The sequence below is a fragment of the Shewanella profunda genome, from assembly GCF_023283765.1.
GTDB lineage: Bacteria > Pseudomonadota > Gammaproteobacteria > Enterobacterales > Shewanellaceae > Shewanella > Shewanella profunda.
On the sequence record NZ_JAKILG010000036.1, the window covers coordinates 1 to 51,602 of the forward strand.

At 44.5% G+C, this 51,602-nt stretch carries 39 protein-coding genes and 1 pseudogene; 20 read left to right on the forward strand and 20 right to left on the reverse strand.

All coding sequences use genetic code 11. The features are described 5' to 3' along the window. Positions 1-205: 205 nt before the first annotated feature. Both L2744_RS15465 and L2744_RS15470 read right to left on the reverse strand, forming a co-directional pair. A complete protein-coding gene (locus tag L2744_RS15465; RefSeq protein WP_248992761.1) occupies positions 206-1,300 on the reverse strand; it encodes a hypothetical protein in 1,095 nt (364 codons plus the stop codon). 633 nt (positions 1,301-1,933) lie between these two features. Next, entirely contained in the window at positions 1,934-2,329 is a 396-nt protein-coding gene (locus tag L2744_RS15470; protein WP_248992762.1) for a VOC family protein, read from the reverse strand. Positions 2,330-2,489: 160 nt separating this feature from the next. Here L2744_RS15470 and L2744_RS15475 point away from each other — a divergent pair, with 160 nt between their 5' ends. From L2744_RS15475 to L2744_RS15485, 3 genes are all read left to right on the forward strand, one after another. Continuing rightward, a complete protein-coding gene (locus tag L2744_RS15475) occupies positions 2,490-3,095 on the forward strand; it encodes a DUF502 domain-containing protein (protein ID WP_248992763.1) in 606 nt (201 codons plus the stop codon). A 364-nt stretch (positions 3,096-3,459) separates the two neighbouring features. Further along, positions 3,460-5,436, forward strand: coding sequence for a BCCT family transporter (locus L2744_RS15480; protein WP_248992764.1), 1,977 nt, complete (start codon positions 3,460-3,462; stop codon positions 5,434-5,436). Positions 5,437-5,572: 136 nt separating this feature from the next. Then, entirely contained in the window at positions 5,573-5,935 is a 363-nt protein-coding gene (locus L2744_RS15485) for a YajD family HNH nuclease (RefSeq protein WP_248992765.1), read from the forward strand. A gap of 20 nt (positions 5,936-5,955) precedes the next feature. On the opposite strand, the gene L2744_RS15490 is transcribed toward L2744_RS15485, so the two are convergent. Next, positions 5,956-6,189 (reverse strand): DUF1289 domain-containing protein, encoded by a 234-nt coding sequence (locus tag L2744_RS15490; RefSeq protein ID WP_248992766.1) that lies wholly within the window; start codon positions 6,187-6,189, stop codon positions 5,956-5,958. Between the two features lie 161 nt (positions 6,190-6,350). On the opposite strand from L2744_RS15490, the gene L2744_RS15495 reads away from it, so the two are divergent. The 13 genes and pseudogenes from L2744_RS15495 to L2744_RS15555 all read left to right on the forward strand — a co-directional run bounded on the left by L2744_RS15495 (position 6,351) and on the right by L2744_RS15555 (position 23,470). Next, positions 6,351-7,742, forward strand: coding sequence for a methyltransferase (locus L2744_RS15495; protein ID WP_248992767.1), 1,392 nt, complete (start codon positions 6,351-6,353; stop codon positions 7,740-7,742). Between the two features lie 252 nt (positions 7,743-7,994). Further along, complete coding sequence (locus L2744_RS15500; protein WP_248992768.1) at positions 7,995-9,044, forward strand: 3-oxoacyl-ACP synthase III; 1,050 nt, start codon at positions 7,995-7,997, stop codon at positions 9,042-9,044. 142 nt (positions 9,045-9,186) lie between these two features. Continuing rightward, positions 9,187-10,098: an alpha/beta fold hydrolase gene (locus tag L2744_RS15505; protein ID WP_248992769.1), complete on the forward strand. Its 912-nt coding sequence runs from the start codon at positions 9,187-9,189 to the stop codon at positions 10,096-10,098. Continuing rightward, on the forward strand, positions 10,098-11,897 hold the full coding sequence (gene oleC, locus L2744_RS15510) for an olefin beta-lactone synthetase (RefSeq protein ID WP_248992770.1): 1,800 nt from the start codon (positions 10,098-10,100) through the stop codon (positions 11,895-11,897). Before L2744_RS15505 ends, oleC begins: the two co-directional genes overlap by 1 nt. A 149-nt stretch (positions 11,898-12,046) precedes the next feature. Further along, a complete protein-coding gene (gene oleD / locus L2744_RS15515) occupies positions 12,047-13,174 on the forward strand; it encodes a 2-alkyl-3-oxoalkanoate reductase (RefSeq protein WP_248992771.1) in 1,128 nt (375 codons plus the stop codon). A gap of 81 nt (positions 13,175-13,255) precedes the next feature. Then, positions 13,256-13,489: a DUF3624 domain-containing protein gene (locus L2744_RS15520; RefSeq protein WP_248992772.1), complete on the forward strand. Its 234-nt coding sequence runs from the start codon at positions 13,256-13,258 to the stop codon at positions 13,487-13,489. A 264-nt stretch (positions 13,490-13,753) separates the two neighbouring features. After that, positions 13,754-14,740: a TerC family protein gene (locus L2744_RS15525; protein ID WP_248992773.1), complete on the forward strand. Its 987-nt coding sequence runs from the start codon at positions 13,754-13,756 to the stop codon at positions 14,738-14,740. A gap of 488 nt (positions 14,741-15,228) precedes the next feature. Beyond that, positions 15,229-16,097: pseudogene (locus L2744_RS15530) on the forward strand (ABC transporter ATP-binding protein). Between the two features lie 12 nt (positions 16,098-16,109). Continuing rightward, entirely contained in the window at positions 16,110-19,667 is a 3,558-nt protein-coding gene (locus L2744_RS15535) for an ABC transporter permease/M1 family aminopeptidase (protein ID WP_248992774.1), read from the forward strand. A 171-nt stretch (positions 19,668-19,838) separates the two neighbouring features. Continuing rightward, positions 19,839-21,560 carry a phospho-sugar mutase gene (locus L2744_RS15540; protein ID WP_248992775.1) on the forward strand — a complete coding sequence of 574 codons (1,722 nt, stop codon included), beginning with the start codon at positions 19,839-19,841 and terminating at the stop codon, positions 21,558-21,560. A 162-nt stretch (positions 21,561-21,722) separates the two neighbouring features. Continuing rightward, positions 21,723-22,106, forward strand: coding sequence for a VOC family protein (locus L2744_RS15545; RefSeq protein WP_248992776.1), 384 nt, complete (start codon positions 21,723-21,725; stop codon positions 22,104-22,106). A gap of 83 nt (positions 22,107-22,189) precedes the next feature. Next, positions 22,190-22,639: a GyrI-like domain-containing protein gene (locus L2744_RS15550; protein WP_248992798.1), complete on the forward strand. Its 450-nt coding sequence runs from the start codon at positions 22,190-22,192 to the stop codon at positions 22,637-22,639. Between the two features lie 117 nt (positions 22,640-22,756). Beyond that, positions 22,757-23,470, forward strand: coding sequence for a helix-turn-helix transcriptional regulator (locus L2744_RS15555; protein ID WP_248992777.1), 714 nt, complete (start codon positions 22,757-22,759; stop codon positions 23,468-23,470). 106 nt (positions 23,471-23,576) lie between these two features. Here L2744_RS15555 and L2744_RS15560 read toward each other — a convergent pair whose 3' ends face one another. The 5 genes from L2744_RS15560 to L2744_RS15580 form a co-directional block, all read right to left on the reverse strand. Continuing rightward, complete coding sequence (locus L2744_RS15560) at positions 23,577-23,879, reverse strand: branched-chain amino acid transport AzlD family protein (protein ID WP_248992778.1); 303 nt, start codon at positions 23,877-23,879, stop codon at positions 23,577-23,579. After that, on the reverse strand, positions 23,876-24,703 hold the full coding sequence (locus L2744_RS15565; RefSeq protein WP_248992779.1) for an AzlC family ABC transporter permease: 828 nt from the start codon (positions 24,701-24,703) through the stop codon (positions 23,876-23,878). Before L2744_RS15565 ends, L2744_RS15560 begins: the two co-directional genes overlap by 4 nt. Before the next feature lie 119 nt (positions 24,704-24,822). Next, positions 24,823-25,662 (reverse strand): AraC family transcriptional regulator, encoded by an 840-nt coding sequence (locus tag L2744_RS15570; RefSeq protein ID WP_248992780.1) that lies wholly within the window; start codon positions 25,660-25,662, stop codon positions 24,823-24,825. Between the two features lie 155 nt (positions 25,663-25,817). Further along, positions 25,818-26,474, reverse strand: coding sequence for a Vat family streptogramin A O-acetyltransferase (locus tag L2744_RS15575; RefSeq protein ID WP_248992781.1), 657 nt, complete (start codon positions 26,472-26,474; stop codon positions 25,818-25,820). 30 nt (positions 26,475-26,504) lie between these two features. Further along, on the reverse strand, positions 26,505-27,020 hold the full coding sequence (locus tag L2744_RS15580) for a ClbS/DfsB family four-helix bundle protein (RefSeq protein WP_248992782.1): 516 nt from the start codon (positions 27,018-27,020) through the stop codon (positions 26,505-26,507). Between the two features lie 209 nt (positions 27,021-27,229). On the opposite strand from L2744_RS15580, the gene L2744_RS15585 reads away from it, so the two are divergent. Then, positions 27,230-28,153 (forward strand): transporter substrate-binding domain-containing protein, encoded by a 924-nt coding sequence (locus L2744_RS15585; protein ID WP_248992783.1) that lies wholly within the window; start codon positions 27,230-27,232, stop codon positions 28,151-28,153. A gap of 32 nt (positions 28,154-28,185) precedes the next feature. Here the strand turns inward: L2744_RS15585 and L2744_RS15590 are convergent, their stop codons facing one another. The 12 genes from L2744_RS15590 to L2744_RS15645 form a co-directional block, all read right to left on the reverse strand. Next, positions 28,186-28,734 carry a hypothetical protein gene (locus L2744_RS15590; RefSeq protein ID WP_248992784.1) on the reverse strand — a complete coding sequence of 183 codons (549 nt, stop codon included), beginning with the start codon at positions 28,732-28,734 and terminating at the stop codon, positions 28,186-28,188. A 555-nt stretch (positions 28,735-29,289) separates the two neighbouring features. Then, complete coding sequence (panP, locus tag L2744_RS15595; protein ID WP_248992785.1) at positions 29,290-30,939, reverse strand: pyridoxal-dependent aspartate 1-decarboxylase PanP; 1,650 nt, start codon at positions 30,937-30,939, stop codon at positions 29,290-29,292. Between the two features lie 241 nt (positions 30,940-31,180). After that, positions 31,181-32,365: a glycerate kinase gene (locus tag L2744_RS15600; RefSeq protein WP_248992786.1), complete on the reverse strand. Its 1,185-nt coding sequence runs from the start codon at positions 32,363-32,365 to the stop codon at positions 31,181-31,183. A 59-nt stretch (positions 32,366-32,424) separates the two neighbouring features. Next, a complete protein-coding gene (locus L2744_RS15605) occupies positions 32,425-33,783 on the reverse strand; it encodes a GntP family permease (RefSeq protein ID WP_248992787.1) in 1,359 nt (452 codons plus the stop codon). Positions 33,784-34,088: 305 nt separating this feature from the next. Further along, positions 34,089-35,096, reverse strand: coding sequence for a catalase family peroxidase (locus tag L2744_RS15610; RefSeq protein WP_248992788.1), 1,008 nt, complete (start codon positions 35,094-35,096; stop codon positions 34,089-34,091). Positions 35,097-35,221: 125 nt separating this feature from the next. Continuing rightward, a complete protein-coding gene (locus L2744_RS15615) occupies positions 35,222-36,463 on the reverse strand; it encodes a sugar diacid recognition domain-containing protein (protein ID WP_248992789.1) in 1,242 nt (413 codons plus the stop codon). A gap of 8 nt (positions 36,464-36,471) precedes the next feature. Further along, complete coding sequence (locus L2744_RS15620; RefSeq protein ID WP_248992799.1) at positions 36,472-37,140, reverse strand: uracil-DNA glycosylase family protein; 669 nt, start codon at positions 37,138-37,140, stop codon at positions 36,472-36,474. A 57-nt stretch (positions 37,141-37,197) separates the two neighbouring features. After that, entirely contained in the window at positions 37,198-37,803 is a 606-nt protein-coding gene (locus L2744_RS15625; protein ID WP_248992790.1) for a hypothetical protein, read from the reverse strand. A gap of 204 nt (positions 37,804-38,007) precedes the next feature. Continuing rightward, positions 38,008-40,095: an MtrB/PioB family decaheme-associated outer membrane protein gene (locus L2744_RS15630; protein ID WP_248992791.1), complete on the reverse strand. Its 2,088-nt coding sequence runs from the start codon at positions 40,093-40,095 to the stop codon at positions 38,008-38,010. Positions 40,096-40,107: 12 nt separating this feature from the next. Then, entirely contained in the window at positions 40,108-41,109 is a 1,002-nt protein-coding gene (mtrA, locus tag L2744_RS15635) for a decaheme c-type cytochrome MtrA (RefSeq protein ID WP_248992792.1), read from the reverse strand. Positions 41,110-41,178: 69 nt separating this feature from the next. Next, positions 41,179-43,125 carry an OmcA/MtrC family decaheme c-type cytochrome gene (locus L2744_RS15640; RefSeq protein WP_248992793.1) on the reverse strand — a complete coding sequence of 649 codons (1,947 nt, stop codon included), beginning with the start codon at positions 43,123-43,125 and terminating at the stop codon, positions 41,179-41,181. A 395-nt stretch (positions 43,126-43,520) separates the two neighbouring features. Beyond that, a complete protein-coding gene (locus L2744_RS15645; RefSeq protein ID WP_248992794.1) occupies positions 43,521-46,034 on the reverse strand; it encodes an OmcA/MtrC family decaheme c-type cytochrome in 2,514 nt (837 codons plus the stop codon). A 997-nt stretch (positions 46,035-47,031) separates the two neighbouring features. On the opposite strand from L2744_RS15645, the gene L2744_RS15650 reads away from it, so the two are divergent. The 3 genes from L2744_RS15650 to glnS all read left to right on the forward strand — a co-directional run bounded on the left by L2744_RS15650 (position 47,032) and on the right by glnS (position 51,417). Further along, a complete protein-coding gene (locus L2744_RS15650) occupies positions 47,032-47,271 on the forward strand; it encodes a FeoA family protein (protein WP_248992795.1) in 240 nt (79 codons plus the stop codon). Further along, positions 47,264-49,558: a Fe(2+) transporter permease subunit FeoB gene (feoB, locus tag L2744_RS15655; RefSeq protein ID WP_248992796.1), complete on the forward strand. Its 2,295-nt coding sequence runs from the start codon at positions 47,264-47,266 to the stop codon at positions 49,556-49,558. Before L2744_RS15650 ends, feoB begins: the two co-directional genes overlap by 8 nt. Positions 49,559-49,746: 188 nt before the next feature. Next, positions 49,747-51,417 carry a glutamine--tRNA ligase gene (glnS, locus tag L2744_RS15660; RefSeq protein WP_248992797.1) on the forward strand — a complete coding sequence of 557 codons (1,671 nt, stop codon included), beginning with the start codon at positions 49,747-49,749 and terminating at the stop codon, positions 51,415-51,417. Positions 51,418-51,602 lie beyond the last annotated feature (185 nt).

Consider the following 51,602-nt stretch of genomic DNA (forward strand, 5'->3'; position numbering starts at 1 on the left):
CATCCAAAATTGGAATTTGACGCTATCACAGCTCTCAATCCATTTTGAGGGGCGCTTAGAAAACCATATCGATCTGTGAAATTAACCTGACACAGAATTATGAACAGCCTCCATAACCTAATTTGAACACCGTAATCATTGAACTAGACCCAAACCAAAAATGTCAAGCGTGCTGAATCACTCTTAAATTGTTTGTTTAGCCGTTTTACTTCGATTGAACCATTGCCTTTTGAATACTAGCGCCGGAGGGTGTAAACAGTTCCAATGTTACATTGATGCCTTTATCTGATAAAAGACCAATATAAGGAAAGAACATTGGACCATTACTTTTGAATCCTTTTACCCCTCTCATACCAGTATCTTCGATGTTAATGGTCCAGCTGTTAAGTACTTTGTCTATACCTATTAAGGTATAGCTATTTAAGGCAAGAACATTACCTAGCTGAGATAACAAAGTTTCTACTGTCAGTTCTAGAGAGGTGTCGAATTCAAAACTTCCTAAAAAATCCATAAGCGGAAAATCAACACAAATCTTCAATAAGGCTTGAATGGTATCGAAATCAACCATCAATGTTTCGAGCTCATTGAAAGTAAGTTCTACTGTATTATTGTTTCCATATGTGCAGACTACTATATCCCTCGAGGCATCATAATGATAAGAAGAATGATGGCTAATATTGCGCCACTGACTCAGTGACACATCCTTGAGGCTACCTTCTAAGGCCGAGCGCAACTCATTAATCTCTAGTAATTCTGAAACCGCCTTACCATTTGACACTTTTAGTTTCCGACCATAAAGCACAGAGTCTGGTACCTTAGTTAATACTTGATACATAAACTGAATATGTGGGAAGTGAACACTCTCTAAAGTATCTCCGAGCATTCGAAAGTACGCTCGTACCTTTAGTCTTGTTTGAGTTACTGATTCATGATTTTGAAGAAAGAATGCATCGTGATAATTTGCCAGCGAGTGATGAACTTTGGTATAGCACTCTTCAACTATTGCGATCACTTCTTCTGGGTGTTGAAGCATTGCTGAACGAAAAGCTGAACAAAAATAATCTAGCGCTGATGTAAACCAAAGCGAATTAGACATTTTCAGAATTGTAGAAAGTTCATAGGCATGACTACCACTATCAACCATATGATCAACAGCAGTAGTGTTTTTTATGTACTTAGAGAACTCGCTTGCTACTAGCAATTTGAAGTCTTTATCACTCATACATTGTCGAATACCCTTTAAATAGTCGACTTCATCACCACTAACTTTAACTATTATTTCTGATTGTTCTGTAAACACTATCGCTACCTATTAAATGGATGAAACGGCTAACGTCTTAGTATTTATGCGCTGTGCTGTTTGCAGGGCATAAATCGCTTGTTTACTAAATCTCAAATATGGCCGCTGCCACATCCATGTCAATTGGTATAAATGATGCTATAGGAATTTGCTTTTTTGCGGTAGCGGTTTTTTATACAGTTTTATGGGTAATCACTTGATATCGTTTTACCTTTCTCGTTCTTTCACGCTTATTTTTGCTGATGAATCGCTATCTAACGACTCAAAACTCCAAGGAATACACCTCCCCTCGGAGTTGCCGCAGGGCGAATAGACAAATTGCGTGAGTTCGGTCATGGATGACCGACTAGCTTTCGCAGGTGCAGGGACGCATCCTTCGGAAGCGATAGCAAATTTGTCAATGAGCACAAGGGGCTTTCAACTCCGTTGGGGGCGTCTTGGAGCATCCAAGGAGGATAGGACGAGCAGTCCTCCTTGGTCGGGTGTGGGGTGAAGCCCCACGACTTTTACTTTGATTAAAAAATTAAAATGAAGTTTTGAAAGCTTAACGTTGATATTCCTCGTACTCGCTAGAACTATATAAAAACTAAATTTTAGTAAAAATGGAGTTTATTACACTTTGCTTGACTTCGCTTACCTAGTACAGGCGGGTAGATATTCTGATAACTCAAGCAGGTTACAATCGGGGTCGCGGATATAGACAGAGTTTATTCGGCCTGTGGCGCCGGTGCGTAAAATGGGGCCTTCAATAATCTCAATATGAAGCGCGTTTAAATGCGCGACCGCTTCTTCAATGTTGTGGCTGACCACAAAGCACAGATCAGCGCTACCGGGCGTTGCTAGGGCAGCTTTAGGTTCAAATTCGGCGCCCGCTTGGTGCAGGTTAATCTTTTGATCGCCAAAACTTAAGGCGATACGGCCGTTGCCAAATATTACTTTTTTCATTCCCAGTACGGTTTGATAAAAATCGATACTGACATCTATGTTTTTTACGGTGAGGACCAAATGGTCTAAACGGGTCACGCGCATGTGAGTTCCCTCAATTTGAGTTGATGTTATTTTTAGTCCGGCTGGTTTTCATACCCTACATCAAGTGCTGGTACAAGAGTGACTCTGTGGTAGCATTTGTGGAGTTTAGGGGCGTAAATGTTTTATGCCTTTTTTATCCCATAGATGAAATGAGATTGTAATGAAGAAAACCTTAGCCCGCGGCTTAATGAATTTACTACCTATGGCGCTAAGCCTCTGGTTGTTCTGGTCGTTATTTGTGTCTTTGGATGGTTTAGGGATTTTTATTTTAGAGTTGGTTGGGATTAATCAGCATTTTGTCGGTGTCGGTTTTATCTTAGTCGTGGCCTTAGTGTTTGTGGTTGGGCTACTGTTTTCGGTTAGCCCTATCGTATGGCTGTATGGCTGGATAGAGCGTCAGTTAATGCGTTTTCCTTTGTTTAAGTCTGTTTATGGCAGTATTCGCGATATTGCCTCCCTAATGAATCGTGAAGACAAAACAAATACCCAACAGACAGTGTTGGTTAAGCAAGCGAATGGTGGCTATGTGGTGGGATTTATTATGACGGATACACCGCCTCAACCCTTGCTAGATGCCTTACCAGAGGGCGATTGGGTGCCTGTGCTATTTCAATTAAGTTATCAAATGGCGGGGGTAACCAGTTTAGTTAAGCGGGATGATCTGATCCTTGTTGATTGGTCCTTTGAGGAGGCGATGCGTTTTAATCTAACGGCGGGAATTTCTCAAACACCTGCTACCCCGCAGATGACATCTAAGTCGGTCTAAGTCTCATTTTTAGGGTTAAATATCAAGTTTGTTGCATTTTGTGGTATAATTCTGTGGCGACTCGATGAGTCGCCATTTTTTATGCTAATTATTCCAGCTTAAACTTAGCCTTAAACTATGGCATTGATGGGGACTTTAGCCTGCCTAATCTGTTTGTTCTATTTTCTGTCGAATAAAACAAGATAACGAGTATGACATTACAAGGTATTGCGATAAGCGAATCCTTGTTATGCATTATTTGTTGTAGTGGCTATTACATCAGCACATGCTGTGGTGTTGGCGTCGCGATTATTCAATGAGTCCGGTTAGCTAAACGAGGATTAAGTTCGCTGAATAGGCAACTTGCTACAACAAGGGAATCTTAATGTCGATTAAATCGAGTATCAACCCACCGGTATTTTATCCATCGGTTTTTCTCATCACGTTAATGGTGATGGTTTGCGCAATATGGCCAACCGAGGCTAATGCCTTTTTTAAATCAATGCAGTCATGGATAGAGATTAAAGCGGGCTGGCTTTATATCTTGAGTGTGGCCATTTTTTTGATTTTTATCATTTTTGTGATGATGAGCCGTTTTGGCGATATTAAACTTGGCCCCGATCATTCAGTCCCGGATTACAGCTATAAGAGCTGGATTGCTATGTTGTTCTCGGCGGGAATGGGAATAGGCCTGATGTTTTTTGGGGTGGCCGAACCAGTAATGCATTTTTTGGCGCCGCCAGATGCGACTCCCGAAAGCATTGCCGCTGCTAAAGAGGCGATGAAAATTACCTTCTTCCATTGGGGCATTCACGCTTGGGCCATTTATGGCGTGGTGGCGTTAAGTCTGGCCTATTTTTCCTATCGCCATAAGTTACCTTTATTACCGCGCAGTGCCTTATATCCATTGATTGGTGAGCGAATTTATGGGCCTATCGGTCATACTGTCGATACCTTTGCCGTGCTCGGCACTATGTTTGGTGTGGCTACATCACTGGGGTTTGGGGTGTTGCAGGTCAATTCAGGATTGAGTTATCTGTTTAAAGACTTGCCCAATAACACCATTGTGCAGGTGTCTCTCATCATAGGTATTACCTTATTGGCAACGCTTTCGGTGTTTTCAGGGCTCGACAAGGGGGTAAAACGCCTTAGTGAGCTTAACCTCGGTCTCGCTATTTTACTCCTGTGTATTGTGTTAATCCTCGGTCCTACTGTGATGTTATTGCAGGCCTTTGTGCAAAATACCGGCGGATATTTAAGTGATTTAGTGAATAAAACCTTCAATTTATATGCCTATCAACAGAAGGAAGATTGGCTTGGCGGTTGGACGCTACTCTACTGGGGGTGGTGGATTTCATGGTCGCCATTTGTCGGTACTTTTATCGCGCGGGTGAGCCGTGGTCGAACGATCCGTGAGTTTTTAATTGGTGTGTTATTTGTGCCTTCGGCGCTGACTTTCCTGTGGATGACGGTATTTGGTAACTCGGCTATCGACGCCATTATGCATAAAGGTGCAACTTACTTAGCCGATGCGGTAAATACCGATGTTTCCGTAGCGCTATTTGTGTTTTTTGAACATATGCCGTTTTCGACATTACTGTCGGGAATTGCGATTTGTTTAGTGGTGACTTTCTTTGTCACTTCATCGGACTCGGGCTCCTTAGTCATCGATAACTTGACCTCGGGAGGCGACAACAATGCGCCTGTGTGGCAACGAGTGTTTTGGGCATTACTCCAAGGCGTTGTCGCTTCTGTGTTGTTATTGGCGGGTGGCCTACAGGCATTGCAAACCGCGGCTATTGCCAGTGCTATGCCATTTTTAATTGTTATGTTATTGATGTGTCTTGGTTTATATAAAGCGCTAAAAAATGATTGGCTTAAGATCAACAGTGTGCAGATGCACAACACCAGCGTGCAGTACGCCAAAACCAATATCAGTTGGGAGGATCGTATTGAGGTGCTAGTGTCACATCCCACAGAGGAAGATGCGCGGGTCTTTATTAATAATGTGGCTACGCCCGCGCTATCTAAAGTCTGTCAGCGTTTTATGAGCAAAGGTATAGTGGCCGATCTCGAATACATCGAAGGGAAAGTAAGGCTCGTTATCAGTAATGAAGTTAACTTGCCCTTTGTGTACGGCGTGCGTTTGCGCTGCTTTGAGATTCTGAACCCCATAGGTGAAGAGCTAGAGCTGGGGAATACTCTGTACTACCGTGCCGAAGTTTACCTTGAGCAGGGTGGCCAACATTACGATGTGATGGGCTATACCGAAGAGCAAATTCTGGCGGATGTCGTTACTCAATACGAAAAATACTTGCACTACTTGCATCTTTCCAATGCTGATCAAGGTCATGTCACTTAAATTATTTTATACCATTGAGTGCGAGGCTTTTAGTTACGTTGAGAGTCTTATGATTTGAAGCCTATATTGCCCCAAGTGATAACTCAGATTATCCTTGGGGTAATTTTTGAGGTTTGTTTTAAGTTAGGGTGAGAGCATGTCAGTTAATCAAGGTGAGAGTAAATTAGATAAAGTATTAGCCGAGGCGCGGGAATACAAAGCCAAACGTGAGAGTGGTTACCGCGAGCAAGCGTTGAAACTTTATCCTTGGGTGTGTGGTCGCTGTACTCGAGAGTTTACCCCTAAAAATTTAAGTGAACTGACGGTACACCACAGGGATCATAACCACGATAACAATCCATCCGATGGTTCTAATTGGGAGTTATTGTGTCTGTATTGCCATGATAACGAACATTCTCGCTTCGAAGAGCTGATCCGCTACGGTGGCACTACCGAGACCAAACAAGCGGCGGCGACCTATAATCCTTTCGCCGATTTAAAATCGATGATGAAAAAATAGTGACAAAAGGCCTGACATTGTCAGGCTTTTTTCGCTAAACGTGCTTCAGTCTGCAACCATTTTTCTCGGCTTAAAATATGTTGATTTTCAGCGCCTTCAAACAATGTTTTACGGGCGGGAAGTTGCTGACAAATGGCTGCCTGTTGCGCTTCGCTGCTCGTACGCCAACTGACAATTTCATCGATATGTCGAAAGCAGCCTATGCAGTAGTCTTCGTCATTTAAACCGCAGCGTGCGACGCAAGGTGAAAGCATGTGTGTCCTCTTCAGAGTATTGCTGACCGCGGTTTGCAGTTAACAGTCAGGTTGAGTGCTTTTAACGGGCGCGATACTAACATTTTTTGTATTAAAGTCATTGGCTCGACAAGATGAAGTGAGCTTATGGCGAGACAAGTATTTTTTACACTGGGCATGACGTGAACCAAGATAATCTGCATACAACACTCACTTATTCACAGAAGTTTAGCGAACTCAATCAGTTGCTTGAGCAGAGTGCTGCCCTCTGGCAAGTGCGTGCTTTTGAGGCCGAAAATTTACCTTGGTTAGTCGAGTTTCCACGCTTAGCCGAGGCGGTATGGGCCATTGCCGATGAAAAACTGGATCTGCTCGATGGGGATCAAGGCTTGTTAGTCGATGCCTTATCCCCCGCATTAAATCAAGATTTGAAGGTTTTAGGCCTAAAGTGGAATTTATCCCTATTAACGACATCAAATGCTGAACTTGTCAGTAATATTGACGCGAATAAACCAAATCATATCTCGACCACTGGTTTATCTTTTGAGGATGAAGCCCATTTTTGCGCCCACATAAAGGGCCGTAAATGGGAGCAAATCCGCGCATTTGTGCAGCATTTACCTAGTCACCATTTACCTGTGCTCGAATGGTGTGCGGGTAAGGGACATTTAGGCCGATTAATTGCTAAAGCACGCGGTGCCGAAGTGGTGAGTTTAGAATGGCAGGCAAAACTCTGTGAAGAAGGCCAAGCCTTTGCTGATAAATGGCAATTATCTCAACGTTTTATTTGCGCCGATGCCTTTGCAATTGGTGTTGATGCTGTGTATCAAGGGCATCACTGTTTAGATGCCACAGCTTTAGCCAGTCCATTAGTCAATTCATTAGCTAATCCATTAGTCAATTTATTAGCCAATCCATTAGTTAATCCATTAACAGCACAGCAGCAAGCGGTGGCGCTCCATGCCTGCGGTGATCTACATGTGCGTTTGTTAACCCTTGCGGCTGCGGCGGGCACTCGGGCGCTTGCCATTTCGCCCTGTTGTTATCATTTAATTCAGGCGAGCCATTATCAGCCCTTATCAAAGGTTGCAATGCAGAGTGCATTAACACTGACCCGCCATGATTTGCAGTTACCACTGCAGCAGAGTGTTATCGCAAGCCCTAAACAACAGACGCTACGTCATCAAGAAATTGCGTGGCGTTTAGGGTTTGATGCGTTGCAGAGGCAATGTCGAAACGTGAATGAATATCTGCCGATCCCGTCGATAAAACAGAGTCAACTGAGTGGCAGTTTTGCCGATTTTTGCCTGTGGGCCGCGGCACAAAAATCGGTCGATTTGCCGCAAAATAATGATTTTGACCTTTGGCTTGATGTTGGGCGGCAAAGACAGCGATTGACAAGACGAATCGATTTAGTCGCGCATTTATTTCGCGCTGTGCTCGAACAATGGTTAATACTCGATCGCTGTTGTTTTTTGCAGGAGCACGGATACCAGGTTAGCGTGAGTGAATTTTGTGCAAACAGTGTGACACCCAGAAATGCACTCATTTTGGCGTTAAAGCCGACTGATTAAAAAATAGCGTCCAAAAGTAGACGGTACTCCAATGTTTTTTATGAACTATTTCTGTATTAGTCCATTTGAAACTAGTCTTAATGATGTTAACGCGCCCATGGTTATGCGTATCGCTGTGAGACAAGTCTTATACTGAGGATGGTTTTTTATTGAATCATCGGGCTTTTCTTGTTCAAATGTCGCATTAATGACGAATAACAACTGAAAGCTGGCCCTCGGTCGGTGATTCTAGTGAGCGAATAAAACAGTTTCATGAAATATTCCCGCGTATTTATTAATAGCCTGGCCTATGAACTGGCACCTGTTGTGGTTTCCAGTAGCGAGCTAGAGTCTCGTCTTGCTCCTTTGTATCAGAAGTTCCGTATTCCTATGGGGCAATTAGCTGCATTGACAGGCATTACCGAGCGTCGCTGGTGGCCTAAAGGACACCAATTATCCGATGGCGCGATTAAAGCTGCGCGTAAAGCCATTGCTGAAACGGGAATTAATGTCGCTGACTTGGGGGCTGTTGTGTACACCGGAGTCTGTCGCGATCAACATGAACCTGCCACCGCTTGTCGTATCGCTGCAGAGCTTGGGGTGTCGAAGGACACTGCGATTTACGATATCAGTAACGCATGCTTAGGGGTGTTATCGGGTATTTTAGATATTGCTAACCGTATTGAGCTGGGCCAGATCAAAGCGGGTATGGTGGTGTCCTGTGAATCGGCGCGGGATATTGTCGATGTGACTATTGATAATATGCTTGCTTCTCCGACCATGCAGAATTTTGCCCAGTCACTGGCGACCCTAACCGGTGGTTCTGGTGCTGTGGCGGTGATTTTAACCGATGGCAGTTTACCATTGACGAATATGCGTAAACATCAATTGCTCGGCGCATCGCATTTATCCGCCCCAGAGCATCATCAGCTATGTCAGTGGGGGTTGCAGGAAGTGGGGCATAATCTTTACCGTGAGTTTATGCGTACCGATGCGGTGACCTTGCTGAAGGAAGGCGTTGAGCTGGCTAAGCACACTTGGGATCATTTCCTTGAGCAACGTAATTGGCTAGTTGAGCAAGTGGATAAAGTGATTTGCCACCAAGTGGGTGCATCGAACCGCAAACAAGTACTTAGTGCGCTCAATATTCCACCTGAAAAAGAGTTTCCCACCTATCAATTGCTTGGCAATATGGGAACAGTGTCTTTACCTGTTACTGCGGCTATGGCCCATGATCAAGGCTTTTTACAAGCGGGCGATCAAGTGAGCTTTTTAGGTATAGGTAGCGGTTTAAATTGCATGATGTTAGGTATTAAGTGGTAAAGGTGCTTTAGGTCTTTTCACTGCCATTGTTGTCGCACCCATAAAAGACTGACCTGCTGAGTCCTGCATCTTCAGGTTGTTTGGGTATAAGCTGGCTAAATCGTTATTCGCTCTCATAAATAGAATCAAGATAGGAAGCGTCATGTTAGACACTCTGTTGCCCTTTAAACGCCATTTTCTGAGCCGTAATGGCAACAAGTTGCATTACATTCACGAAGGTCAAGGCGAACCCGTGGTGATGGTTCACGGTAATCCTAGCTGGTCGTTCTATTACCGCAATTTAGTTAGCGCCTTAAAAGATACTCATCAATGCATAGTGCCGGATCATATCGGCTGTGGTCTGTCGGATAAGCCAGATGATAGCGGCTACGATTACACACTTAAGAGCCGTATCGATGATCTCGAAGCCTTACTTGATAGCTTAAATATCAAAGAGAACATCACCTTAGTTGTGCATGATTGGGGCGGCATGATAGGCATGGGTTATGCGGCGCGTTATCCTGAGCGCATTAAACGCTTGGTTATTTTAAATACGGGTGCCTTCCATTTACCTGAGTCTAAACCTTTCCCTTGGCCTTTATGGATCTGCCGCAATACTTTGTTAGGCACAGTTTTAGTCCGCGGTTTTAATGCCTTTTCGTCTATCGCGTCCTATGTCGGCGTGAAACGCCAGCCGATGGCGAAATATATCCGTGAAGCCTATGTCGCGCCCTTTAATTCTTGGGCGAATCGGATTTCGACTTTACGGTTTGTGCAGGATATTCCATTGCGTGAAGGGGATAGAAACTTTTCGTTAGTCTCTGATATTGCAGCGAGTTTACCGCAATTTGCCCATGTGCCAACCCTGATTTGTTGGGGCCTTAAGGACTTTGTGTTCGATAAACACTTTTTAGCTAAATGGCGCCAGCATATGCCCCATGCGACCGTGCATGAATTTGCCGATTGTGGTCACTACATTCTGGAAGATGCCAGCGATGAGGTGATCACCCATATTAAGGGCTTTATGGCGGACGATGTAGCTGAAACACCAAAGTACGAACAGGCTGTCAGCTAATGTCGACTTTGCTTGAGACAACGGGCGCGGCTTTAGATATACCCGTGGAGAAGGAGGTAAATGCTGACTCCGCCATGGTGTGTAATGCCAATATTTGCCGTCATCTTAAGCAAGCTGCACACGCAATTCCCCATCACCTTGCGGTTGCAGTGCAAACCGCTAAAGGGGCATCCCTCGCTAACCTGCGTTATAGCGAACTTGATTTTATTAGCTTAGATAAACAGAGCGATGGGATTGCCTTTGCCCTTAATGCCCATGGTATTACCCGCGGCATGAAAGCGGTGTTGATGGTGACGCCGAGTCTGGATTTTTTTGCCTTAACCTTTGCGCTGTTTAAAGCGGGGATTATCCCCATTCTTGTTGATCCTGGCATGGGGATTAAAAACCTAAAGCAGTGCTTTGCCGAAGCCGCACCCGATGCTTTTATTGGGATTCCAAAGGCCCATATTGCTAGGCGGTTATTTGGCTGGGGCAAGGGCACGATAAAGATATTGCTCAATGTTGATGGTGGTAAAACAGGTTTTGCTGCAAACTTGAACAGCATGGCTACTGGCGCCATGAGTTTATCGACTTTGCTGCACAATATCCCAGCGCAATCCTCTGCTCAAAAGTCGCAATATCCCATGGTCATGCTAAAACCCGATGAAATGGCGGCCATTTTGTTCACCAGTGGCAGTACGGGCACACCTAAGGGCGTCGTTTACAGTCATGGGATGTTTGAAGCGCAAATTCAAGCGCTTAAAAATGATTACGGTATTACTCATGGTGAGCGCGATCTTGCCACTTTCCCGCTATTTTCACTCTTTGGCCCAGCGCTCGGCATGGCATCTATTGTGCCAGATATGGATGCCAGCAAGCCCATTACCGCTAATCCCGATTTTCTGTTTGCCGCGATTGATAAATATCAATGCAGCAATATTTTTGTAAATCCGGCACTGCTTGAAAGGTTAGGGCGTGCAGGTGAACAAAAACAACATAAGTTACCTAGTGTGCAACGGGTTATTTCGGCGGGGGCGCCAGCCACCATCGGCTCCATCGCCCGTTTTAGTCAGATGCTGAGTCCTGGCGTACCAGTGTTAAATTCCTACGGTGCGACCGAATCTTTGCCTATTAGTATGATTGCGAGCGATGAGTTATTTGCCACAACAGATGTAACTGATCATGGTGGCGGGATCTGTGTTGGCTACGCTATCGATGGGGTAAATATTGGCATTATCAACATAAGCGAAGCGATTATCCCCCAGTGGGATGATGCGTTACTGCTGAAAAACGGTGAAATTGGCGAAATAGTGGTGCAAGGGCCTATGGTGAGTCAATCCTACTATCAACGTGATAGTGCGACAGCGGCGGCCAAGATTTGGGACTCGGCGACTAATAGCGTTAGGCATAGAATGGGCGATCTTGGGTATCTCGATAATCAAGGCCGGCTGTGGATGTGCGGTCGCAAGGCTCACAGAGTCGATGCGACTCTTAAAGGCCAGTTGGTAAAGCGTTATTATTCTATTCCCTGCGAGCGCATTTTTAACACACACCCTAATGTGAAACGCTCCGCTTTAGTCGGCGTTAAAGTGGCGAACGAGATAGAACCCTTAGTCTGTATCGAACTAGACCAATCACTGGTGTGTAATAAAAGTCAGCTGCTTTATCAAGAGCTTATTATCCTCGCTGAACAATTTTCCCAGACTCAGGGTATAAGAAGATTTTTAATCCATCCGGATTTCCCCGTAGATGTACGGCACAATGCCAAAATTTTTAGAGAAAAATTAGCCGTTTGGGCCCAAGCACAGACGAAAGGTTGATTTAAAGCTCTGCAGCTTTTTCCTGCATTTTTAACGTTATATTCTGTGTTCATTTGAACAAACTTGCTTATTTTTAAGCGTTTATGCTTATTTTTAAACTCTTACACTGACTTTTAAGCTCATATCAATGCGCTGAAATGGATGCCTAAATGACGAACAATCCAATCAATAATCCGACACTAGCGCAATTCGACACACTCGAACAAACTGCGCTTACGCAGCTTGCCCTTAAGGTAACGCATGCCTTTGTGACGGGAGCAGGGGGTTTTTTAGGTAAGGCTATTTGTTTAAGATTGTTAGCGGCAGGCATTAAGGTCACAGGTTTTGCGCGTGGGCATTACCCAGAGCTTGAAGCGCTGGGTGTTGTAATGCAGCAGGGCGATTTAGTCAATAAAGACCAACTTCAGCAGGCAATGCAGGGCTGCGATATTGTGTTTCATGTGGCTTCAAAAGCGGGCGTTTGGGGTGACCGAGACAGTTATTTCTGCCCAAATGTGAAGGGGGCTGCTAATGTGATTGCCACTTGTAAGGCATTAAAAATAAATAAATTAGTCTACACCAGCACCCCGAGTGTCACCTTTGCTGGCCAAGATGAGTCAGGTATTGATGAATCAACCCCCTATGCATCCACATTCCTCAATTATTACGCCCACTCGAAAGCAATCGCCGAAAAAATGATGTTAGATGCTAATCAATTCGGTGAAGTGCCACTTGAACATACTGATGCAACTCAAATGATTACACCTTATGCGTTAAAAACAGTCGCACTGCGGCCGCATTTGATATGGGGCCCCGGCGATCCCCATCTTGTGCCTCGGGTACTGGAACGTGGTCGTTTAGGTAAGCTAAAACTGGTTGGCCATGAAGATAAGCTGGTCGATACCATCTACATCGATAACGCCGCCTATGCCCATGTACTCGCCGCTTTAGAACTTTGCCAACCTAAGCCAAAGTGTCAAGGTAAAGCCTATTTTTTGAGTAACGATGAGCCTATTACTATGGCAAAAATGCTCAATCTGATCTTAGCCTGTGATGGATTGCCCCCTGTTACTCGACGTGTGCCTCGAACTGTGGCCTATATCGCGGGCGCGGTATTAGAGAGTGTGTATTTTTTACTGAAGAAGCAGGAGGAGCCCATGATGACGCGTTTTGTTGCACGGCAGTTATCCTGCAGCCATTATTTTGATATCAGCGCTGCCAAGCGTGATTTGGGGTATTGTGCGCTGGTTTCTCTTGATGAGGGGATGGCAAGGCTAAAGACCTCACTTTTAGGTTAGGCTGCATTAGATTAAAACCTCTTATCTTTTTTAATATTTTAAATTTGTTAACGCATTGGAATGGAGGGATATAAATAATCTATGGATTGTGGTGAATGTAAGACGTCGATTTTTAGGCAAAAAATAGGTCGCTGTAAGCGCTGTATGTGGCAGCTTACTTGCCTATCTGCTTTTGGCTGGCCCTTGTGGTGGTATTTCTACTGGGATACACCGCTGGACGTCAATTCAATTGCCTTACTCTTTTTTTGCTGTGCTTTTAGCGGCTTACTCATGCTGCATCTTCTGGTGCTGGTTTATCGTTATTTTCGCGACTAACGAAACGAGTCGCTTCAAGCATCTTGCCTTAAGTGTTTTAAATTCATGCTGAATCCTGAAGTTGTTTGGGTATATAGCCTATCTCTTATCTACTATCACTCACGCCTCTATCTCTAAACTTTTAAGAAGCGAGTGGAATAAATGGCAGCATAAATGAACTTTAATCTTTTAATTTTTGCTTTTACTCTATATTTCATTATGTTGGAATCTATTTATGGGGCTTTAGCCGCGTAAACCTGTGATTCAATCTCGTTAAGGAGACTTATGGCGTTTTTTGCCACCCTACTTGTGGGTTACCCGCTTTGGGTTTGGTTAATGTTTTTTGGTTTTGTGCTAGCTCTGTTGGCATTTGATCTTGGCTTTTTACACAAAGAACAGCATGAAATTACCGTTGCAGAGAGCCTAAAGTTATCGGCTTTTTATATCTGTATGGGCTTACTCTTTGGGGCTTGGCTCTGGTGGTATAAGAGTCCAGCGGCAGGGATGGAGTACCTGACGGGCTATTTGATTGAAAAATCATTGTCTATGGATAACGTATTCGTTATCGCGTTAATTTTTAGTAGCTTAGGTATTCCTCGTTTATACCAACATAGGGTACTGTTTTGGGGCATTATGGGCGTTATTGTACTGCGTGCCATACTGATTGGTTTTGGTGCTGTGCTTGTTGCTCAGTATCAGGGTGTACTTGTGCTATTTGGACTCTTTTTGATTTTCACTGGTGTGAAAATGTTGTTCTCAAATGATGAACACACAGATATCCAAGATAATAAATTTTACAAGTGGTTACGCACTAAGATGCGTTTTACGCCAACCCTGCACCGTGAGAAGTTTTGGGTACGTGGTGAGGATCATCAGTTAAGTAAAGGATGGTGGGCAACACCGTTATTTTTGGCATTGATCTTGGTTGAAACCGCAGATTTAGTCTTTGCGGTTGACAGTATCCCCGCAATATTTGCGATTACTCAAGATCCCTTTATTGTTTACACCTCGAATATCTTTGCCATTCTTGGTTTACGTGCACTGTACTTTGCCTTAGCAGCCATGGTGCATCGTTTCGAATACCTTAAATATGCTCTATCTGTGGTGTTGGTGTTTATTGGGGTGAAAGTGGGTTTAGTGTACTTTAACCACGAGGGAATAGTGGACTTTACTATCCCAACGGCGGTGTCTCTTGGCGTGACTTTCGGCCTGTTAGTCGCTGGTGTCTTGTATTCGCTATGGAAAACGCGTGGGCAAGAAATTGCAAAATAGTATGGGTTATTGTTGCTAATCTAATAGCCATTATGTCTCGGCCGTTTAGCCCATACTAAACGGCCTTTTTTGTATTCTTAGTATGTGAATCATTAAGCTTTAAAGAGGATTTTAAAAAGTAGTACATGCTTAATTATGCTCTCCGTTTGTTCATTGACCGCTGTCAGTACAAAAGCTGCAGATAAACAATCTACTTAAAAGTGCGCGTATTCGATGGCACTTTACCATCTCGTGAATATTGAAGTTTGTGTAACTAATTGTATTTAACACGCCACATTGGGATTGGTAGCATACTTTTACTTTTCATTATATTTCAATAACAAGTGACTCAAATAGAGGCCATTTTGCTATTTTAGTGATTAAAATTAGATGGTTTATTTTTCTGGCTTCCATTCTGTAAGTACATGAATATCTTGGTAACTACTGTAAAGGTTAATTTTATGTGATAGTTTGTCTGTATTTTGAACTCACTGAAGCAAGAGGGAAGCATGCTGACTATTTCTAATCTCACTAAAACCTATGATAACGGTGTTAAAGCACTCGATGGGGTTGATTTAACGATTTCCAAAGGGATGTTTGGTTTACTCGGACCCAATGGCGCTGGCAAGTCATCACTGATGCGTACCATTGCCGCCCTGCAAAGTGCAGCATAGTATTTGATGGTATTGACGTATTAGCCGATCCTCAAGCACTGCGTAAAACCTTAGGCTATTTACCCCAGGATTTTAATGTTTATCCGCGTATTAGCGCCTATGACCTTTTAGATCATTTAGCCATTCTTAAGGGCATTAATCAAAGCAAACTGCGTAAAGAGGCGGTTGAAGGATTACTGGCTCACACCAATCTTTATCAGCATAAAAATAAAGCGGTTAGCGGTTTCTCTGGCGGTATGCGTCAGCGTTTTGGTATTGCTCAGGCATTGCTTGGTGATCCTAAATTATTGATTGTGGACGAGCCTACCGCGGGTCTCGATCCTGAAGAACGTAACCGTTTTCACAACTTGCTGGTGAGTTTAGGCGAGGAAAAAGTGGTGATCCTCTCGACTCATATTGTCGAGGATGTGTCTGAACTCTGTGCCAATATGGCGGTGTTAGCATCGGGTAAAATCCTGCTTAAAGGCAATCCTCGTCAATTAGTGAGTGAGTTAACGGAAAAAATTTGGACTAAGACAGTGAGTCAAGCGCAGGCGCAGGAGCTTGAAGCGCAATTGCCGGTGATTTCTAAGCGTTTATTAGCTGGGCGCACTGTGCTTAATGTGATGGCTGAAACTTGCCCCGAAGGATTTACCCCTACGACTGCTGGGCTTGAAGATCTGTATTTTTCTACCTTACACAGCCACCGCCGTCAGGCTGCCTAAGGAGATATCAATATGTTGTTATCAATGCTTAGGTTTGAGTGGCGTTATTATTTACGTCAGCCATCTTTTTATATTGTTTCTTTTTTATTGTTTTTAATGAGTTTTCTATCTGTCGCATCTAACAATATCCAAATTGGTAGCGGCGGCGAGGTGATGAAAAACAGCCCATTTGGTATTACCCAAACCATGTTGATCATGGGATTAATTTCCATGTTTGCCGTGGTGAATTTTGTGGGTAGCACGGCGATCCGCAATCATCAGCATTTGATGGAAGAGCTGATTTATAGCAAACCCCTATCGCCATTTGCATACCAGTTTGGCCGCTTTCTAGGCAGTTTTATTGTGGTGATGCTGGTATTTGCCTTTATCCCAATCGGTTTAATGCTCGGTTCCTTTATGCCATGGGTCGATGCGAGCAGATTTGGGCCTTTTACGCTATCGAATTACCTTGTGCCGTATTTTTTACTCGCCATGCCGACTTTACTGCTGATCTCGACTCTGTTCTATGCGATGGCAAGTCGTTTTCGCTCCTTGATGGCGCTCTATCTGACCGCAGTGGCTATGTTGGTGCTCTATACCTTGACGGGCGAAATGGCGAGTCAGCCACAATATCGCACCATAGCCGCCTTGCTTGATCCCTTTGCGTTGCGCACCTTTGCCGAAGTGACTCGTTATTGGACCATTAGTGAGAAGAATAACCAGTTAATTGAATTCTCGGGGCTTGTGCTGCAAAACCGCGCGTTATGGTTTGGGATTGCCTGCGTGTTACTGGCAATATCGGGGATTTTCCGTCAGCCGAGTTTGACTAAGAAACGTGAGAGAAAATCCGATAAAGCGGGAACAGTCCCCAACTTAGTGTCATTGGCACAATTGGCCTTAGCGACTGAGCCCAATGGTCGCCAGCAGTTTTGGACGCGGGTTAAATTTGAAGTGCGCCAAGTGCTGTTTACAGCACCGTTTGTGGTGTTAGGGGCGCTGACCATTTTCAACTTAGTCGGCCCCATGTTCGATGATTTTGGTTGGTATGGCACATCTAATTGGCCATTAACCCAGGATATGGTGGATAACATTGCTGGCGCGACTGGGTTATTGATGGTGATAGTGCTGATTTATTACAGTGCAGAAATCGTCTGGCGTGAACGCAGCTCAGGTATGGGGGATATAGTCGATAGTGTTCCCGTATCAAACCTAAGCTTTTGGGGCTCAAAGTTAGTGTCTGTGGTCATAGTGATGACCTTGCTCTATGTGCTCGCAATGTGTACCACAATTGTATTTCAATTGATAAAAGGTCAAGCCAATCTTGAGATTGCTCAGTACCTTATTCGACTCGGATTTTATTACCTCCTGCCGCTGTTGATGACCGCAGTGCTGGCGTTTTTCCTGCAAGTGCTTAGCCCTAATAAGTACGCAGGTATGGGACTATTTGTTGCTTATTATCTGACGACATTTGTTATGGCAAGCTGGGGATTTGGCCATAGCCTATATAACTTTGGGCAATCACCGACCTTAATTTACTCGGATATGAACGGCTACGGTTGGGGCTTATTAAGCCATGCACTCTATATGATTTACTGGGGCGCCTTTAGCCTTATCCTGTTTGTTTTAGGTTATGGCTTGTATCACCGCGGACCGCAGCAGAGCCTTAAAACCCGTATGGGATTACTGGGTTATCAGCTTGGTTTTAGTGGAAAAGCCATTGTGAGCGTTGCTTTGGTGGTGTTTTTGGGCATGGGCAGTTATTTGTTCTACCAAACCAAAGTGTTGAATCATTATTTAACCCAAGATGAAACCACTGATCTGCAAGCCGATTATGAGAAGGCCTTTAAACAATACCAAGGCATGCCGATTTTAGTGACTACTAAGGTCAATGCGAATATCGATATTTTCCCTGAAGAGCGGAAAATTGTCGCTAAGGTGATGTTCGAATGGCAAAACAAGTCGGATAAACCAATCGAAAAGATGTTAGTGCAGTTGCCCGAGCACACTCAGGCCGAAACGGTAAAAATCAATATTCCTAATGCTAACTTAGGTGAGTTTGATAGCCGCTATCGTAATACTTGGCTGACCTTTACGACGCCTGTTCAGCCGGGGCAAGTGGTGCAAGGGGATATCCAATTAGTACGTGAGTCGGTGGGTATTGCTGAAGCTGGTTTTGATATGTCAGTGGTTGAAAATGGCACCTTCATCAACAACTTCGAACTATTGCCGCTCTTTGGTTATCAAGATGGTTATGAGCTAATGGATCGCCACGAGCGCCAAAAGCGCGATCTGGCCGAAAAAGCACGTACGAACAAACTTGAAGATAGCCATTTTTACACGCAAAACTTCTTTGGCGTCGATGGTGATTTCATTCAGTTTGAAGCCACTATTTCGACAAGTGCGGATCAAACTGCATTAGCGCCAGGGTATTTGCAAAAACAGTGGCAGCAGGATGGGCGTGAATATTTCCATTATTCGATGGATAGCCCTATGGTGAACTTCTACGCCATTATTTCGGGCCGTTATCAGGTGGAAAAAACCGAGCATAATGGTGTTGCGGTTGAGGTTTACTACCATGCAGATCACCCTTGGAACGTTGCCCGCATGATAGAGTCGGTCAAGGATTCTATCGATTACTACACACAAGCATTTGGGCCTTATCAGCATAAGCAAATGCGAATTATGGAGTTTCCTGGTTACCGTAGCTTTGCACAAAGTTTTGCTAATACAGTGCCTTACTCAGAGCGTATTGGATTTATTACTGATTTACGCAATGAGGATAATATCGATCCTGTGTATTACGTCACCGCCCATGAAGTGGCGCATCAATGGTGGGGACACCAAGTGGGCGCTGCCGATGTGCAGGGCAGTGCTGTGATATCCGAAAGCTTGTCGCAGTATTCGGCGCTGATGGTGCTGGAGAAAAAGTACGGCGATAAAATGATCCGTAAATTTTTGAAATACGAATTAGATAGATATTTACGTGGCCGTTCATCCGAATCCATAGAAGAAATGCCTTTGCTGCGCAGTGAAAATCAGCAGTACATTCATTATCAGAAAGGCTCAGTGGTGATGATGGCAATTAAAGATGTGTTGGGTGAGGCGAAACTCAACGCAAACCTTAAGACTTTTTTAGCGCGTTATCAGTATCGTAACGATCCTTTCCCGACCACATTGGATTTGGTGAGTTACCTTAGGCAAGGTACTGATGAAGCGCAGGCTCGCTTTATCGATGAGTCCTTTAATGACATCACACTCTACGACCTCAGGTTAACCAATGCGGTAATGACCACTCTGCCCGATAGCAAGACGCAAGTTGACTTGACCATTTATGCCAGTCGCAAAGTCGCGAGTGGTAAAGGTGAAGAAGCCGAACAACCATTAGATGCCATGATTGATATCGGTGCCTTTAGTGCCGATCCCGATAAGCTAAAGGATGATAAACAGGTATTATTGATTGAGAAGCACAGATTGGTCAGTGGCGAAAACAAGCTGACGATCACTTTGGCTGGGAAACCCAGTTATGTGGGTGTCGATCCCTTTGTGAAGCTCATCGACAGAGATGCAAAGGACAATATCTTTAAGTTCTAAATCCCTTTTTAAACTAGCTCGTTAAAACCAACGCACTATCCGGCATGACTCGCCAGGTAGTGCGTTTTTATTGCTATACCCTTGGCTCATTTTGAAATTAATGCAAATTAGCTTGTTCTTCTACGCGCTTTTTCCTAAGGTGATTGCAAATGATTTTCAATAAGGCGTGTTATGAATACTCATCTGCAGTTACAAATTAAACATTGGCTGGAAAATGATCCAGACCCACACACTCAAACACAGTTACAAACCCTGCTTGATAACGGTAACGAAGCCGAACTTACGGCGCGTTTTGCGGGGCGTTTAGAGTTTGGTACCGCGGGTTTACGCGGCGTAGTGGGCGCAGGTCCAATGGGAATGAACCGTCTTGTGATCCGTCAAACCTCAGCTGGTCTAGGCGCTTATCTACTTGAACAGATTAAAGATACTGCCGAGCGTGGTGTGGTGATTGGTTATGATGGTCGCCATGATTCTTGCACCTTCGCCCATGATACGGCAAGCGTGCTGACCGCCATGGGGATTAAGGTACACTTAACCGCCAGAGTTGCACCAACGCCGCTAGTGGCTTTTGGGGTTAAGCATTTTAACGCCGCTGCGGGAATTGTGGTGACCGCGAGCCATAACCCACCGCAATACAATGGTTATAAAGTGTATTGGGAAAATGGTGCACAGATTATCCCGCCACACGATTCTGGCATTGCCGCGCAGATTGAACGCGCCGCGACTCAAGCCATCCCGTTTTTAGAATATGATGACGCCGTAAAGCAAGGTAAGTTGATTCTCTTGCAGGACGATTTTTATGAAACCTATCGCCGCGGTGTGATGCAAGCTGGCGTGCTACAAAACCATGCCAGCCCTGAACAAGTCAGCCTTGCTTATACCGCTATGCACGGTGTTGGCGCTGAAATGGCCGAAACGGTACTCAAAGATGCGGGTTTCACTCAGGTCTATTCGGTTGCTGCCCAGCGCGAGCCGGATGGAGATTTTCCAACGGTTAACTTCCCAAACCCTGAAGAAAAAGGGGCGATGGATTTAGTGATCGCCGAGGCGAAAAAACATGACGCTATGCTCGCCTGTGCCAACGACCCCGATGCTGACCGTTTTGCGGTAGCGGTGCGCCGTGATAAGGGCGAGTATCAAATGCTCACTGGCGATCAAGTTGGGGTGCTCTTTGGCCATTATCTATTGAGTCATGCGCCTCACAATCAACGACTAACGGGCACTACTATTGTGTCATCGAGTCTATTATCAAAGATTGCTAAAAGCTTTGGCACTCAAAGCTATACTACCCTCACGGGTTTTAAATGGTTGATGAATGTGGGGATTGCGAAAACCCAGCCTAATAATCAATTCCTGTTTGCCTATGAAGAAGCGCTCGGTTACACGGTGGGCAATATGGTGTGGGACAAAGACGGCCTATCCGCGTTGGTGGCATTTGCTCAATTAACCGCAGAGCTTGTCGCCCAAGGCCAAACTATTTGGGACAGGCTCGAGCAAATCTACCGTGAGCATGGTTTCCATTTAAATGCGCAGGTGAGTATTGCCTTAAAACCGGATACGCCGAATATTGGCGCCTATTTAAGTGAGCATCCACCGGTGAAGATTGGTGATAATGCGGTGCTCTGGACCGATGATCTTAAAGCCCTTGAGCGTCGTTTCGCCGATGGTCGAGTTGAAAAAATAGACTTACCACCGAGCGATGTGTTGACTTATTGTCTCGTGGGTGGCGCTAGGGTGATAGTTAGGCCTTCGGGCACTGAACCCAAAATTAAGTGCTATTACGAAGTGGTTGAAATAATGCTGGTGGACGACACTCTTGCCAGCACTCAAGCGCGGGCTACCAAGGCGATGGATGACTTTATTCAAGCCCACCAAGCAAGTTTGCCAAAGTAATCTTGGTTGCTGGCTAAGTTAAAACAATAAAATTCACTTTTATTTAAAGGCTACTGACATCATGTTGTCAGTAGCCTTGTTTTATGCTTGTTGTCGCCCGTTGATGAACTTAATCAATAAGATTTTGAATCATCGATATTTTTCAACAAGGAGAAAGTGAAAATGTTATCAATTGCACCGTTAGTTTGGGGTGAAATTCCTGTCAGTGACATGAACCGTGCCGTCGCTTTTTATCAGCAACATTTTGGCGTTGAGTTTAAACGTGACGATATGGAAGACATGGAATATGCAACCATAGTGACCGAAGATGTTAACGCAGCCAGCATTGGTTTAGTCAAATGCAGTATGAGTCAACCATCGATGCAGGGCAGCACTGTGTATTTGCATTTCAGTACACAATTACAACCTTTAGTGGATAAACTCACGGCCGCCAACGTGAATATTCTGCTGCCAGTGACGCCGATCAAAGACGGAGAGTGTGGTTATATCGCACTGTTTGTCGATAGTGAAGGCAATAAAGTCGGCTTGTGGTCAAAGGATAAATAGTCTCGAAACTATGGCTAATGTTCGTAAGAGTCGTGTCCTTTAGGCACGACTCTCATTAAGTTATCTCTATGGAAGAAACAAAGATGAACATGGTTTACCTTGATGCTCAACCGTTACTAGGGCTTAGTATTCGCACTAATAATAGTGCAGAAATGTCCGCTGATAGCGCTAGAATAGGCGGTCTGTGGCAAGCCTTTTTTGAATCATCCCAACTGACCTCTATGCTCAATTCGCCCATGTATGGGGTGTATTATGACTATGAGTCAGATATGGAGGGGGATTATTCTGTGCTGGTGGGCAAGGCAATTGATTCACCTACCAATGCGAGCCAGTTTACGCCACTTACGCTCGAAGCCGGTAAATACCTAAAATTTAGCAGTCAAGGTGAAATGCCCCAATGTGTTATCGAACTATGGGGACAAGTGTGGGGCTATTTTAGTGTGCCTGATTGCCCAAACGAGCGGCGATATCAAACGGATTTTGAAGTCTATCTTAGTGCCACTGAGGTGGAGATTTATATTGGGATCTTATAATTCAAATCCTGATCAAATCACTCGACTGTGCTTGAGCACTATTGGTTATTTTATTTAAACGGTTAAAATTCTTGATAAATTAATGGCACGTTAACATAAAGGATTAAATAAGAGCCAATGCGCCGCGCCGATCGCCTATTTCAAATAGTGCAAATTCTTAAACACAAACGACTGACCACAGCCCAAGAGTTGGCCGAGCGCTTAGAGGTTTCGACTCGCACGGTTTACCGCGATGTGCAGGATTTGTGTTTAAGCGGCATTCCGATTGAAGGAGAAGCTGGCGTGGGGTATTTATTGCGCCATGAGGTTAATGTCCCGCCATTAATGTTCAACGAGGCCGAACTGGAAGCGATTCAAGTCGGCATGCGTATGGTGCAAACTTGGGGTGGTAAAGAGCTTGGCAGCGCTGCACGGCAGGCGATGATCAAAGTGGAAGCCGTATTACCCAAACGATTGCAAGCCTATCAATCCTTGATGTTTTCACCGGATTTTTATTTAGATTCCAATGAGTTTCAATTCCTCGACCCTTTGCGTAATGCTGCCCAGCGGCGCGAATACGTCAAACTCTTCTACCAAGATGTAAAACTTGCCGTCACCGAGCGTGAAGTCAGACCGCTCGCCATTTATTTTTGGCGTGGTACTTGGACCTTGCTGACTTGGTGTGAGCTTAGGGCTGACTTTCGTAATTTCAGGGTCGATCGTATCACTGGATTATTGCGCCTGAATCGCTACTTTGACCCTACAGCGGGTCAAGATTTAGAAGATTATATCTGCTTGATGAATGAGCAAATGAGTGAGCACAAGAAAAACAAAAGCCACTCGAATGAGTAGCTTTTGTTTTACAGCCTATTTTTACAGTAGGTTTAGAAACTACAACTCATAACCCAGTGCGGTTTTGGCTTATCAACTAACGACAACAGTTGCGCCGCTACACGCCCTAGTGGATCACGAAAAACAGCCCCATACTCAGCACTGTGGTCAGTAGGGTATTACGGGTGACGAGCGCCAGCACGGTTGCGACTACGGCGCAGATGAGGTAGCTGTTCTCTAGGCTGAGATCGAGCGTTCCTTCTTGCACAAATACTATGGGCGCAAAGATAGCGGTCAGTACCGCTGGGGCTGAGTAACTTAAAAAAGTTTGAGTCCCCTTACTCAACCGCAGCGGTAATTTAGGTTCGAGTAATAAATGGCGACTGATAAATACTATGGCGGCCATTGAGAAGATCATTAACCAAATCATATCTTTCCTTCTGGCTGAGTTGTTGCATCAGCTTTTCTTTCAGAATGGGCATCAGTCTCAGTTTGTGAGTTTGCTAATGGATTAAGTATCTTACGCTCATCTTCCTTAGTGATTTTGGCGTAGAGCACACCAGCAGTCATTCCTGCTATGGCGGCGATGAGTAGTCCTGCTTGAATTTCAAAGGCTGCACATACTACCGCGAGTGAGAGCGAGACTAATACACAGACGAGAATCGACGGTTTTTTTACCGTGGGGACGACCAGTGCGATAAAGGTGGCGGCGATGGCGAAATCAAGACCAAGCTCACCTAAATTTTCGATAGCATTACCCGCCACTATGCCAAGCAGGGTGGCGATATTCCAACCGATATAGAAACTTAAGCCGCCGCCGAGGGCATACCAAGGGTCGAACTTATGCAACTTACCTTGATTGGCGATGGCAAATAGTTCATCAGTCAGCAAAAAGCCCAATGTCAGGCGCCATTTTAGCGGCAAGGGGCTGATTTGGCTGCGCATCGCCATCGCATACAACAGATGACGCGAGGTGATAAGTAGGGTGGTAATTAAGATACTCCACAGGCCAATACCCGCTTTGACCATTCCGAGTGCCACCAATTGCGCCGCGCCCGCGAAGATAATTGCCGACATAGCTTGGCTCTCAATGGGAGTGAGTCCGACCTCAATGGCGAAGGAGCCCGCTAAAATCCCCCAAGGTACAACCGCTATTGTCAGTGGCATCATGGCAATAGTGCCTTTTAAAAAGGCCTTGGCTTTTGTGGGATGCGCTGGATAAACATCAGGTTCTATAGGCTTGTCGGTTGTCACTTTGGCTCCTAAAAATAGCGGCGACTAGAAATGGTCACTTTTAAAATACATTCTCGGATAAGGTATGTTTGTCAGATTTCAGCAAGAATTAGAATGGCAGATTAACCTAACATTGTTGTTTAGGCTTGGATAATATTGCGACCTATCTCTTTGGCAAATTGTCCCGGCGTCACGCCGACAGTCTTTTTAAAATGTCGATTCAAGTGACTTTGATCGTGAAAACCACAATCGAGGGCGACATCTAGCAGCCGTGTGCCTTGTTTGATTTTTCCTTTGGCGAGTCTGACTCTGGCCTGAATTTGGTAAGAGTGGGGCGGTAAACCGTAATAACGTTGAAATTGCTTCAGCAAATAATAGGGGCTTAATCCCGCAAGTTTTGCCAGTTCTTCAAGGGAAACATCGGCCGCTGGATGATCGTCGATAAAGGATTTCACCAGCGCTAATGCAGGCTTTGCCATTGCTGCGATGTTTTCTGTTGGATGGTTCCTGCCATGGCGCGCCATTAATTGCGTTAAGCTTGAATAGACTAAGCTTTCGCGCAGTAAACGGTTATCCGACGTATCTAAGGTATTAAAAGTGAGGCGCAGCATATCAGCTAATTCTGGGTCGTACACCACGGGCTCTGGGAAATAGGGCGCTCCAGCAGTTAATAATGCTAACTCACTGTTAATATTTGCAAACTGTGCGGGTACTGGGTACATAGCACGGTATGACCAACCCCCGTCTGTGGCGCTACAGCCATTATGGACTTCATCGGCGTTGACTAAAATGATGCTGTGTTTTGGCGCAACATGGTTACCACCAGTCCGATAAAAGCGTTGTGCACCCGTTTCAATTACACCAACGGTGTAACCCTCGTGGGTGTGACGACTAAAATTTTGTTTATGGTAGTGGGCATTGAGTAACTCAAGGCCGCCTAACTCATCGGCAATTTGGTAGGCCGCATGTTCCGTGTTCATGAAGCCTCCTTTCTTGAATGTATGAATCGACGGGCTCAAAAATATAGCCCGATAATAACGCAGAAATCCTCAGTGCTTTTGTACAAAATTGCGCATATTGGATTTTGTTTTGCGTTTTATGTTTGTTGCTTAGCGCTGCTACCGAATGGCTTTGGTTATGTCGCCTGCCGTAATTTTATAAGATCAGCACCAACGATGGCGTGTAGATGTTGAGTGATTTTTTCAATCGGCCAATCCCACCAAGCGATAGCAACGAGTTCATCTATTACAGCTTGCTCGAATCTAAGTTTGAGCACAGTGGCAGGATTTCCGCCAACTACGGCGTAGGGTGGCACATCTTTTGTCACCACTGATTGACTGGCAACAATGGCGCCGTGCCCAATGTTTACTCCTGGCATTATGGTGGCATTATAACCAATCCACACATCGTTCCCGACTTGGGTATCGCCTTTATGTGGCAAATCCCCCGCGTTGGGCATCACCTTTTCCCATCCATTACCGAAGATATAAAAAGGGTAGGTGGAGAAGCCTGATACTTGATGATTGGCGCCATTCATAATAAATTTTACATCTTTGGCGATGGCGCAAAATTTACCGATGATCAGTTTATCGCCAATAAAGTCAAAGTGATAAAGCACATTCGACTCGAATCTTTCTGGCCCAGCAGGATCGTCATAGTAAGTGTAATCACCGACGACAATGTTCTTGCGCGTAATAAAACTTTTAAGAAACCCGACTTGAGGAAAGCCTTTCATCGGCTCCTTATCATTGGGATTTGGCCCTAACTGCGGGTAAATGTTTATACCTGGCATCAATGCCTCCGTGCCGAAAAGAGTTGCTTGCTATGCTAACGCATTGTCTTTTTTGAATCGTCTTACTTTGGTACGCATATTCTTCATCGGGGAGTAGGTATTAAATTGGATCATACGGCCCAGAGTCCATTTATCGTACCAAGTTACCCCATACAATTGGTGATCACTGAGGCTAGCAATGAGCGTTAACAGCTTTTTCATTGTCAGTTCATATTCATTAAGTAAATCAGCATATTGCCACTGGCTATATTCTTGGTGAAACCGCTCAGCTAATAATCCAAGTTGATTCCATTTATATCCTGTATCGGGAAAATCAACGGGTAGTCCATGCGATGTTAACTCATACCATTTGAGCACTAATTTACCCCAGCCAATAAGGTAGGCGGCTGTATCACTTACACTAATGTGTGTACCTTTAATATTTCCCTCTACGCCGCATACTCGGGACATATGGGTTGGGATTGAACGATAGTCTGCCATCAATTTGGGAAACACTGAGTCGATAGCCAATTCAAGCTCTTGTTTTGATTGGGGTACAGATGACATTACTACCTCTGTTTATATTACATTTGGTTAGCTTTGAGCGCCCTTGATACTGTCAGTCTTATCCTTAATCGGTTTGATTTCCATATTTTCCATGCAATAAGCGATGAATTCACCCAAGGTATTTGCTTTCCCATCGGGTAGGCTAACTATCCTTCTGCTAGAATGGATTGGCACCAAGTAGATTTTCATATATCACAATGAGCTTATCTATGATTAATTTACAGCGAGTTGGTATATTATTTCGACTTCTTTTTTTGGGGATATTTGTATATGCCCCTATCTCTTATGCTATTGACTCCTTTATTATCAACCATCCAGAATCTGAAAATGACCATAGATACCAATATACCTATGACCTCTTAGCACTAATTATTGAAGCAACTCAATCTGATTTTGGAGAGGCATCGCTGCAAGTTTCCAATGTGATAATGAGTCGAAATCGGATATTTAGATCATTACAGGATGGTCAAGTTGTCAACGTTATGGCAGAAGCATCCAGTTTACAGTGGGATGAGCAACTTACTCCAATAAAAATACCTATTCGTAAAGGCATTCAGGGTTTTAGAATTTTTATTATCAAGAAGGAAAATTTGTCTATTTTAGCCAATATAAACACACTCGCACAGTTAACTTCTTTGGATACAGGTTCAGGCAGTCAATGGTCTACTAAAATTGCAATGCAACAAGCAGGATTTAATGTGATTGAAAGTACTCAATATGACAATTTATTCAACATGTTGTCTATGGGGCGATTTGTGACGTTTGGTCGTGGCGTTAATGAGGTTTTTCAAGAGGTTGAGCTGTTCAAACAACGCTATCCAGATTTGGTTGTGGATGAAAATATATTACTGCATATTCCGCTTGCCACATATTATTATGTGTCCCCTAATGAGCCACGTTTGGCGCAGAGAATACAAGTAGGTCTTAAAAGGATTATTGCTAATGGTCAGTTTGATAAATTATTTTATCAGCGCCATTGTGAATTTTTGTTAAAAAGTAAGTTTAATGAAAGACGAATTTTTAAAATAGATAATCCGTTAATCTCAGAATCAGAAATCACTTCAATTGTGGGTAAGGATTTTTTAGTTAATCCAAAAGATGATTTTTCCGCATTGTGTGAAAAATATCATTGAGTCACTGATGGTCATGGCTTGTTATAGGGAATTTACTTCAAGCTAATTCCGTTAAGCTTTAAATTAAATTCAAACTCAACGATTTCCTGAGGCACATCTCTATAGCCACCAGTTTTAAATCTATGAATATCATTTTTTGAAGATACGTAGTAGTAGCTTTTACCTAACCATGAGGTAACCACCGTCCCCTCGTTAGTTTGCTTGGTTTCACTTCCGTCTTTATTCCAAACAATACTAATATCATTCATGGTTATTTTTGAATTTGTGTCTTTTAATTGCCTACAATTAGGGAGTTCAATTTCATAACCGTCAGTTACAACAGGAATATGACTTCGTTTGTGACTGCTTTTTTTTCCTACTTCTCTAATTTTCCAGCTATTTCCTCGCTCAGCACAAATGGCGTCATAATACTTTTCACATTTAATACTGTGTGATTTGGTCACTCCACTAGGAAAGGCAACTTCAAAGAGTGATTCGCCTTTTATGGGAATAGGCTCTCTTTCAAACTGAGAGTCTACACACTCAATAATTCCGCATGAACTGATGAACATTGAAACGAAAAATAGAACTAAAAATCTCAAGAGTTTCTCCATACTGAGTGATGGTATCTACACAACAACATAATGCACTTTCGGTTTGCCGACAACTTGCTTTGGCTAAAATTGCTTGAATGAGAGTTATCAAAAGTAGCAGGGCTGTAGCTGAGGCAAAACGAAAAGAGTGGGGACATCCATAGCTTTTATTGCGACTTTTTCACACCATAATTCCTATGGGTTGCTGTTAAAATTACTACGAGTGATCGCGCTATTTGTTCTTCTAAATGCAGCCAGATTACGCAGAAATTAGCCAAGGCGAATTCAGATGCGGACGTGACCTTCGATGACATGGATGTCATCGCAGAGCCGCCATGGACGGCTTCACGGCGTGTCACGGAAGCAATTGAATTCGTCGTACCAGCGGTGATGCATAAGTGCTTAATCTTAGAAGGGTTGCTAAAGCTTTTCTCTTAGCCTTAACGTTGCACTAATTTTGTATCACTAAGCAAAACAGCCAGCCCTCAAAGATCTTTGCGGCTGTTTTGTTATTTGAAACTTTTATCTGAAAGTCTCTATTGGAAACTCATCATCCACAACTTGCTATTGGGCAACCATCGCCAATAGCGCGGGTAGAAACTCTTTATCTAATGCGGCGATTTCGCTTTGCTCGACCAGCACTTGATTTAGAATTTCATGGCTGGTGAGGGGGTTGGCGAGTACTACGCGAAACACCACGGTCGCTTGCCTAAAATAGCGGGCGGGGGAGATGCGGGTGCGGGAGACGAAGGACTTACCCTGCTCACGCTGGTGCTTTTGAATAAATTGGGTAAGACCATCGAGTAATTCATTAAAGCGAGCCAGCTTTACTGTGTCGCCATGCTGGATGGCAAGCGTCATAGCAGATTGCACTTTAGCAGGCACATAACGGTAGGTCAGCAGGCAAAGCTCAGGTTCAGTAACTAACTCAAAATCCTTATGGGCTTTGATTTGTTCGGCAAAATAACGGGCTTTTTCAATGCTGTTATTGATTAATATCTCATAGCCATCGAGGCCAATGATCTGTAAGCAAGCGTGCACTAACATCGCCATGCCGGGGCGGGAGCCTTCTAAGGTTTGGCTACCTAAATCCTTTGAACCGCGGCGCAAAATATATTCGGCGTGATGGGCAATGGCGTGGGCAAACTCAGGGTCTTTAAATAACACCATGCCAGCGCCCATAGGCACATACATCTGCTTATGGGCATCAATAGTCACCGAATCGGCAAGTTCGATACCTGCGAGTAAGTGGCGGTACTTATTGGATAATAAACTCGCGCCGCCCCATGCCGCATCCACATGGAAATGACAACCTAACTCTGTAGCCAGCGCGGCTAACGCTTTAAGCGGGTCGACATTACCGGTTTCTGTGGTGCCAGCCACGCCAACAATCGCCAATACCTTGATGTTTTTACGGGCAAGTTCAAGCGCAGCTTCGCGCATCTTGGCGATATCGACTTTATTGTGGCTATCCGTGGGAATACTAATGATATTGTCACGGCCAATGCCGAGTAGATCCACGCCCTTACCGAGGGAGTAATGCCCACGCTCAGAAACTAAAATGGCTAAATCATCATAACCATAATGGCGTAGTGCCTTGAGTAGTCCTTCGCGGGTAACACCTTTAAAATCACCATCCGCTTTTAATAGCTGATTACGGGCGATCCACAGCGCTGTGATATTGGCAACCGTACCGCCTGAACAAAAAGCCCCGAGGGAATGATTAGCGCTGTGCATCCAATTTTGATAAAAATCAGCCTCTTTGGCGTAAATTAAATGGTGCATCATGCCGAGCACTTGGCGCTCAAGCGGCGTAAAAGCCTTAGAAGTTTCGATTTTGACCAGATTTTGATTAAGCCCCACCATCATTTTTGACAGGGGCAACACAAAGTAAGGCAGGGCTGACGTCATATGACCGATAAAGCTCGGCGCTGCTGTATGCACCGAATGCGCGACCAGATTTTGCATAATTTCATCGGTGTAATCGGAGACAAAACGCGGCTGGATTGGGATCTCGAAGGATTGAAAATCGGTTTCAATTTCCGATAGCGGTTTTTCGAGCGCGGCAATGCTCTCACCCAAAAAGCCTGCTAAATCCAGAGAGAGCTTCTGCTCGATAATACTCAGCGTCGATTCTGCATCTTCCGGCACAGTAAATATGCGCATCAGGCTTTCTTCAGATGCAGTGGCTTGACGAGGGAATTTTTGGGTCATGGGGCGTGCCGTCTATTAATTTTTATAGTGAAACCGCAAATTTGTCCAAAGAGTATAACGAAACATAGGACTCTCGAAATTCAAGCTAGCGGATTACCAAAAAGGGAGCTCACTTTACTGCAAGGTCTTTTAGGCATCAAGTATTAAAATATTGTACAGGCAATGCCTTGGGGTAAAAAATAACAAGGCGCCGTTGTAGCGCCTTGGTGCTGTGATAAATTAACCGCTCTTGTAATCTGGGCTAAACCGTCGGAATTCGCTGACCTAACACCAGTACTGAGGCGATATTACGTGCTGTATTGCAAAGGTTTAGCTTGGCATTTGCCAGCACATCGTCGAGTGGGCTTAAGGACGGGATAATAGGGAAAATAGCCTGCATACCGTGATCGAGTATGGCATTGGCATTTTCCCCTAGGCAGCCAGCGATACCAATAGTAGGGATCCCCTGAAGCTTGGCCTGTTTTAAAACCCCCATTGGGGTTTTGCCAAAAACGGTTTGTCCATCGATGCGGCCTTCACCAGTGATCACTAAATCGGCACCGCGGATTTTGTCAGCAAGACCTACGGTTTTCATTACGATTTCGACACCGGGTTTAAGTTCGGCATCTAAAAAAGCCATCACACCAAATCCCATGCCGCCCGCTGCACCTGCGCCAGCTTGTTCACGGTGATCCTCTGTGGCTGTGGTTGCAAACACATTGGCATAGTGGGCAAGGGCTGCATCTAACTGTTTAACCATCTCAGGTGTCGCGCCTTTTTGTGGGCCAAAAATCGCCGAAGCACCACGTTCGCCGCACAGGGGATTATCCACATCGCAGGCCACTTCAAAGGTACATCCACTCAGTAATGGATGGGCGTTGGTCATATCAATGCTGGCAAGATTGGCCAGCGCTGCGCCGCCAGAAGGGAGGCTTTTACCTTGGCTATCCAGCAATAGAATATCCAGCGCCTGAGCCATACCCGCGCCGCCATCGTTAGTGGCACTGCCGCCTAGCCCTAAGATGATATGCTTTATCCCCCGATTAAGCGCATCACAAATCAGCTCGCCCGTGCCATAACTTGTGGTGATGAGAGGGTTACGAAGCTCCCTTGGCACATGGTGTAGCCCAGAGGCAGAGGCCATTTCAATCACCGCAATCGCGCCTTGATGGGGCTTATTATGCGGGTGACTATTTGAACCATTACCGAGAATGCCATAGTAAGCCTGAACTTTATGTCCAAGTGGCCCCATGACCTCAAGGTTAACAATACTGCCGCCAGTGGCATCGACCATAGATTGCACAGTGCCTTCGCCGCCATCGGCAACGGGGATTTTGACTATGTCACATTCGGGGATCACCTGTTTAATGCCTTGCTCTATAGCGTTGGCGACATCGAGTGCACTTAAGCTTTCTTTAAATGAATCGGGGGCGATAACTATCTTCATTAAAAATCCTACAGCTTTTTGGGCGCAGTGATGCGCCCAAGGATGAGATTAGCGCTACATTAGAGCAACACTAGGCTTAAAATATAAACGGTAATCATGGCGGTTACGCCCTGGATAAGGGTTGCCATGGTTTGTGCTTTATAGGCTTGTTTTACGCTCATACGGCTAAATTGGGTCACGACCCAGAAGAAGCTGTCATTGGCATGGGAGACTGTCATTGCACCTGCACCAATTGCCATCACAGTCAGTACTCGGCCCATCTCGCTGCCAAGGCCAATATCGCCAAGCATAGGTGCAACCAATGCTGAGGTCGCAACTAAGGCAACTGTGGATGAACCCTGAGCCGATTTCAGTGCCGCTGCGACGATAAACGGCATAAAGATACCGACTCCAAGAGCTGACAGTGACGTACCTAAAAAGTCACCGATAGGGGTTGCTTTTAATACCGCACCGAAGGCACCGCCCGCACCCGTGATTAAAATAATTGGCGCGGCTGTGATCAGCCCTTGGCTAATACGTTCGCTAAATTCACCAATTTTACTTTCGCTCTTTAGTAGCGACAGGGATAAGAACAGACCAATAAGCAGCGCATTTACTGGCTGACCGAGGAACACCAGAATATCAAACAGGGTTTCTTTGCCTAATGGTGCTGAAGGGAAGTTCGCAATAGAGCCTAAACAAATTAATAGGATGGGCACAAAAATAGGCGCAAAGGCTTTTAGTGGGCTAGGTAGCACGCCATAGCTTTGTTTCAGCGATTCATAATCATCCAACTGTGTCTTAAGCTCCTGCGCACCTTCACCATCGGGCTCAACACCGGCAAAACGGTTTGCCCACAACATCCCCGCGAGTGATGCTACAGCTGCCACAAATAACCCGACGCCAATGACTAAGCCTAAATTTGACTCTAAGCCTAAGTTACCTGCTGCGGCGATAGGGCCTGGTGTTGGTGGGACAAAGGTATGAGTTGCGTATAAACCCGTGGCTAAGGCGACACTCATCGACACGCTTGAAACCTTCATGCGGTTAGCCATCGATTGTTTTAGCGAGTTTAAGATCACAAAACCCGAGTCACAAAATACGGGAATCGAAACGAGATAACCGATAATCGACATGGTTAATGTCGGAAAGCGTTTACCTAACACGTTAATCACCACATCGGCCATGGTGATAGCCGCGCCGCTTTTTTCGAGAATGATGCCAATAATTGTTCCTAAGACAATCACTAAGCCGATATAGCCTAGAATATTGCCAAAACCAGTCGTGATCGTTTTGGCGATTTCTCCGCTGGGTAATCCATAGGCGAAGGCCGCGATAAAGGCCGCTAGGATTAAGGTTAAAAAGGGGTGTAATTTAAATTTTGAGGTCGCGATAACAATAAATGCGATCACGCCGATAAGAATAAGCACTAAGTTCATAGTTTGTCCCGTTCAGTTCTTGGCTGAGGTTTTGACTGATATTGTAGGGCGCAGCTCTGATTTGGGTCTGAGTCCAAATAAGGGGTGCTTTAAGGTCATCCTATTATTGTGCAGACATATTTGAATAGCTTTGGTTAAACCCACGGAATTACCGAGTTATCCTGCACTATTTTTGTGCTTATGCACAAAAACAGCGAGGTGAATACGAATGTAATTGCTGAAATGTTGTCGCTTGTGAGCTTATCCCCATTGACAGTCAATGCTGGCTATCAATGGGGATGGATATGGGGATTTATTGACTGGCGTTATTGACGGCGAATAAATGACTCCACATAAGCCGCAGTGCGGGCATTCAGTATGGGATCGGCCGAGGCGGTAATACCCTTGGGTAATAGCAGAGGGTTAAAAATGCCCCTATCGCACTGTTGAACTTGGGGATCGGCATCTCGTTCACCATCAATAATCACTCGACCCACCAGTAAACGTTGGCGAGTTTCAGGCCAGATCACGGTTGGGTCATTAATTTCATCGCCCGTTTCGGCAAGTTGAATATAAAGGTTCCATTGTGCAGGCTGGGTTTTAATGCGGCTCAGCAATTCAGCCTTTAAAAAATCATCACTAAGATTAGCAAGCTCAGTGGCGTTAAGGGCGACAGTGCCTGCTACGGGTTCAAAAATCCACTTACCCGCGACCGTTTCACCTTGTTGAGCACCACCTTTTTGCGCGCTAAACAGAAAACTGTTTACACCAAAATAACGGCTATTGGCAAAACTTGGGCTGGGTGGCAATTGTTTTAAATAGTCGAAAAAGGCTTTGGCGCTGGGTTGATTGTCGATAAGCCACTGTTTACCTTCGGCGCCTTGCTTCACCTTGGTTTGAAAGGTAAAGAAATCGTCGAGATTACTGGCAAAAAACACTGGGACGTTAGTAGTCACAAAATTGAGGTTTTCCGTTTCACCGTCAATTTTGAGGGAAAGAAAGCGTCCAGGAGTTTTATCGGAAATCTGTGGATTTGTTCCTCCGAGGGAAAAGCGGGCGGTAACCTTGATCGCATCTTGCTTAAAAAAAGGAATATCTAAGATTTTTTGCAATTGTGGAGCTGGCTTAAAAGTGCCCGATGTGCAAAACCCTTTCGAGTGGTTACGCAGTTTTACCGCTTTCCCCGCCTCTCGACTGGCGGCATCGGGCGTGCCATTGACAGCATCGACAAGTTCAGGAATGGTCTTTTCGGCGGCACTGAGTATCGGTGAAACTAAGGTAAAACCTGCAATAATGCTCGCTTTGACAAGTAACGTGAGTTTGTTCGGGTTCATGGTAATTCCTTTCAATAGACTGAGTCAGAGGACTCTGACCCAATAAGAAAGGGAAGAGGGTATAAATCTTTCAATCGATCATCATTTTTACCGACGAGCTTAGAAATCATGTCAGCCCGTACTGATTAAGCTGAGTTGTTCGAGGAATCAATAAGCTGGCCCAGATATAGGCTCAATAATCCATGGAGGGATTGGATATCGGCTTGGGTAACTTGTTGAATTTTATCGAGTCGATATCTTAAGGTATTACGGTGAATAAACAGGGCATTAGCGCATTGTTGTGCATCACCGAAGTGGGTGATGTAGGCGGCTAAGGTTTTACGTAATTGACCGTTCTTATCCACTTTAGCAAGTTGTTGATAAGGCGTTGCAAGTGCTTGACCGCGCCAGTCATGTTTAAGCCCTGAAAGCAGTACTTGCAGTGAGTAATCTTCGAACAGGTATTTATTACCTTCTGGATTGAGCTGCTTACCCAGTGCTAAGGTTTCCTGCGCCGTTTGATAGGAGCGTGCAATGCCGCCATTTTCCGGGAAAAAATGTCCAAGGGCGATTTTAAAGTTAAGGTTCATCTGAGCGGGCAAGCGTTGCAGCAATCGATCAATACGTTGATTTTCAAGCTCAGGGTCCCATTGTTTTCCATCTAAAAAGGCGGGTTTTAAAATCACTAACTGCGACATTGAGGTCATGGCAATTAAGTTGCCACGATCGGGGTATTGCAGTAAATGAAGCACTTGTTTGAGGGTTTCGCTGACCCTGTGGTTACGATCATCGATAACATTAGGTTGTACCGTATCTGCCAAGTCAATGGAGAGGGGATCTGAGGGGCGCTTCGGTACTTTTACTGGCCTACTTTTCTCACTGATCTCAATGATGGCCGCAACCCTTGGCATACTGATATCAATATCGAGCTGTTTTGCCCAACGATGTAACTGCCTATCATCGGTTTCTGCTTTGATAAGCTGCAGGATAAACTCTTCTCTTTGGCGGTTTTCCCATTGCAATTTATCTTGCAGGTTGGCTTGTTCAACAATCATTTCGGCGGTCATTTTTAGTAATTCGCCGTAATGGGTTAGTTCGTTAGGATCGCCTGTTATACCGACAACACCGATAATTTGTCCTTGATAATGCAAGGGTAAATTGATGCCGGGTTTGACACCGTGCAAACTCGCTGCAACCTCCTGACTTAATTCGACATTACGATTTTGTGCAATCGCTAATAGTGCGCCCTCGTGGATTGAGCCTATTCGCTTGGGATCGCCTGAACCTAGGATCATCCCTTGACCATTCATCACATTGATATTGTGACCAATGATTTTCATGGTGCGACTGACAATTTGTTTGGCGATAACTGAATCGAGAAGATACATAAAGGTGCCTAGTCTTGCTGCTGTAATAGGGATAAAACCCGCGCTCTTAATCTTGGTAAATGGTTATTTTCAAACTCGGGATGTTGTTTAAGCCAACGATTATTACGCGGGCTAGGGTGGGGCAATACAATAAACTTCGGCCAAAATTGTTGCCATTGCTCGGTTGCCTGCGTCACTGTGATGGACTTTGGCTTGAGTGTGCTACTGGTTTGAGTTGCAGTACTTAAAATACCAAGTGGTGTGGCTGATACGGTTAAAGGTTCGCGGGGGAGATGATAATCGATGGCATATTGCCCTAGGATCAGTATCAACTCAATTTGTGGCATTAATGCTAATAATTGATGATGCCAAGTGGCGGCGCATTCGGGGCGAGGTGGTTTATCCCCCAGCTTTTTACCGTTTTTCTCTATACTGCCAGGAAAGCAAAATCCCATGGGAATGATGGCAAAAAGGGCTGGATTATAGAATTGCTCCCTTGTCACATTTAACCAAGTACGCAGCCGTTCACCGCTGGCATCGTCAAAGGGAATGCCTTTATGGTGGGTTTTAACCCCTGGTGCCTGGCCTGCAATTAAAATCCGAGCTTGGCTACTCGCCTGCAATATGGGTTTGGGTGCTAAGGGCAAATGCGCCTGACACTGAGTACATGCTCTTACCTTTGCCAATAATGCGGTCATGGATGCTGAGCATGGCGTATCTGTATGTGGCCCTTGAGTCGATGCTTTCATAGTGATTTAAAGTTGAAACATCATAAATGTTTGATACAGCCAATAACCAAATAGTGCATAGCCTAACGCTAAACCAAGATAACTTAATAGCTTAGGGAGCCTGCTTGGCATAGAGGCTAGGCAAATATGGGCAACGACAAGACTGAAAAAGGAGAGAGGCGCAATAACATAGCTTAATGCGAGGATAATGAGCGCGCCGATACTCAGTATCCAGTCGGCATTGCGGTTAGTGACTTTGTCGATTTTATGAAGTTGTAACGGTAGCAAAATCAATCCAGTGCCGACACAGATAAAACCTAAGTTAAGGGCGAAATCGCTCCAACCTCGGTGATCATAAATGGTAAGTGCAATGGCAATAATAGGTACAAGCAGCGCGCTTAATACATGACCGTTAGTAAAACTGTCACTGCGATATTTGCCAGCCCAAAAGAATAACCCCTGTAAACATAAGTTGATTAAGGTAAAACCCCCTAAACCTAAGATGATAAACAGGCTGGCCGTGCCACCGGAGGAATCGAAGGCTAAGGCGGGTAATGGTAATAGGCTTAGCCCCAGTAAAGTGGGAAGTGATAACAACCACTGATTTTTGGAGATTGAAGAGTGAATTCGCATGGGCTCAAACGATTAACCAAAAGATTGAATTAAGATCCGCTAAAGTGAGCTAAAACTCAAGGAATAAGGTTTTTATCAGCGGATTTTCACTCTAGAGTCTGATCTTATTCAAGATTTTAGCTTTTGAGGGATTTCACCAAACAGACAAAATTTTGAACAAAAAGCCCGCAAGATGCGGGCTTTTGGATTTAAACATATTGAGCGTTAGAGTTTGTAGCTCATGCTTAACATGATCATCTGTGCTGTGTAGTCATGGCTGTTGCTGCCAAAGCCTACGACGTTCCAGATCCCATCGACAGCGATATCATTTGCGGCGTCATTATCCTTATAGTTCTCAACTTTATAATCAAAGCGCAACGCCATTTTCTCGGTGGCTTGATATTGAGCGTATAAGTTAATGTTGTGAACTTTGGCAAAATAATCGCCATAGTCGCCTGTGATACCTTGTCTAACTTGAGTGTTACTGTCGGAGTCTGAATAAGTGTAATCCAACCCCATACGTAACTTGTTCTCAAGTAAGTTGTTGTAGCTAATGCCAGCACCAACTACATCGACTCTGTCTTCAATGTATCCTGTCCAAGTTGGGGTGCTATAATTGCTGCTTCCCGCTTGCTCAGATTCAATGATTTGGTAGTTGTAGAAAGCGGTCGCCAGTAAGTCTGCGGTGATCATATAACTGACATTGGCATCATAACTGGTGTCTTTTGACTCAGTTAAACCAATAACAGTATCGGTGTAATCATCGAGTGCATAACGGGCACCTACATCAATAGTTAAGCTTTCCAATGGCGTGTGAGTGATCCGCGCTTCCACTTGGGTTCTGTCACGGTCAGCCAGATTGTACTTACGTAACAAGCTATTGGTTTCAGAGGATGTCCATTCGGAGGCTTGATACTCCGAGCCATCGCGTTGACCATAGCTGCCTTTAACCCACATGTCCCACATATCGAAGCTATTGACTCTAAAACGTGCCCAAACGATGTTCTCATCCGTGGTTTCACGGTCTTGATAATCACGCTCGTCACGTTTGAAGTCGTAACCACCATCAAGCTTCATACCTTGGGTAATACGATAATCTGCCGCCACTTTAAAGCGTTGGCTAGTGTTATCGTAAGGCGTGTTATAGGCCACTTTACCATTGACATCGTTGATGCTGATCTGCGTCCATTCTTCGATCTGGGTATTGTTATCGCGGTCGTGGTAATCATAACTACCGCTTAAGCGTAGTGAGTTGGTGACTTTGCTAACCAACTTTAAGTTTATACCCAGAAGATCAACTTTGGCATCGACAGCTTCAGTCGGTGTTTGAAAGCCGTAACCTGAGGTCACTAGAGCTTGATCTTGGCTCATTTGTCCCGCAAGAATACGGCCAGAAACCACATTGGTGCTCTGGTTGTATTGACCCATCAGTGACACTGTGTGTGACTGGTTGTCGGGATCAAGCGCCATCGCACCAGAGGTTTGTGCGCCAAAGGTGGGATTGAAAGCACTGTCATAATTTAACTGGTTGTACTCATTCTTGAAGATCGAGCCATTGTAGTTAAGTGCAGTAAACCAGCGCTCACCCTTGAGTTTAACCCCCGCTTCAATCGTGTCAGTGGTGTAGTCGACAGGCTCAGCTAACATCATCGATTGATTGAAGAAACTACCTGAAGCTTGTTTTAAGCCGGTTTTTTCTTCACGCATGTAGTTCACGTAAGTGCTCCACAGCGATTCGCCCTGATATTCAAAACCTAAACCCGTACGTTCACGTTTGAGTGATAGTTCGAGTGAGTTTAGGTTGTCCATCAATAACGGCATTTGACTGCTTGAACCTGCGGTAACCCAATTGTCAGGCAATGTTAAGTTGTTTCCGTCCATTCCTGAGTATGGCGTTAAGGCGCTATTAGTGTCGTAAGTCGCGATTTGACGATAGTTGACATTGACATTGTACTGGCCGAGTTTGCCTGCATTAATGTCTAAACGACCGCCATCCATGCCTAATTGATAGGCTTCGATGCTAGCGCGATAACCATTTTCACCAATGTAGGCTAAGTCAGCATCCAATTTTCCGGCGACTTCGTTTGAGGTACCAAAGGCGTTAGCTGAGCGAATATCATCTTCGCTGTTATAACCAACACCCACTCCTACAGTGCCGGATACGCCTGTTTCGACGACGCAGCCCTTACAGCTCCATGCGGAAAGTTTGACTTTTTCAGTGTTGGCATTAGCAACGCCATAACCATCAGCAGCGACTGCAAAACCGGTATTTGCTAATAACGCCAGAGTGATCAAATTGAGTTTAAATTTCATTTTATCTTCCCCTTAGCGCTGTAATAGCTTGCCAGATGGATGGTTTGAACCATGGACCTGACTATGGCAATTTAAGCAGCTTCTTCCACCCGTAAAGGCATTGTCACCGACGTTTGAACCTGAACCAGTGTTACCTAAGTAAGCATTGCTGGCGTGGCCATCGCTGGCATGACATTGTTGACACAACTGCGGCGCGCGGGTTTTCAGCATGGCATCATTCACACTTCCGTGAGGATTGTGGCAAGTGACGCAGTTTTCAGTAACGGGTGCATGCTCCCAAAGTTTTGGGCCGCGTTTTTCAGCGTGACAGGCATAACAGGTTTCGTTGATGCTAGGTTTGTTTAGATCGGAATCTGTCATGCTCCCATGGGGATTGTGACAATCGCTACAGGTCATTTGCGCCCATTTTAAAGGGTGACTTGAGCGTTTATTCAGATCTGCTTTTTGCTTGGTGTGACAGCTAGTACAAACTTCCATCTCAGTGTTTTTTGCTAGCACTGGGTCTTTTGCAACATGCACTTGGTGGCAAGAAGCACAGGCAACATCGGCATTGTCATGGTGACCGCCATTCCAAGACATACGTTTGTCATCTTGGTGACAGCCCATACACACACTGTTTTGTTTGTCGGCACTTAAGGTTGATTGCTTACCGAAAGTGATCATCGGTTCGTTACCGCCCTTATTGTGCAGCCCCATTGGACCATGGCACGCTTCACATTGTAGGCCAGCCATTGGGCTCTTAGAGGAGTCAATCGCACCGTGAACACCTTTGAAGAGGTCCATGACTTTTTCAGATTTCTTGTGACACATCAAACAAGAATCCGCCCCTTTAGGTGAATAACTCCCCTCAGCGAACTTTTTATCTAAGGTGGCTTCGACTTGTTCTGGTGTCATTTTATCATCCCACTTCGAGGCGTGTGCACTCGGTACGATGCATAATGACATTACTGCAGACATTGCCAGGGATATGGCGAGTGCTGGCAGTAGATTTTTCATTTTTAAGCTGTTCTTCATAATAGGCTTCCCAATTTGTCCCAACAAATTTCAAGAAAGGGGGAGTTAAACTCCCCCCGCTTGGGCAAATTACATTTTCACTTGAGTGTGATCTGTTGGAGTGGGTTTGTGACAGTAGAAACAGGTTTCTGACTGCGCCGCTTGATTTGCTTGGACATAGTCACCGTTCACAATTGCGCCCATATTTTCTAAGCCGTGACCAATGGATTCTGGCGTATGGCATGAAGTACAAGTCGCTGTAATTGGCGTGGTGTATTTACCTGCGGTTGTTGCCAGTGCGCCCTTAACCTTGAATGAATCTAAGTTGAAGTCGTTATGACATTGAGTACATTCTTTAATGACACCTTGTTCACCGTGAACAACGTGTAATTTCATCTCCAACGCACCTTTGTTGGCACCACTTGCATAGGTACCATCCGGGGTGTGACAGGCGACACAAGCATCGACACCCACAGTCATTTTGCCATTAAGCTCGCGACCTAATTGTTCTGTCATCACAAAACCAGCATGGTGGCCTTTGTGAATTTCAAAGGTGTCGCTGTGACATCCTACGCATGTATCAAATTTTACAGAATTGATATGGCGCATGCTTGGGGCATTGCCTGATTTAGTGCCAAAGGCTAACTCGGCTTTCATACTGGTCGTTGCACTATCAGCTGTACAGCTTGTTAGGCTAGAACCAGAACTACACATTTCTAAGCCAATAATGGTAAAGGCAGTATCTGTATCACCCGCGCCGAAAGGCAGTGCAGGGGTCGTAAATACCAGTTTACCGTCAACTAGGGTAACACCCTCTTGCAGTACACCCTCTTTGACTAAGTCTTTAGCAATTTTAGCTTTACCACTACCTGGACTTGGGTTGTAGCCCATGATTGGGAAGTTTGGACCGACGTTAGTGACTGTTTCTAAGCGTTTGATCTTGTCTTGAACGGTTGCTGCATCAATGGCTTTACCATCTTTATCCAAGATAGATACGGTTAAAACTGCAGTATCGTCGGTTTGACCAACCAGTGTTGCTGTCATGCCTAACTGGGCAATAACCGCTTTTTTCTCGATGTTTTTCACCGTATGGAGTTCAGCTGTCCAAGTACTGTTATGACAGGCGATACAGTTTGAGTTATCAAGTTGTTGTGAATGGCCTTGACCCGCAGCAAAGTCCACTGTGCTGTGGCAGCTACCACAAGAAGCTGCGGTAGGAATGCGTGACCAATTACCCCAGTCTGGCGCCGCATCATTTTCAGCGTGACAGCTTTGGCAACTTTCTAATGAGCCTAAGGTTAAATCTTTATGCTTAGCATGCACTAAGGCATTAAATTCATTACCTTGTTTAACTTTGTCAGAGGTATGGCAAGTTGCACAGTAGTTAACGTCGGAATAGGCGCCACCATGTTTCACATTGGCTAAGTCTTGGTGACAAGTGTTACAACTTTCGGTGGTAACAATCTTGCGGCTGTAAGTCGGTTGTGCACCTGTATCAGCGGCAAAATCTACGTAGGCATTACTGTTCGGGATTAATGTACCATCGGGTAATGGCGTATTATAGGCACGGATTAACACGCGCTGTGCTAACTGGTCATTGTAAGTGATGCTTGCGTTGGCGGTCAGATTCATGTTGAAAGTATAGCTGTAGTGACCGTTTTTCTTATCAACAAAAGTGCCTGGGCAAGTCGCTGCTACATCACAGGTTTCATCACCAAAATACTGCCACTGCGAAGCATTACCTGCACCCGTTGCACCCTGAGGGAGCAACTGTGCTGCCGCAAAGCGCATTTTTTGTAAACCGATTACGGGTAAATCATCTTCGTTAGTAACCGTAAATTCAACACTAGGTACACCGTTAGTGATGACTGATTTTTCAAAAGTAAAATTTAAGGTTTGGATCGCACCAGCGGGCTCGCCACCAGGTTCACCGGGAGTACCATCATTACCATCGCTGCCACCACAGCCCACTAAGGCCATAGAGACTGCACTTGCTGCTAACAGCAGTGCGATTTTAGATTTATATGCGTTCATCATTTTTTCCCTGCATAGGTTTGGCATTGCTTAAACGTTTATATTCTAGCTCATACAGATTCTATGCCTGTGTTTTTTAATAACTAGAAACGACTTAAGTTAATGCTGGAAATAGAATTCCCCAACGAAAGGCTAACCTAACATGCCGTTAAAATCTCCAAGGCCTTTGCTAATGTGTGACTTGGATCTTTCTATTTCTAAATAGGTAGTTAAACCTAAGGGGGAAATTAAATTTAGATTAAAAAAACAGCGAACTTAACAGAGAGAATTGGCAGTGAATTACTGATGTTTTAGCGTGTATTTGGACAATTTAAATGAAGTGATTTTTGCATAAAAAATCCCCTCACCGTAGTGAGGGGATTTTGAAAGTTAATTATCAGTCAGTAATTAAAGGAATATTAGTATTTCACTGGGTGAACTGTATCCACACCAAATGTTTTACCTTCACCGTGACAGGTTGCACAGGTTTCGCTGCCAGGAATATAAGTTCCCGCAACACCGTTATACACACCGCCATTAGTTTCGAAGTGACCGATCACCGCACTATCAGTTGCAGTTGTTGCATGGCAAGAAGCACAGGCAGCAACAGTAGGTGAGTATTCACCAGTGTTTGCCAAGAATGCAGGCTTATCGCCCAGTTTAACTAAGCTCAGTTGACCTTTATCATGACAGGCCGCACAGTTCGCTGGGTTTTCTGGGAAAGTTGCTTCATCTGTAGTTAGGCGACGGACACTACGAGTATCGGCGTGAATTTGGTGGATCATGACTTTAAAGTCAAAACCACGTTCAAACGGCTTTTTACTGTGAGCAGGTGCGCCATTGTGGCAAGTAACACAACTACCATCGGCTAAAGCGACTGCAGTATTTGGTACTGCTGAGTGACAAGTACCACAACTGCTATCAGGTTTGTCAGCCGCATGAGTCAGTGCATGAGAGGCTGAAAAGTCGGCTTTCTCACCGTGGCAGTTAGCGCATTTAGCTTCAGATACAACCACGCTACGAGCGGTGACATTGCTAGCATCGGCAGAGAACGACGCTTTGTTGCTACCAACAATCACTTCGTATATTGGAGCTTCAGTGCTGCTGCAATCAATTGCGGCATCCATTGTTGGATCAAGTTCTGCTGAGTTTGCACAGAGCAGTAATTTACCATCCATGAAACCTTTACCAACGCTCACAATCTGCTTGTATGGTACTGATGAAGTTCCGATCACTGCAGTGATACCTGACAATGTATAGGTCACTTGTGAGCCATTGGCTGTTGCAGTTAAATTAGCGTTAGTATCAACTTTTGCAAGGTTTACTGAAATACGGTTTTCACTTCGACCGAGCGCACCGTTAGATGGGCGGGGGCCCATAGTATATTCAGTGCCATTAAACGCTGTAAGGCTTACCCAAAATTCTTTTACTTTAGGATCTTGGTGTGGTGCAACATCACTATGCCAATCCACCGTAAAGGTTAATTCGCCTTTAGTTGCATCGAATGTACCGTTTCCGAGCTTATAGGTATATTCAGTGCGTAGTGATTTAGTCGCATTTGCTTTAGCTAAATGGTACTTAGCGCTACCTTCTTCACCTTCTGCTGCATGGCAAGAAGCACAACCGCCTGTTTGGAATACATTCACGAGGTTTGCACCTGGAATACCATCAATTTCAGGGGTGGCGTAGTAGTGGAAATAGTTACCAACGAAGCCGCGGTCTTTTTGACCTTCAGGCGGGGTTAACCATTCGCTGTTATCAACAGTATTGAAACCTGTCATATGGCAAGATGCACAAGCTAAACCTTTATGATGCTTGAAGTTTGCGGCATCCACTGGACCTTTATCATCGGTGCTGTGGCAAGATTGGCAATTGCCAATATCGACTGGCAGAGTGACACGCTCAGAAACGTCTTTACCTTCACGGTATTGTGGGTAGCCATTTTGAGCTGCCGCTTTAGCCATAGTGCCGCTAAAGTCGTAGGCGGTGCCACTGTAACCGACCATAGTGTAGGTACCTTTGTGGATTGCATGCACCATAGCGGCCATGTCCAAAGATGCTCCTGTTTCTGGATCTTTACTATAGCTGGTATGACAAACTTGACAGTTCGCAATTCCAATACGTCTTCCACCGTGAAGTGCTAATGGTTTAGCGGTTGAAGAGGTATCGCTGTAATTTGTGCTGTGGCACTTAATACAGTTAGCTTCTAGATCAACAACGGTACGAGTTTCAGTCGTTTTAGCTTCTCTGAAATTATCGTTTGGTAAGAAGTCGATATGACTATTGACCAACTTAGCTGATTTGCTACCGTCGGTTTGAAGTTCTAGGGTGATACGGTGTACTAGTGTGGGATCGTAACTTAAATCAAGGCCTTCAATAGGCGCTAATGTGCTTAAGTTAGTTTGGAAAGTATAGCGATAGACGCCGTTGTCCACGACTTTTAAGCAAGTGGTTTTACAGCTTGATTCTATGCTGGCTTGAATTGCATCACCGGGGGTGAATTTCACGTCTTTAGTAATTTCACCCTCGGTATAGCTATAGTTTGCCAGACTGCGCGCAGGATCCGCGGCTTTTACTGAGTTGATATAGCTGACCCATTGTGGTGCTTTATAACCTTTACCACTCTCTGGGGCTAGTTTTGCTATGCCTAGGGCTAGCGCATTAACTTGAGCATACTGCTCTAAGCCTGTTACTGGTACGCCATTAGCATTGGTGAGTACTATGTCTACGCTAGTTATGCCGCTGTCAATTTTTACATTTTCAAGGCTGGCTTTAAGCGTCGTTGCTTGAGCGATATCTAAACCGACTGGGCCTGGTTGCCCATCTTCACCATCGTTACCATCACTACCACCGCAACCTGCGAGTAGGAGTGAAAGTAAGCCGGCACCCAACATCGCTTTAGTTGCGGTATTGAAATTGAACCGTTTCATCATGATATTTCCCTGCAATAGTTGTAATCATCATCAAATACATGGTAAATAAGAATTAATCTCATTATGTATATAAGATGTGTGGAATTAATTTTCCATTTGTAAGGCTAACGTAAGTCACTGGTACTTATCAGTCACTTTAGGTGGGTAATGTGATTGAGATCTGACTATTTCTTTGGAGGTAGTTAGCTGCATAGGGTGAGTTCCTTTTCATCTGTAGTTGCTGACCTTTTAGTCCAGCATCATAGGGTTAGTATATTTCATGTAGTTTTAGCACTCTTGCTCGTCCACCTTTTGTGCAACAGAAAATACAGGGTTCAATTTCTTATTGTGTTTTCAAGTTTGATGATATGCCTGTAGAGAGTCTAGGTGTTGTCGTGGTGACCTTCCGAGCAATCCGTTGAACATCATTGTGATAGCTTATGGATAAAAAATTTTACTTTTAGGCGTACTTTGGTGAGTCTTAAACCAAAGTGATAATAAGCTATTTTCACTTTTATCTTTATTTTACAAATTGTTGTGTAAGGATTTGTTATGTAAATCAGCTATGAGATTATATTAGATATTTTATATATAGCTGTTTACTCGCTAATTTTATTTGTTATTTTGAAGCTTTTGATATTGCTAATTTAGCGTGTTTAATTCTAGAACATATGAGTGACGATTGCTTAACAAAATTCTGTTCTTGATTGTAAAGACGGATGATTTTACTCGTGATAAATAAAAATGCTTATGCAGGTAATATTGGTTTTATACGAGTATTTGTTTACTTTTATGTAACCTTTAAGTTAGCTGCATTAGCTATTGATTATGGAGGCTGATTTTTATTTTCAGTTGGTCGTTTATTCATTGGGATTTTTGTCACATAATACCCAACACAATTGAAAACTATTATCGTTACCAGTCAAAAATGTTGATCTAGGTAAAGTTATTAGGCTCATCGCTCAGCTACAATAGGCGCAGTTTTTCAAGCTGAACCTGTTGCAAGGTGGAATACGTAATGAAGTTAAGCGAACTTAGTCCCGGTGACCGTGGCATTATTTCTGAAGTCGGACGCTTGGATCTGCCACAAACAGTAAAGCGCAAATTATTATCTATGGGTATCACGCCAAATACGCGATTTTCCTTGATCCGACGAGCGCCCATGGGCTCGGGTTTAGAGCTGGATATTCGTGGTAGTAAACTTTGCATGCGCAGAGACTTGGCAGACATCATTGAGGTGGAAAAGGCGAATGACTAAGCAGTTTCATTGCGTCACTGTTGGTAACCCAAATGCGGGTAAATCAACACTCTTTAACGCGTTAACAGGCGCGAATCAACAAGTCGGTAACTGGTCTGGTGTGACAGTCGAAAAAAAGACCGGACATTTCACCCTAAATGGTGCTGATGTTTATTTGACTGACTTACCCGGCATTTATGACTTGCTCCCCGCTGGAAACAGTTGCGATTGCTCCCTTGATGAACAGATCGCCCAGCAATATCTAGCCGAACAACGTATCGATGGGATTATTAACTTAGTCGATGCCACTAATATTGAACGCCACCTATATCTCACCGCCCAGTTGCGTGAGCTCGCTATTCCTATGGTGGTGGTACTAAATAAAATTGATGCTGCAATTAAACGCGGTATTAAAGTCGATTTAAATAAAATGAGCCAACAACTGGGTTGTCCCGTCATTGGTGTGTGTTCACGGGATCCTGCTGACGTTGTAAAAGTGCAGGCTCAGGTACTTGATTTGCTTCAAGGACGCGTCTCTGAAGCGCCGCTTATGCTCGATTATGATGAGCAAATTGAAGCTGGGGTGCAGTTACTTTGTCGTAAGGATCCTAAGCTCAGCCGTGGTCGGGCACTTGCCATGCTTGGCAATGGCTCAGGGTGTGGTAGTTGTAAAAATTCCGAGTTGCAGAGTGAAGTTAATGATTGCACTCAACTTATCGCGCACCAAGGACATGATATCGAAGTGATGGTCGCGACCACGCGTTTTAATTTCGTGGAGCGAGTGTTTCAAGGCTCTGTAAAGGCGAGTGGTTTCCTCACGTTAAGTGATAAGTTAGATAAACTCGTATTGCATCCAGTGCTTGGTATTCCAGTATTTTTGTTTGTGATGTACTTGATGTTTATGTTCAGTATCAACATCGGCAGTGCCTTTATCGATTTCTTCGATGTTTTTGCTGGCGCCTTATTTGTCGATCACTTTGGTGCTTTCTTAACGAGCATGGGCTCACCAGACTGGTTAGTCACCATCTTAGCGGGTGGTGTTGGCCAAGGTATTCAAACGGTATCAACTTTTATACCTGTCATTGCGGCCCTGTTCCTCGGTTTGTCTATTCTCGAAAGCTCTGGCTATATGGCGCGTGCGGCATTTGTGGTCGATGGATTAATGCGCCGTATCGGTCTACCCGGTAAAGCCTTCGTGCCTATGATTGTGGGGTTTGGATGTTCAGTACCTGCAATTATGGCAACGCGAACCTTAGGCAGTGAGCGTGAGCGTATTGTCACTGGTATGATGGCACCTTTTATGTCCTGCGGTGCGCGTCTCCCTGTATATGCTTTATTTGCTGCAGCTTTTTTCCAAGATTCAGGGCAAAACTTAGTCTTTTTACTCTATATCATTGGGATATTTGCGGCGATTGGTACGGGATTATTGCTCAGAAGTACCTTACTACCCGGCACCAGCAGTGCAGTGGTCATGGAATTACCGAGTTATGAATTACCTAAGCTCAAAGCGGTTATGGTACGTACAGGTAAACGAACTAAGAGCTTTATCTTAGGGGCGGGGAAGACCATTGTTTTAGTTGTGACACTATTGAACTTTATTAATGCAATTGGGGTTGATGGTAGTTTTGGGCATGAAAATAGCCAAGCATCCTTACTGAGTGTGGCGAGTCAAAAAGTGACGCCTGTGTTTGCGCCTATGGGACTTGAGCCGGATAACTGGCCTGCAACAGTGGGAATTATCACGGGTATTTTTGCCAAAGAAGCCGTAGTGGGAACTTTAAATAGTCTCTATACCAATGCTGAACCTGATGGCGGTGAACTGACTCCATTGGTCGATAGCTTTAATGAAGCCTTAGCAACAATACCCGCAAATTTGTTTGGATTAGATTTAGAAGACCCACTGAAATTATCTGTGGGTGATGTGTCAAATACTGAAGTTGCTGCCGAGTCTCAAGGTGTTGCAACCTCGACCTTTAGTGCATTGCAATCGGGATTTACCACTAAGATAGCGGCATTCTCTTATTTGCTGTTCATCTTACTCTATACTCCCTGCGTGGCTGCAATGGGTGCGTTAGTGAACGAGTTTGGTTCTCGCTGGGCAACGTTTGCGGCAACGTGGACTTTCTCACTGGCCTATGGTTCTGCGACGATTGTGTACCAAGCGGCCACCTTTAGTCAGCATCCGATGCAATCGAGTTTGTGGATTGGATTTTTCTTACTTGCTTTAGCTGGTTTCTACTTGTGGCTGAAGCGTAAGGGGCGTCGGACGCAGCAAATCATTCCGGGGATCCGTATTATCACTGAGTAACAAATGTCAGCTTAGTGGACGCAAAGATAAAAGCAGCTTTCATGGCTGCTTTTATTGTTTTACTATCGCGGTTATAAACCCAGCTGGTCAAAAACCAGAGTTTTTAGCACTAGGCATTGTAACGAGTAGGGATCTGTAGGATCATGCTGCTTTTCTTAAAATAGCCATTGTTCGCAAAGAGGAATTCCATGAGTCATGTGGACACTGAAGTACGTCCGAGTAACTTTATTCGTAATATCATAGATGAGGATTTGCAAAGCGGTAAGCATACAAGTGTGCAGACCCGTTTTCCGCCTGAGCCGAATGGTTATCTGCATATAGGTCATGCAAAGTCTATCTGTTTAAACTTTGGGATAGCACGTGACTATAAGGGTCTATGTAACTTACGTTTTGACGATACCAATCCTGAAAAAGAAGACATTGATTATGTGAATTCTATTCAGGCGGATGTTCGTTGGCTTGGATTCCAGTGGGATGGCGATGTTCGTTATTCATCAAACTATTTTGATCAGTTACATCAATATGCGGTTGAACTTATTAATAAAGGTTTAGCCTATGTATGTTTTTTAAACGCTGATGAAACTCGTGAATATCGTGGAACGCTAAAGGAGCCCGGTAAGAATAGCCCATACCGTGATACAGCCGTTGAAGACAATCTGCGTTTATTTGAAAAAATGCGTTTAGGTGAGTTCAAAGAAGGCGAGTGTGCATTGCGTGCCAAAATTGATATGGCCTCGCCATTTATGTGCATGCGTGATCCGGTTATTTATCGTATTCGTTTTGCCCACCATCATCAAACGGGTGATAAGTGGTGTATTTATCCTATGTATGACTTTACGCATTGTATTTCTGATGCGTTGGAACATATTACTCATTCTTTGTGTACTTTAGAGTTCCAAGATAACCGTCGTTTATACGACTGGGTACTGGACAATTTAGATGATTTTCAAGCGCCAAATCGTACTCGTCAGTATGAGTTCTCTCGTTTAAATCTTGAATATACGTTGATGTCTAAGCGTAAGTTAAACGACTTAGTGACCCGCAAGCTAGTATCGGGTTGGGATGATCCGCGTATGCCAACGATTGCAGGTCTGCGCCGTCGTGGGTATACACCTGCATCAATTCGTGAGTTTTGCCAACGTATTGGTGTGACTAAGCAAGAAAATATGATCGAAGTCAGCATGCTTGATGCGTGCATCCGTGAAGAACTTAATGAGCATGCACCACGCGCTATGGCGGTCTTGCGTCCATTAAAAGTCATCATTGAAAATTATCCAGAAGGTCAACTTGAGACGATTCAAGCGGCATCACACCCTAATGACGAAAGTATGGGGACGCGAGAACTGGCTTTTGGCCGTGAAATATTGATTGATATTGCTGACTTTAAAGAAGAAGGGAATAAACATTACAAACGTTTAGTCACAGGTAAAGAAGTGCGTTTACGTAACGCCTATGTGATTAAAGCTGAGCGTTGTGATAAAGACAGTGAAGGCAATATCACGACGGTTTACTGTACTTATGATCCTGAAACCTTAGGTAAAAATCCAGCCGATGGTCGTAAAGTCAAAGGCGTGATCCACTGGGTTGAAGCAACAACAGCCAAACCAGCTGAATTCCGTTTGTATCAACGTCTATTTACCGATCCCAATCCAGCGGCTGCTGAGACCGTGGACGAAGTCTTAAACCCAGAATCTTTGGTCGTAGTAAATGGCTTTGTTGAGGCAAGTTTAGTCAATGCACCAGCAGAGAAGGCGTATCAGTTTGAGCGTGAAGGTTATTTCTGTGCCGATAATAAAGATTCTGCACCAGACCGTTTAGTCTTCAACTTAACTGTCGCACTGCGTGACTCTTTCGAATAAATAGATAAGTTCGAATAAGTGGATAAGTTTGAGTAAGATGAAGTCCCAAGTAAATTGGGGCTAAAATGAGTTAAATGTCTAGTCCTGAAATAAGTTGACACTTATTTCCACCTAAAACGCCTGATGAACCTCATCGGGCGTTTTGTATTTTAAGGCCAAATGCGGCCGTCGTTGATTATATATGG

Coding starts and splice junctions, on each gene's coding strand:
- L2744_RS15520 (WP_248992772.1), top strand. CDS start 13,256: ATGGATTGTGGTGAATGTAAGACGTCGATTTTTAGGCAAAAAATAGGT.
- L2744_RS15535 (WP_248992774.1), top strand. CDS start 16,110: ATGTTGTTATCAATGCTTAGGTTTGAGTGGCGTTATTATTTACGTCAG.
- L2744_RS15620 (WP_248992799.1), bottom strand. CDS start 37,140: ATGACCGCATTATTGGCAAAGGTAAGAGCATGTACTCAGTGTCAGGCG.
- L2744_RS15545 (WP_248992776.1), top strand. CDS start 21,723: ATGTTATCAATTGCACCGTTAGTTTGGGGTGAAATTCCTGTCAGTGAC.
- L2744_RS15480 (WP_248992764.1), top strand. CDS start 3,460: ATGTCGATTAAATCGAGTATCAACCCACCGGTATTTTATCCATCGGTT.
- L2744_RS15470 (WP_248992762.1), bottom strand. CDS start 2,329: ATGCGCGTGACCCGTTTAGACCATTTGGTCCTCACCGTAAAAAACATA.
- L2744_RS15505 (WP_248992769.1), top strand. CDS start 9,187: ATGTTAGACACTCTGTTGCCCTTTAAACGCCATTTTCTGAGCCGTAAT.
- L2744_RS15555 (WP_248992777.1), top strand. CDS start 22,757: ATGCGCCGCGCCGATCGCCTATTTCAAATAGTGCAAATTCTTAAACAC.
- L2744_RS15525 (WP_248992773.1), top strand. CDS start 13,754: ATGGCGTTTTTTGCCACCCTACTTGTGGGTTACCCGCTTTGGGTTTGG.
- feoB (WP_248992796.1), top strand. CDS start 47,264: ATGACTAAGCAGTTTCATTGCGTCACTGTTGGTAACCCAAATGCGGGT.
- L2744_RS15610 (WP_248992788.1), bottom strand. CDS start 35,096: ATGAACCCGAACAAACTCACGTTACTTGTCAAAGCGAGCATTATTGCA.
- L2744_RS15615 (WP_248992789.1), bottom strand. CDS start 36,463: ATGTATCTTCTCGATTCAGTTATCGCCAAACAAATTGTCAGTCGCACC.
- glnS (WP_248992797.1), top strand. CDS start 49,747: ATGAGTCATGTGGACACTGAAGTACGTCCGAGTAACTTTATTCGTAAT.
- panP (WP_248992785.1), bottom strand. CDS start 30,939: ATGACCCAAAAATTCCCTCGTCAAGCCACTGCATCTGAAGAAAGCCTG.
- L2744_RS15640 (WP_248992793.1), bottom strand. CDS start 43,125: ATGATGAACGCATATAAATCTAAAATCGCACTGCTGTTAGCAGCAAGT.
- oleD (WP_248992771.1), top strand. CDS start 12,047: ATGACGAACAATCCAATCAATAATCCGACACTAGCGCAATTCGACACA.
- L2744_RS15585 (WP_248992783.1), top strand. CDS start 27,230: ATGATTAATTTACAGCGAGTTGGTATATTATTTCGACTTCTTTTTTTG.
- oleC (WP_248992770.1), top strand. CDS start 10,098: ATGTCGACTTTGCTTGAGACAACGGGCGCGGCTTTAGATATACCCGTG.
- L2744_RS15600 (WP_248992786.1), bottom strand. CDS start 32,365: ATGAAGATAGTTATCGCCCCCGATTCATTTAAAGAAAGCTTAAGTGCA.
- L2744_RS15605 (WP_248992787.1), bottom strand. CDS start 33,783: ATGAACTTAGTGCTTATTCTTATCGGCGTGATCGCATTTATTGTTATC.
- L2744_RS15500 (WP_248992768.1), top strand. CDS start 7,995: ATGAAATATTCCCGCGTATTTATTAATAGCCTGGCCTATGAACTGGCA.
- L2744_RS15575 (WP_248992781.1), bottom strand. CDS start 26,474: ATGCCAGGTATAAACATTTACCCGCAGTTAGGGCCAAATCCCAATGAT.
- L2744_RS15485 (WP_248992765.1), top strand. CDS start 5,573: ATGTCAGTTAATCAAGGTGAGAGTAAATTAGATAAAGTATTAGCCGAG.
- L2744_RS15625 (WP_248992790.1), bottom strand. CDS start 37,803: ATGCGAATTCACTCTTCAATCTCCAAAAATCAGTGGTTGTTATCACTT.
- L2744_RS15630 (WP_248992791.1), bottom strand. CDS start 40,095: ATGAAATTTAAACTCAATTTGATCACTCTGGCGTTATTAGCAAATACC.
- L2744_RS15650 (WP_248992795.1), top strand. CDS start 47,032: ATGAAGTTAAGCGAACTTAGTCCCGGTGACCGTGGCATTATTTCTGAA.
- L2744_RS15580 (WP_248992782.1), bottom strand. CDS start 27,020: ATGTCATCTGTACCCCAATCAAAACAAGAGCTTGAATTGGCTATCGAC.
- L2744_RS15475 (WP_248992763.1), top strand. CDS start 2,490: ATGAAGAAAACCTTAGCCCGCGGCTTAATGAATTTACTACCTATGGCG.
- mtrA (WP_248992792.1), bottom strand. CDS start 41,109: ATGAAGAACAGCTTAAAAATGAAAAATCTACTGCCAGCACTCGCCATA.
- L2744_RS15540 (WP_248992775.1), top strand. CDS start 19,839: ATGAATACTCATCTGCAGTTACAAATTAAACATTGGCTGGAAAATGAT.
- L2744_RS15645 (WP_248992794.1), bottom strand. CDS start 46,034: ATGATGAAACGGTTCAATTTCAATACCGCAACTAAAGCGATGTTGGGT.
- L2744_RS15490 (WP_248992766.1), bottom strand. CDS start 6,189: ATGCTTTCACCTTGCGTCGCACGCTGCGGTTTAAATGACGAAGACTAC.
- L2744_RS15560 (WP_248992778.1), bottom strand. CDS start 23,879: ATGATTTGGTTAATGATCTTCTCAATGGCCGCCATAGTATTTATCAGT.
- L2744_RS15550 (WP_248992798.1), top strand. CDS start 22,190: ATGAACATGGTTTACCTTGATGCTCAACCGTTACTAGGGCTTAGTATT.
- L2744_RS15570 (WP_248992780.1), bottom strand. CDS start 25,662: ATGAACACGGAACATGCGGCCTACCAAATTGCCGATGAGTTAGGCGGC.